Here is a 57671-nt window from a genome sequence, read left to right as displayed (position 1 = left end):
CGTAGTAGAAGTTGGCCGGCAGGGCGAAGGTGTCGTGCCGGACGAAGACCGATTGCAACGTCGTCTCCTCGGGTAACCAGAGCCGATCCTCCAGCCCGAGCAGCCCGCGGGCGTTGCCGAACGCGCGCACCGTGTCGTCGGCGGTCACCATCCGGCCGACCCGATAGCCCACATAGAGCACGGTGATCAGCGCCAGCTGCCCGATCGCCTCGCCGCCGCGCCCGTGCACGGCAGCCCGCACCCGCTCGACGACCCCGCCCGGCGCGGCCTCGAATCCGACGCCCGGCCCGCCAAGACCCACAGCCACCATCGCCCGCGGCCTCCTTCCCCGTTGAACCAGGCCGATCCCGGCAATTAAGCGGAGCTATATCCTCCGTTTAACCTAGCATCACCCCCTGGTCGACTTCATCGCGGTGTGACGGGACAGACACCAGAACTCACCGCACGAACCCGGACCGGCTGCGGGCCAGGCGATTCCGCATAGCACAACGGCGGGCCCCGAGGAATCGGGGCCCGCCGACAACCGTGCGCTTACAGGTCGGCGATGGCCGCCAAGGGTGGGGTCCGGGCGGCCCGGACCGCGGGCCAGAGCGCGGCCAGCACCCCGACCACCGCCGAACTCACCAGGACGAGCACCAGTTGCGACCACGGGATGGCGATCTGATCGAGCCCCAGATCCCGCAGGGTCCGCAGGAAGCCCACCCCGAGCCCCAACCCGAGCAGCATGCCGATGATGGCCCCGAAGACCGCGATCAGCATGGATTCCAGATAGATCGTTCGCCGCACTTGGGCGCGTTGCATCCCGACCGCACGCAGCATGCCGATCTCGCGCCGCCGCTCCACCACCGACAGCGCCAGCGTGTTGACGATGCCGAGGATGGCGATCACCACCGCCAGGGCGAGCAGGCCGTAGAGGATGGCGAGCAGCGTGTTGATCTGCTTGCCCTGCGCGCCTTTGAATTCCTCGCGGTCCTGCACCTGGACCACCGGGAACGGCTCGACCGCCTGCTCCAGATCGGCCCGCATCTCGGTAAGGTTCGTGCCGGGCTTGGCGGTGACCAGCACGACGACATTGCTCTGGAAGTTGACCGGTACCACCTCCTTGTAGACCACCGGCGATACCACGAGCGCGCCGAGCAGCGGGGTCTTGCGGTAGATGCCCGCGACGGTCAGCGGAACCTTCTTGCCGTCGAAACCGGTCGGCGAGACCTCCTGCCCGACCCGCCAGCCGCGTTTGTTCGCCTCGTCCTCGGACACCAGGATGTCCCGGTCACCGAGCGTCGCTGAGCCACGCAGTATTTCGTAGTTCAGCGCCTGATCGAGCCTGCCGTCCGGCGACGTGCCGCCGACCTGATCGTCCCCGATCTTGAAACCGACGCCACGCAGCCCGACCACATCGGCAACGCCGGGCACCGACTTGCGCACCGCCTCGGCGGCGCCGAACGGCACTCCGACGAATTGCTGAGTGGCCAGCACATATTCGGACCGCACGCCCTTGTCCACCAGCACCCCGACGCTGGCTTTGGCCGAGGCGCCGAGCATGCCGATCGCGGTGACCAGCATCAACCCGAGGGTGAGCGCGAACGCCGTCGCGGCCGTGCGGCGCGGGTTGCGGGCGGCATTGTTGCGCGCCATCCGCCCGATCGGCCCGAACGGACGAGTCAGCACCCCGAGCCCGCCGACCACCGGTCGCGACAGCGCGGGCGCGGCAAGCAATACCGCGAGAATCAGCGCCAGTGCGCCGATCCCTACGGTCAAAGCCGCGTTCCCGCCGGTCGATTGGGCGCCGACGTAGACGAGCACCACACCCGCGACCGCGAGCACCGCGCCGACCAACGTCCGGATCCGCAGCGAATCACCGGCGGAGGCGAACTCCTCCCGCATCGCCTCGACCGGCGGAATCTTCGCCGCGCGACGGGCGGGCGCGTAGGCGCTGAGCACCGTCACGAGGAGACCGACGAGCAACCCGACCGCGATGGTGCGCGGCAACACCGTCATCGACCCGGTCGGCAGCCCGAGATCGAACGCGTTGAGCACCGCGGACAGGCCGAACGCCAACCCGATGCCGCCGGCCAATCCCAGTGCGCTGCCGACCAATCCGATGACGAACGCCTCCGCCACCACCGATCGCCCGACCTGCTGCCTGCTCGCCCCGACCGCGCGCAGCAACGCGAGTTCGCGCAGCCGCTGCGCGACGATCATCGAGAAGGTGTTGTAGATGATGAACGTCCCGACGATCAGCGCGATGGCACCGAACGCGAGCAGGAAGTAGTTGATGAAGTTGAGCGCGTTGGACACGTCCTTCTTCAGGTCCGCACGCACCTGATCGCCGTTCTGCACCTTGTAGTTCGGCAGGTCCTTGATCAGGTTGTCGCGCAACTGATCCCCGGGTATCCCGGTAGCCGCGACATCGACATAGGCCACGTGCAACCCGTCGGTGAACAGCTTGCGCGCCTGCGCGTCGTCGAACAGCACGCCGATGAATCCGCCGGTGTCCGAGGGCACCTGGTAGATGCCGGTGAGGGTCACATCGATCGGATCGCCCTGCGACGGGACCATCAGCTTGGTGTGATCGCCGATCTTCAGCCCGGCTCGTTCGGCACCGCCCGTATTCAGCGCGATCTCACCGCTTTTCGCCGGCGGCACGCCCTGGACGAACTTGTTCGGCTCGGCGACCGCCCGCTCCGGCGGCAGATAGGACTGCCCGAAGGTGGGCGCGCCGCCGGTCTGGATCGCCTTCTTCCCGTCCGGCGTCAGCAGCACCAGCACGCCGTTCACGCTCGGCGCGATCGTGCGTACCCCGGGATACTTCTGCAGCTCGTCGACGATGTTGTTCGGAACGCCTTGCGCCTGGCGCTCTTTGGGACTCACCCGAACGTCGACGCCCTTCGCCTGACCGGCGAAGATTCCGTCGAACGTGCGCTGCAACGTATCGGTGAACACGAACGAACCCGCGATGAACGCGGTGCCGAGCACCACCGAGAGCAGCGTCAGGGCGAGGCGCACTTTATGCGCGGCAAGGTTGCGTAGCGCGACCTTCCGCATCGGACTGCCGCTCATCAGGCTTGCTCCAGCGCCTTCATCCGGTCGAGCACGGTATCCGAGGTCGGATCACGCATTTCGTTCACGATCTTGCCGTCGGCCAGGAAGATCACCCGGTCGGCGAACCCGGCGGCGTGCGGCTCGTGTGTGACGATCACCACGGTCTGCCCGAACTCGTCCACCGCGGCCCGCAGGATGGACAGCACCTCCTCGGAGGCCTTCGAGTCCAGGTTGCCGGTCGGCTCGTCGCCGAAGATGATCTCCGGCTTGCCCGCCAGCGCCCGCGCGCAGGCGACCCGCTGCTGCTGTCCGCCGGACAGCTCGCTCGGCCGATGGGTGAGCCGGTCGTTGAGGCCGAGGCGCTTCAGCACCGTATCCAGCCAGGCCTGATCCGGCTTGCGCCCGGCGATGTCCAGCGGCAGCGTGATGTTCTCCAGCGCGGTCAGCGTCGGCACCAGGTTGAACGCCTGGAAGACGAACCCGATCCGGTCCCGGCGCAACCGGGTCATCTGCTTGTCGGACAGGCCGGCCAGGTCGGTGTCGCCGATCCGGACGGTGCCGGTGCTCGCGCTGTCCAGCCCGGCCAGGCAGTGCATCAGTGTCGACTTGCCGGAGCCCGACGGCCCCATGATCGCGGTGAATTCCCCCTTCGCGAACTCGGCCGACACCCCGTCCAGGGCTCGGACCTGCGTATCTCCCGACCCGTAGACCTTGACCAGGTCGATCGCACGGGCCGCGACATCGGTCGGTACCGCCAGGTCAGCGGTGTCGGAGCCCAAAGCTTGCGAAGTCATGCACACCAGTCTTACCGCGTTCGGGCCGGTGCGCCATCAGGGAATTCCCCGACTCGTCAGGTATCGATGCGCGCGGACGAGTTACGTGGTAACGGGTTCGGTGTGTAGCTGGCCGATCAGGCTGGTCAGCGACTTGGCCAGTCGGGCATTGCCCGCGGCCAGCGCGTCGAGGCCGCTGGCACCGACGGCGCGGTTCATCGCCTGGTAGGCGAGCAGGCCGCGGCGAGTCGGGAAGACCAGCACCCGGCGGCGATCGGTGTCGTCGACCTTGCGGTGCACCAGGTTGTCCGCGATCATCCCGTCGATCAGCCGGGTCAGGTTGGCGCCGGTGAGCAGCGTGGCCTCCGCGAGGTGCGACATCGGGTAGCCGACGCCGTCCACCACCGCGGCGAGGGCGTGCCAGCGCACGACGGAGTTCTCGCCGAGACTGGTCGCGATGGCCCGGTCGAGTTCCTGCGACGCCCTGCGCACCAGCCGGGCCAATTCTTCCAGCGCGGCGGGGTCGGTGCTATGGTCCACGGCAGTACTATATCCAACCCCGTATGGTTAATATTCAAATGGAAATATACGGTGGTGATTCCGTTGTCGCGCTACGGTTTTCGTCGCTCCACGGTGGACATCGCGCTGGTGGTGCCGCGCAGTGGGTCCGCGGGCATGTTCGGGCCGTCCTGTGAGGCCTGCGCGGCATTGGCCGTCGCGGATATCAATGCCGCCGGCGGAATTCTCGATCGGACCGTCCGGCTGCACCCGGTGGACGCGGGCGCACCGCTGCCCGTGCTCGCCGCGACGATCGACCGGATGGTCAGCACCGGCGCGGTCGACGGCGTGGTCGGCTGGCATCTGTCCAACGCGCGCAAGGTGATCACGCCGCACACCGCGGGCCGGGTGCCCTACGTCTACACCACGTTCTACGAGGGCGGCGAGGACTCCGACGGCGTCTACATGGTCGGCGAGACGCCGGAGCAACAGCTGTTCCCCGCGCTGCGCTGGCTGCGCGCCGAGCACGGCATCCGCCGCTGGTGCGTGGTCGGCAACGACTACGTGTGGCCCCGGGAAACCGCAAGGGCCGCTATGGAATTCGCGGCGACGACGGATATCGATATTGTCGGCCAGACGTTCGTCCCGCTCGGCGGACGCGACTTCCGGCAGGCGCTGGATTTGGTCCATCGCTCGCCGGCCCAGGGGGTTCTGCTGTTCATGGTCGGCGCGGACTGCGCCGCGTTCAACCGCGCCTTCGCCGAGGCCGGTCTCGATGACGGCAGGCTGCGGCTGAGCATGATGATCGGCGAGGATGTGCTGTACGCGGGCGGCGCCGACAGCACGCGCGGATTGTTCACCGCCAGCGGCTATTTCGAGAGCGTCGTGTCCTCCGCGGGAATGGATTTCGGCGCGCGGTATCTGCGCGAGTTCGGCCCGGCCGCGCCCGCGCTGAACAACATCGGCGAATCCTGCTACGAGGGACTGCTGCTGTTCGCCTCGCTCGCCGAGTCCGCGCGCAGCCTCGACCTGCGCGCCATCGAACGGCACGCGCCGCGGGTCAGCTACGGCGGCCCGCGCGGCGAGGTGCGGGTGCGCGGTGCGCACACCACCCAGCCGGTCTACCTGGCCGACGCCGACCTGCTCGAATTCAGCGTGCGCGCCGAACTCAACTCCTGAGTCTCGTAACACGAACTTCACCCTGCGGTTTCGCTGCGGCGACCTGACTGCCTTTGTATCGTCATCATACGAAACATATTCAAATGAAAATAATGAGGTCTCCGTGCCCCTCTACTGGTTCCACTGCCGCGCCTGCGGCGGCTTCGATCTCGCCTTCGCGATGGCCGACGTGCCCGCCGCCGCGCCGTGCCCGGACTGCGCGTCGAGCAGCAAGCGCCAGTTCGGCGTCGCGGCGCTGATCCGGCCTGGTTCGGCGGCCACCCGGCTCATCGACGCGACCGAGCGCACGGCCGGCGAGCCGTCGGTCGTCTCCGCGCCGCCGCGCAAGGCCGTGCCGGTGACGCGAAACCCGTTGCACCGCAAGCTTCCCCGCCCCTGATACCGAAGGAGACACGATGCCCGAGTTACTGTTCCCGCTCGATTCCGGCAAGCGGTTCACCGAGCAGAAGTACGTCGGTCACAATCGGTGGCACCCCGATATCCCCGCCGCGGTGACGGTCAAGCCCGGCGCCGAGTTCCGGGTGCACGTGCGCGAGTGGTTCGACGGCGCCATCCACAACGACGACTCCGCCGAGGACGTGCTCAACGCGCCGCTGAGCACGGTGCACTGCCTGTCCGGTCCGTTCGCGATCGAGGGCGCGCAGCCCGGCGATCTGCTCATCGTCGACATCCTCGACATCGGGCCCATTCCACAGGAGGACTCCGGCCCGCTGGCCGGGCAGGGCTGGGGCTACACCGGCATCTTCGCCACGGACAACGGCGGCGGCTTCCTCACCGAGCACTTCCCCGACGCGTACAAGGCGATCTGGGACTTCAGCGGGCAGACCACCACCTCGCGCCACATTCCCGGGGTGAAGTTCACCGGCATGACCCACCCGGGATTGATGGGGACCGCGCCGTCGGCCGCGCTCCTGTCGAAATGGAACGCGCGCGAAGAGGCGCTGATCGCGACCGACCCGCACCGGGTGCCGCCGCTGGCGCTGCCGCCCGAGCCGCGCGACGCCATCCTCGGCTCGCTGTCCGGCGTCGAGTTCGACCGGGTCGCCGCCGATGCCGCGCGCACCGCGCCGCCGCGGGAGAACGGCGGCAATCAGGACATCAAGAACTTCACCCGGGGCAGCCGGGTGTTCTATCCGGTATTCGTCGACGGCGCGCACCTCTCGGTCGGCGACCTGCACTTCTCCCAGGGCGACGGCGAGATCACCTTCTGCGGCGCGATCGAGATGGGCGGATTCATCGACCTGCGCGTCGATCTCATCAAGAACGGCATGGAGCTCTACGGCGTCGCCGAGAACGCCATCTTCATGCCCGGCAACTCCGGCCCCAATTACTCCGAATACCTGGCCTTTTCGGGTACCTCGGTGACCCTCGGCGGCGAACAGCGCTACCTCGACTCGCAACTGTCCTTCGAGCGCGCCTGCCTGCACGCCATCGACTACCTCACCAAGTTCGGCTACACCCCGGAGCAGGCCTACCTCCTGCTCGGCGCCGCCCCCATCGAGGGCCGTTTCTCCGGCGTGGTGGACATCCCCAATTCCTGTGCCACCGTCTACATCCCCACCGCCATCTTCGATTTCCCCATCACCCCCACCTCCGCCGGCCCCACCCGGATCGACCCCGGCCCCGGCGCGCCCAGGGCCACCCGCTGACGCCACGTCGCCCTCGGATTGCTGAAACATTGCTCAGGCCGCGCGACCCGTGCCAGCAATCCGGGCGGCGGCGATATTTGACCGGGTAATTAAATGGTCGGCCGTCAAGTTATCCGATATGGCCCGGGGTGGATCGGGCGGTGGTTCAATCGGGATGCGTGTGCTCTGGAGTAGCTGTTGGTGGCGAAAGGAGTGTCATGGGGCCGACGGTCGCGGAACGGATCCGCTTGCGGGTCGAGAGATTTCATTCGGAAAGGATTGCCGGGCACTGGGGCGGGCGGCATATCCTGCACGGTCGTGCGCCCGCGTTCGGGGATATCGTGCTCAGCGGCAACGACTATTTGGCCTTGGCCGCCGATCCGCGGATCACGCACGCGATCAGGACGGCGCTGCGGGCGGCGTATTCGCCGAGATTCGCCTCGGGTGCCTATCTGCCCGTCGATCATCCGCAGGTCGCGCTGGAACGCGCCTTCGCCGACCAGCTGCGCGCGCCCGCCGGGATTCTCTGCCAGTCCGGGTGGGATGCGAAAGTCGGCCTGCTGCAATCGATCGCAGATCCCGGAACGCCGATCTATATCGATCAATTCGCGCACATGTCGTTCTGGCACGGCGCGAGAGCGGCCGGTGCGCAGATATATTCGTTCCGGCACAATTTTCCCGGTCATCTGCGCGAGCAGATCCGCGCGCACGGACCGGGCATCATCGCGGTGGACGCGATCTACGGCACCAATGGCAGCCGCTGCCCGCTGACCCAGATCTGCGATGCCGCCGACGAAACCGACAGCGTGCTCGTCGTCGACGAATCACACGCGCTGGGCACCGACGGACCGGCCGGGGCCGGAATGGTCGCGGCACTCGGCCTGACCGAACGGGTGCCGTACCGAATTGCCAGCCTGGCCAAGGCCTTCGGTGCCCGCGCCGGATTCGTCGGCGCGAACAGCATCGATTTCGTCGACTACTTCAAGATGGAATCCCATCCCGCGGTGTTCTCCGCCACGCTGCTGCCGTACGAGATCGCCGGCCTCGCGGCAACGCTCGAGGTGGTCCGGCTGGACAATTGGCGGCGACAGCGACTACGCGAGCTGTCCACCATGGTGCGCCGCGCACTGACCGGGCTCGAATTCGACCTGGAGGGCTCAGCCAGTCACATCGTCGCGCTCCAGGGCGGACCCGACGCACGCGCGCTGGCCATGCGCGACTTCCTGGAGGCGCGCGGCATTTTCGGCGCCCTGCTGTGCCCACCGGCCACCGCCCGCAACCACTGCCTCGTCCGCTTCGGTCTGCACGCCGGCCTCACCGACCAGCACGTCGACCGAATCATCGGCGCCTGCACCGAGATCCGCGCCCACTTCGGCGCGACCCCACCGCTCGAGGCGCCACCGAGACCCGCGAAACACGCACTCCCGACCCACGCGGCGAGCGGCGCATGACGGCGACCCGCGCCGCGCCGCGCCGCTCGACCGGGCGCGGGAACCGGTATCGGTCCCCGCGCCCGGTATCGAACTAGCCGGTGGTCAGGACGGTGCCGGCACCGACGGTCCGCCCGCCCTCGCGGATCGCGAAGCCAAGACCCGGCTCCACCGGGGTCGGACGCCCCAGTTCCACGGTCAGATCGACCGTGTCGCCGGGCATCGCGATACGCGTGTCGCCGGGCAGTGTCACGTCGCCGACCACGTCACCCGTGCGGATGTAGAACTGCGGCCGGTAGCCGGTGGCGATCGGCGTGCGCCGCCCGCCTTCCGCGGTGCCGAGCAGGTAGACCCGAGCGGTGAACCTGCTGTGCACGGCAACGCTGCCGGGTTCGGCGACCACCTGACCACGCCGGACCTGACCGCGCTGGATGCCGCGCAGCAACAGCGCGACGTTGTCCCCCGCCTCCGCGAATTTCATGGTGCGCCCGAAGGTTTCGACCCCGGTGACCACCGAACTCAGCTCGTCGTCCAGACCGAGCAGGGCCACCCGATCACCGAGCCGGACCCGCCCGCGCTCCACCGCGCCGGTGACCACCGTGCCTCGACCGGTGATGGTGAGGACGTTCTCCACCGGCAGCAGGAACGGCGCGTCGGTGTAGCGCACGGGCGTCGGCACGTGCGTGTCGATCGCGTCCAGCAACTCGATCAACGCGGCCGTCCACCGCTCGTCGCCGTCCAGCGCACGCAGGCCGGAGACCCGGACGACCGGCAGTTCGGCGCCCGGGTACCCCTGGGCGGTGAGCAGTTCGCGGACCTCCAGCTCGATCAGGTCGAGCAGTTCCGGGTCGCCCGCGTCGGCCTTGTTCAGGGCGACGACGATGTGCTCGACGCCGACCTGCCGGGCCAGCAGCACATGTTCGGCGGTCTGCGGCATCACGCCGTCCTGCGCGGAGACCACCAGGATCGCGCCGTCCAGCTGGGACGCGCCGGTGATCATGTTCTTCACGAAGTCGGCGTGACCCGGCATGTCGATGTGCGCGTAATGCCTTGTCGCCGTCTCATATTCTACGTGCGCGATATTGATGGTGATGCCGCGTTGCGCCTCTTCCGGGGCGCGGTCGATCCGGTCGAACGGCACGAAGCTGCCGCCGCCCCGCTCGGCGAGCACCTTGGTGATCGCCGCGGTGAGCGTGGTTTTGCCGTGGTCGACGTGGCCCATGGTGCCGATGTTGAGGTGCGGCTTGGTGCGGACATAGGTCTGCTTGGACATGTTTCTTCCTGGTTTGCCTGGCGGGCACGAGCGAATGTGCCCGACGGTGTCGAGCGGGACCTCAGCGACGGGGCGACCTTCCCCGTCCGAGGTCCCGGGACATCCCGGGGAAGGTCAGCTTCGGGCTCCGTCGAGCTGCGCGGCAACTGCTGCCGAGGCGGCCAGGACAGCGGCCATCGCGCCCGCGAATGCGGACGTTGCGGCGATGGCGTAGCTGAGCATGCTGGGTAGGGTAAAGGGCGAGACCGGTTCGGCGCGACGGATTTTCCGTGCGGCGGGTGTGTGATAGTCCCCGGAAACCAGAAATCCGACCCCGGCGTTGTCGGGATCGGATGGTGTAGCGGTAGGTCGGCCGAGGCGCCCGGGGTCGCAGAACTCCGAGCGCCTCGATGCGCGGACTACTTGGCGGAGCTGCCCGCGAGCAGCGCCTTCAGGAACGCGTCGATCGCCGCGCCGGAGCCCTCGGCGGAACCGGTGCCCGAACCGGTCAACGGCGGCGCCGCGACAGTGCCCGGGTTCGCCGAACCGGTGTACGGCGGCTTGAACGTCTCGACCGAACCGGTACCCGAACCGGTCAACGGCGGCGCCGCGACAGTGCCCGGGTTCGCCGAACCGGTGTACGGCGGCTTAAAGGTCTCGACCGAACCGGTACCCGAACCGGTCAACGGCGGCGCCGCGACAGTGCCCGGGTTCGCCGAACCGGTGTACGGCGGCTTAAAGGTCTCGATGGAACCGGTCCCCGAACCGGTCAGCGGCGGCGCCGCCAGCGCGAGGCCCGAGCCGGCCACCGCGATGGAGGTGGCGGCGAGCGCCACGAAACCGAACGTACGAATCTTCCTCAAAGACTTTCCCTTCAGAGAACAGCAGCCGACACTCCCTCGGTATCAGCCCGCTAGAGATATCACGGTAAGGGAACATCCAGGTGTGCTCTGTTGAACGCACGGCCAACGAGGCGATAACTGGAAATTTGCGCAACGCTCGCCATCATGCGGGGAAACCCGCGCAAGTCGCTGTCGCGCAACGAGTCCCGGGCGACCGATGTTTTTCCTCGCCCCGCCCATTTTCGACCATGGCGAATCGACGGCTAACATGTGATATGGACCACACAATTTTGTTCGTGCTGAACTAATCTCCTGGTCAATGACGTCGACCACACCACGTCTCGCGCGGAATTATTAGCTCAGCGCAGGATCCGCGTTCCTTCCGCCGAAAACCGCACCGCGCCTTCGCCCGTTCACCGAATTGTCTATCACGATCGCCGACCGGCCGCTGGCTGAATATTTACCCAGCAGACCGCGCGCTAACCCATTCGAAAGCATCGGCCTCGGACCGAGCGCCCTCCGCGGTGCGCGATCGATTCGCCTCGCCGAGCTCGGTGAGCAGGTCTTCGGACAGCTCGAGCAGCGTGGCGAGCGTGGCCGGGGCGAACCAGTCGGGCCGCGTCGCGAACAGAATGTCCTCACTCGAGGTGTTCCCGCTGGCGCCGGGCGCGAACGGGCAACCACCGAGCCCACCGAGCGCACCGTCGACCATCGTGGCGCCCGACCGAATGGCGGCCAGGGTGTTCGCCACCCCCATTCCCCACGTGTCGTGACCGTGAAAGACGATGCGCCGCTGCGGGGTTCGCGTCCGGACGGCGGTGACCAGCGCGGCCACCTGCTCCGGATAGGCCTGACCGAGGGTGTCGGCGAGGACGATGTCGCCGGCCCCCGCGGTGCGCGGATCGTTCGCGATGGCGACCACCCGCTCCGGATCGACCGGACCATCGAACGGGCAGGTGAAGCTGGTGGCCAGGCACAACTGAATCGAGCCGCCCACCGCCGCGGCGTGCTCGACCGCCGCAGGCATGGCGGCGACGCTGTCCTCGGTGGTGCGGCCGATGTTGGCCTTGTTGTGCGCGTCGGAGACAGAGAAGCAGTACTGGAAGTTACGCACCCCCGCCGCGGCCGCCTTCTGCACGTGCCGCGGCGTCGCCACCCACACCCAACAGCGTTGCAGCTCTTCGGGACTCAGCGCGGCGATCAGCTCCATGGTGTTCGCCATCGGCGGCACCAGATCGGGCCTGGCCATCGAACCGATCTCCAGTGCGGGCACGCCGAGCGCGAGCAGGCGGCGCACGATGTCCACCTTGCGCTCGACCGGAAGCACTTTCCCGGTGAGCTGCAAGCCATCTCGCAACGTGACGTCGCGCAGCAGCGCCGTGGTCACCGTTCGTCCCGCTCCGGCCGCGGGGCACACATCACACCGCCCCAGGGCTTTTCGTGCACACCGGCCGGGTTCGGATGCACCGTCGGCCGGGTGAACCCCGGTGACCGGATGTCGCGCGGACCGCGCCCGGGCGGGCGCCTGCGGTCTTGTCTCATTTCGCCTCCAAGGCGTCGATCTCGCTGTCGCTCATGCCGAGTAGCCCGGACAACACTTCCCGCGTGTGCTCACCTAGATCCGGGCCGATATTACGGATGGGCAGGGACTGCTCGCCGATCACCGGGACGATACCGGGGAACCCGACCGTCTTCGGTTCCGCCGCACCGACATCCACCGAGAACGGCTGAATCATATTGCGCGCCTTGTACTGTTCGTCGGCGACGATGTCAGCCGCGGTGTAGATCGGACCGCACGGGATCCCCGCGGCCTCGAGCATCTTCAACGCCTCGGCACGGGTGTGCTGAATCGTCCACTCGGCGATCGCCCGATCGAGACGGTCGTGCTGCCGCCAGCGGCCCGCGTTGTCCTGCAATTCCGGATCGGCGGCCAGGTCGGGGCGGCCGATCACCTGCATGTAGCGCTGGAAGATGGCGTCGCCGTTGCCGCCGATGATGATGCTGACGCCGTCGCTACACGGGTAGGCGTTGCTCGGGGCGATGCCCTCGACCAGGCCGCCGACCCGGCCGCGATTGATGCCGTAGGCGAGATAGTCCGGGACCAGAGATTCCATCACCGACAGGATCGTCTCGTTGAGCGCGACGTCGATGATGCGCTCGCGCAACGGAATCGGCGTCTCGCCCGGCTTGCGTTCGCGCTGGAACAGTGCCATCACCGTGCCGAAGGCGGCATAGACACCCGCGATCGAGTCACCGATGGATACGCCCGTGCGCACCGGCGGGCGATCCGGCTCGCCCATCAGTTCACGCAGGCCGCCGACCGCCTCGGCGACCGCCGCGAAACCGGGCCGGGACGCGTGCGGGCCGGTCTGGCCGTAACCGGAGATCCTGGTGATCACCAGGTCCGGGTTCGCCTCGTTGAGCACCTCCGGGCCGAGTCCCCACTTCTCCAGCATCCCGGGGCGGAAGTTCTCCAGCAGCACGTCGCATTGGCGGACCAGGTCGAGCACGACGGCCCGGCCCGCCTCGCTGCGCAGATCCAGCGTGATCGACTTCTTGTTCCGATTGACCGTGCGGTACAGCATCGAGGTGTCGCCGCCGTAGAGCCGCCAGTTGCGCAGCTCGTCGCCGGCCTTCGGGCGCTCCACCTTGATGACCTCGGCGCCGAAGTCACCGAGGATGCGCCCGGCGGTCGGCGCGGCAATGTAATTGCCCAGCTCCAGGACGCGAACACCGTCCAACGGCCGAATACTCATCGCAACAGTGTCTCAGGGGCCCGAGTAGCGGCGCACGACGACACCTCGCTGCGACCGAACGAGATCATGCGCCCCCGCCGTCGCGCATGATCGTCGTCCGCGGATTCGGCCTGCCGCATCCGGCATCGGCGAGCCGGATCAAGAGGCGAGCAGCTGGGTGTCCTCGACGATCGAGTAGTGCTCGGCATTGCCGGCGATGCTGCGGCTCGCGGTGCCGTCGACGCCGACCGGGATGTCGCCGGCCAGCGTGATCCGGGTCAGCTTGCGCGGCTGGTCGTCGTAGTCGTCGATGGCGTAGTGCTGGGTGGCGCGGTTGTCCCAGATCGCCACGTCACCCGGCGCCCAGTTCCACCGGGCCGTGTTCTCCAGGCGGGTCACCCGGTCCTGGAACAGCCGGTACAGGGTCTGCGATTCGGTGCTGGACAGGCCGACGAAGTGCTTGACGAAGTGGCCGAGCAGCAGCGCCCGCTCGCCCGTCTCCGGATGCACGCGGACCACCGGGTGTTCGGTCTCGTAGTAGCTGGACTCGAACTCGGCGCGGTAGGCCTGGGTGTTCGGGCGCAGCGGCTCCACGTTGCGGGCCGCGTAGTCGTAGACATTGGTGTGCACGGCGCGCAGGTTCTCCGCGAGCAGCTTCAGCGAGGCAGGCAGCGACTCGTAGGCGGCCACGGTCGAGGCCCACGTGGTCGACCCGCCATAGGTCGGCAGGTGCACCGCGCGCAGGATCGACGCCTTCGGAATCCGGTCGACGAAGGTGACATCGGTGTGCCAGCTGTTCGCGCGCCCGTGCTCGGAGTCGATCGCCAGGCTCTTGACCCCGTGCGAGGTGACCGTCGGGTGCGGCGTCGTCGGGCTGCCGAGCAGCTGCGCGAACTCGTACTGCCCGTCCTCCGTCAGCTGATCCTGCCCCCGGAAGAAAATCACCTTGTGCTCCACCAGCGCCCGCCGAATCACCTCGACCGTCGCCGCGTCCACGTCCCCGCCGAGCCGAACATTGTCGACCCGCGCGCCGATCCGCGCGCCGAGCTTGGTCACCGAGGCAGAGCTTGGTGCGTGTGCGATCGTCATGAGATCACCTTCGCTGTAGAGAACCCGACTGATGCTCCCCCGAGCACATCACCGAATCCCCCACCCCAACCAGGTTTTTCGTCGCCCTGATCCCAACCGCCCCCACCCCGGGACCCCATCCTCAATGCGAATCCCGAAGGCCAGGTTCACCGCAGCCGACTGGGCGCCATGCCGAAACCGCCGCCCCACAGACCAACCGACAGATAGGGCCAACCTCGCACACCCACTTCATCTTCCGCATACCTCTCAACCCAGCAATAGGTATGCGAAAGATGAAGCAGGTGCGCGAAGAAGTCTCGATGACGCAACCACAGCCAGATGACCACGCTGGAACACGACGTCACGCGCCTTTACTGCGGAAGTAAGCCGGGTACGGCAGGCGACGTGCTCAGCACTACTCCAGTGAAAACCTGGGTAGGTCTTCAGCTTCACTGGAGAAGTGCACATGGGACGAGCCGGGAGGTCCGCACGGGGTAGGTGCACATCCCTCAGGGTTTGACGGTGTCCCCGTTTCGGTGCGCGCACGCAGAGACGTCCCGGGGTAACCCGGTCCGCCGGGTTGCGGCCTGGCATAGCGATGCCCGGATAGTGCTGAGCACGTCAGGTGGGGTCCCCGGCCTTCTCTCCCGCGACTTGGGTCGGCGGAGGTGAGGGTTATCGGCGTGGGGACCGGCTGTGGTGCTGTTCTCGAGATTCTTCTTCATCGAGTCGAGTCAAATGGTCGTCGGCCTGGTTGAGCAGAGTCAAAAGGTCGCTTTGGAAGATCAACTAGCGACCTTTTGACTCGACTCGATGACAACGCCACCCACGCCGGGGTGCGCAGCACCCCGCTCCAGTTCCACTGAGGGTGCGCAGCACCCGCCACCATCCGCACGCGCTCCCAACAACCCACCCCTTCCACCCCACCCCGACGGACGGACGGACGGACGGACGGACGGACCAGCCTCACCCCAAATGTTCGCGCAGGTACTTCAAATCGTCGGCAACACCCTCGCCCGGGGTTTCCAGAATGACCGGAGCCCCTGCGGTCTTGCAGACCTCCGCGAGTAGTTCGGGATCGATGGTCCCGTCGGAGAAGTTGGCGTGCCGATCGGCACCGGAGTTGAACTCGTCGCGCGAGGAGTTCAGGTGCACCAGGTCGATCCGGCCGGTGATCGCCTTGATTCGATCGACGACACCGATCAGCTCCTCGCCGCCCGCCCAGGCATGGCAGGTGTCCAGGCAGAAGCCGGCGCCGAAATCGCCTACCGCGTCCCACAATCGGGCGATCGAGTCGAAGTGCCTGGCCATGGCGTGGTTGCCGCCTGCGGTGTTCTCGATCAGGATCGGCACGGCGAAGCCGCCCTTGTCCTGCTGGCGCTCGAACAGCTTGCGCCAGTTGTCGACTCCGGTTTCCAGCTCGGCGTCGGAGCGCACATGTCCGCCGTGCACGACCAGGCCGAACGCGCCGAGGTCGGCGGCCGCCTTCGCCTGCTGGGCGACCGCGTTGCGCGAGGGCATCCGCAGCCGGTTGTTCAGGCTCGCCACGTTGATCTGATACGACGAGTGCACCACCACATCGATCGGGCTGGCCAGGATCTCCTCGGTGCGCGGATGCGGAGTGGGTTTGTCCCAGCTCTGCGGGTCGACGACGAACATCTGGATGACGTCGGCGCCGAGTTGCTCGCCGAAACCGATCGGGTCGCCGTCCTGCCTGACGTGTGCTCCAATCTGCATGCGGCCAGCTTAACGACCACCACCGACAGCATTGCGCGGATTGCCGACGGGGGTTTGTTGCATCGCGCGGGCCCGGCGAGATACATCGGTAGTATCCGCGCGGTCGACCCGAAGACGGGGGTGAACACCATGTTGCAGACCGGCCATGTCTTCGCCGGCTATGTCATCAAACGCGTCCTCGGCCATGGCGGCATGGGCACCGTTTACCTCGCCCAGCATCCGCGGCTGCCCCGGCTCACCGCGCTCAAACTGCTCAAACGCGAGCTGTATCGCGAAACGGAGATCCGCAGGCGGTTCGAGCGGGAGGCCGACCTGGTCGCCGGGCTCGACCATCCCAACATCGTCACCGTGTTCGATCGCGGCACCGAGGACGAGCAACTGTGGATCTCCATGCAGTACGTGCCCGGCGCGGACGCCTCCTGCGCGGACGTGAACGTGCTCGCGCCGGGACGCGCCGTGCAGATCATCAGCGACACCGCGATCGCCCTCGACTTCGCCCACGCGAATCAGGTACTGCACCGGGACGTGAAACCGGCCAACATCCTGCTGGCCAAGGCCCCGATCGGGCAGCCGGAGCGGGTGCTGCTCACCGACTTCGGCATCGCCGGCGTGCGCGGCAGCGACACCACGATCGGCTCGGCGGGCTCGATCACCGCGACCCTGGCCTTCGGCGCGCCGGAACAACTGATGGGGCAGCCGCTCGATGATCGCGCGGATCAGTATTCGCTCGCGTGCACGTTGTTCTGGTTGCTGACCGGCGTCGCGCCCTATCCGGGCGCGAATCCGGCTGCCGTAGTGAACAGCCATCTCTACGCGCCGATACCCGTGCTGAGCCGGATGCGGCCGGGACTGCCGCCCGAGTTGGACCGGGTGCTGGCGCGGGCAATGGCCAAGCGGCCCGCCGATCGGTTCGCCGACTGCGCCGAGTTCGCCGCCGCGGCTCGGCACGCGCTCGCCACCGGCACCCCGCGCCGCCCCGCCGGTCCCGTGCACAACACACGGCCCGGACCGATACCGCCTACTCGCACATTCCCCCCGCCGAACCATTCGACGGTTCCGCCGGGGCAAACCGGTAGGCAGGCACCTGCGCCGCACGAATCGGCCACGCCGCCAACCAGGTCCACGCCACCGCCACCAAGATCCGCTCCACCGGCGCAAACCGGAAGGCGGGCGCCCGCACCACACGAATCGGCCACCCCGCCCACCAGATCCACGTCACCGAGATCTGTTCCGCCGGAGCAGACCGGCAGGCCGGCACCCACGTCGCACGAATCGGCCACGCCGCCAACGAGTTCCACGCCACCACCGCCGACATCCGTTCCGCCGCAGCGGAGATCGGTTCCGCCGGCCACATTTCTGCCGCCGCGCCGCCCGGTCCGGCGCGGCACGATTGAGCTGCCCGACCTGCCGATGCGCCCCGGTGCGGCACCCCGGCGGCAGGCGCCGCCGCCGGACGCGCGGCCTCCGCCGATAGCGATCGGCTATCGAATGTCGCTGGCGCTACCCCGCTTTCGCTGGGCCGCCGCCGGTTCAGTGACAACTGCTATGGTTTCGATGTTTTCCGTGGTCCGGCCCGTGCCTGATCACGTGTTCTTATGCTGTGCGCCTGTTCGTCGGTGGGTCCCGACGGGCGGCGGGAAGTGGAGCAGACATGCTGGCCAGCGGTGACGTTTTCGCCGGTTATGTCATCGAGCGGCAACTGGGTCGCGGTGGCATGGGTTCGGTCTACCTGGCGAAACATCCGCGGCTGCCGCGGATGACCGCGCTGAAGCTGCTGAACCGGGAGATGTTCTTCGACAAGGAGGTGCGGGCGCGGTTCGAACGGGAGGCGGATCTGGTCGCCCAGCTCGATCACCCGAACATCGTCACGGTCTATGACCGCGGGCTCGAGGACGAGCAGCTGTGGATCTCCATGCAGTTCATCGACGGTATCGACGCCGCCTCGGTGCAGCCGCAGGCGCTGCCGCCCGAGCGCGCCGTGCAGATCATCAAGGAAACCGCGGACGCCCTCGACTACGCGCACGGCATCGGCGTGCTGCATCGTGACGTGAAGCCCGCGAACATCCTGCTGGCCCGCTCCGGCAGCGGCCGCGGCGAGCGGGTATACCTCACCGACTTCGGCATCGCCCGGTTCCGGGACGACACCGGTCATCTCACCCAGACCGGAACCTTCACCGCCACACTGGCTTACGCGTCCCCGGAGCAACTGACCGGGTCCGCGCTCGACCACCGTTCGGATCAGTATTCGCTGGCTTGCTCGTTGTTCTGGTTGTTCACCGGCACCGGGCCGTTCTCCGCGACCAATCCCGCGGCGGTCATCCAGGGACATCTGCAAGGCGCGCCGCCCGCGCTGAGCAGCCATCGCCCCGGCCTGCCCTATGCCCTGGACAGCGTGCTGGCCAAGGCGATGGCGAAGCGACCGGACGACCGCTACCCCAGCTGCGCCGACTTCGCCGCGGCCGCCAAGCACGCGCTCACCAACCCCAGCGTGCCCTCGATGCCGGTGGTCGGCGGGCCGCGCCCGTTCACCGCGCCACCGACGCCGGTGAACGGACCGCGCCCGGCCACCGGGCCACGTCCGACCACCGGACCACCGACCCCCACCACGGGCGCGCCCTACCAGGTGCCGCACGGTCAGGGTCAGCCGCCGAGCGGACCGAATTACCTTGCGGGGTCGAACTTCCCGACGCCGCCACCGGCCACCGTGGTGGCCCCGCCGCGCGGGACCGGGCCGACGCCGCAGCCGACCAACCCGTACCAGGGACCGCAGGGCGGGTACCACCAGGGACCGCAGTCGGGGTACAACTACACCCCGCCACCGCCCATGTCCCCGGTCGGAGTCGCCGGACAGCGGCCGCGGAAGTCGAACGCCGGCCTCATCATCGGCATCTGCGTGGCCGTGGTGATCCTGCTGGTCGTTGTGCTCGCCATCATCGGCGCGGTCAGCGATTCGGGCTCGTCCGCAGGCAGCACCACGACCACCTCGGCGGGAACCGGGCCGGGCACCACCGTGCCCGCGACCGCGGACTCGATCAGCGCCGAATTCCCGCGCATGGTGCCTGCCACCAAGACCGAGACGGTCGGCTACAACGGCGCGAAGTGCTGGGAGACCGATACCAACTACACGCCATCCCCCAGCGACGGCGACCCGGAGTTCGGCGCCTGGCAATGGCAGTGGCGCTGCTACGGCGGCGGCGACAACTCGGATCCGCTGTACCGCATCTACGTCTACAAGTCGGCGGCGGATGTGCAGGCGGTGCTCAAGACACTGCCGAGCAACAGCAAGTCGACGGACTCCAACGGCGGAAAGTCCTACACCAACTACAAATTCGAGACCGGCGGCCCGAAGATCGTCACCGCCTTCACCGGTGACCCGGACCGCGCCCAGTACCTGATGTTCACCGACGGCACCGGCTCCATCGACCAGACCCTGCGCTGGTGGCGCTCGGCACCCTTGAACTGACAATGCTGCACACCGGAGAAATCTTCGCCGGTTACACCATCGAACGCCTCCTTGGCCGGGGCGGCATGGGATCGGTGTACCTGGCGCGGCACCCACGCCTGCCGCGATTGACCGCGATGAAACTGCTCAATCCGGAAGTGTTCCACGACAAGCAGATCCGCACCCGGTTCGAGCGGGAGGCCGACCTGGTGGCCCGGCTCGACCACCCGAACATCGTCACGGTCTACGACCGCGGGCTCGAGCACGAGCAGCTGTGGATCTCCATGCAGTACATCGATGGCACCGATGCCGCCGCGGTGGACGCCTGGTCGCTGGCGCCGCAGCGGGCGGTGCGGATCATCGGTGAGACGGCCAAGGCGCTCGATTTCGCGCACAGCCGCGGCGTGCTGCATCGAGATGTGAAGCCCGCCAACATCTTGCTCGAGGGCGCCGAGGGGACCGCCGAGCGGGTGTTCCTCACCGACTTCGGCATCGCCCGCTTCCGGGACGAGACCGGGCGGCTCACCCAGACCGGAACGTTCACCGCCACACTGGCGTACGCGTCGCCGGAGCAGCTCTCCGGGGCGATTCTCGATCACCGCTCGGATCAATACTCGTTGGCCTGCACGCTGTTTCGGCTGCTGACCGGAACCGTGCCGTTCGAGACCACCAACCCGGTCGCGGTGATCCAGGGCCACCTCCAGGCGCCACCGCCGCCGGTCAGCCGCCTGCGCCCCGGCCTGCCCGCGGCGCTGGACGCGGTGCTGGCCAGGGCGATGGCGAAGCGAGCCGAGGATCGGTTCGACACGTGTGCCGAATTCGCCGGTGCCGCGTGGCACGCGCTCACCGCGCCAGCACAGTTCGCGCCGTTCTCGGCCGTGGATCAGCCGTCCATGGTGCGGCAACCGCCCACGGTGGCACAGCACTGGGGGCGTGGCACCGAAACCCCCGCTCCCGTCGCGCCGCGCGCCGGTGGTCCCGGTCGCTCCCGCTCCACCGTCCTGATCGGCGGGGTGATCGGCGTACTGCTGGTCGCCGGTCTGATCACCTCACTCACCGTATTCTCGCGCGGTGGAACAGGTTCCGCGAGCCCGACGCCCACCGCCACGACCCCGGCAAGCACCGCCCCGACCACGACGCGCACCAGCGCGAGCACGCCTGCCGCCACCCCGTCGACCTCGCCGCGTCCGGCACCCGACCGCAGCCAGGTGAGCGCCAACGCCGCGGCGCTGAGCAACGAGTTCTCCGCCATGCTGCCGGAAACCACGCCGCGGCAATCGGTTCAGGCCGGAACGGGCTACAACAAGGCGGGCTGCTTCGCCTATGCCCCTGGCGCCGCACCCGCGCTCGACAACGACGATCCCGCCCTCGGCGACTGGCTGGTGCTGTGGCGCTGCTTCGGCGGCCCGAACAAGGCGTCGTTCTCGTTCTACCTGTACAACTCCCCTGCCGACGCTCGCGCCGCGCTCGACGGGCTACCCGCCAACGACCGGAGCACAGCGGCCAACCACGGCCACGAATACACCAACTACACCCTGCGCGGCAGCGACGAGCGGCGCCCGCGCATGGTCACCGAGTTCACCGCGGACCCACAGCGCACCGCCATGCTCATGTACAGCGCGGGTTTCATCGCCGACCAGGCCGAACTCATGCAATGGTGGACCGCCGCCCCGCTGAACTGAGTTCACCCGGACCGGCGGCGGAACCCCAAGGCGGCTAGCCGAATTCGTGGTGCACGAATTCGTGGGTGGGATGGAAGCCGATGGCCTGGTAGATCTTGCCCGCGGTGCGGTTGGCCCGGTCGGCGAAGAGGCAGACGTCCAGGCGGTCGGCGCGCAGGACCTGCGAGATGTGCGCGGTGACGGCGCTGGCGTAGCCGTGGCCGCGCTCCTGCGGCGGGGTGTAGACCAGGCCGATCCGGGCCCAGCCGTGCACCGGGATCTGGTGGGCGGCAAAGCTTGCCGGACGGCCGTCGCGCTCCCAGAACCAGACCATGCCCGCGGCGACCCGCTTGCCGAGGGCGGCCCGGTCCAGCGCGGCCGCCGGTATCCCGGCGTCGCTGTGCATGGCCGCGGCCCATTCCAGGCACAGCGGCAGCTCGGATTCGGTTGCCCGGCGGGCTTTCCCGGGCACGTCCGGGATGCGCAGCGCGCCGAGCCGGTACAGCCGGGTGGTGTAGGACGGCTGGAATTCGAGGTCGAAGCGGGCGCTCCAGCGCTCGGCGAAGGCCGTGGCGTCGGCGACGAGTCCTTCCACGCCCTTGTTTTCCGGAAGCATCTCGGCCAGTGCGTCGGCCACCGCGGGCGCGCTGCCCGCGGGCAGTTCACCGAGATACACGTCGCGGCCTTCGACTCGCATCGCGACGCCGGTCACGGTGGCGTCGTCGGCGTATAACGATAGGAACCGGGAGGATCCGTCGGCGGCCTGGACGCCGGCGACCTGGTTGGCGATGCTCGTGGTGATCACGGTGTGCCGCAGCGGATCACGGAGCAGGAACGACTCGGTGCGCGAGCGGAACTCAGCCGCGTCCGTGGTGATCTCGATCCTCATGATCATCCACGGTAGGCGTCGAAAACGTTGCGCGCCCGTATTTTTCGGCGACCAGCGCGGACGGCCGGGCAACCGACCGACCGGTAGCGACGATCGAGGTGTTCAGCTGTCCGGCGTCAGTCCGTTTCGCCGCCGCCACTGCCACCCGTGCGGAGTTTGAGCAGGATCAGCCCTGCGGTGCACGCGAGAATCAATCCGGCGACGGTGATTTCGACGTGTAAGCCGGCGATGCCGAGGACAGCCCCGACGATTCCACCGACGAAGAATAGCCAGGCGAACGTCCGCGAAATGATCGTGGACAGCGAGCGCGCTGACTTGTTCGACATGAGCTGCTGCGAAGTAGCCGAGACCGCGTCCTTGGCGGCTGCGGACGACGACTCCCGCTGCGACGTTGTCGAGTAAGCTCCCATCATCTACTCCTCGATGACGCCGATCAGAGAACCAATGCCGCGTTCATCACACAACGCTTCTCTCATCTGGGTACAGGCGTCTCACGCGTAACTTTGCTCACACGCTACGACCTGTCGCGCCGGATAATGGCGACACGTGCCCACGACACGCCGAAGATATCAATTCGAGATCTGAATTACCGATGTTTAAAATCGTGCCTGGTCGGCGCACCGATGGCGACCGTTCGTCTGGCTGCGTGGCCCGCGCTCGAGTAAGGTGATCCCGACTCGAACCGCAGCAGGAGTGAATCACCGATGGAGAGCACCAGGACCAAGATCGCAGGTCCGGCGATCGCCGCAGGCGCGATCTCGGTTGGGCTCATCCTCATCGGCGCCTGCGGAATCGGCAAGCAGGACACCTATGTGGCGCCCCCGCCGTTGCAGTCGGACCCGAACGTCGCGCCGGTGGCGCACGAGGGACCGACCCTGACCGTGCCCAAGGTGGCCATTCCCCCGTCACCGACCTGGCAGATCGCGCCCTACCAGGCGCCGCACGCGTCGCCGTTCACCGGATTCAGCACCACGACTCCCGGCGAAACCCCGCCCCCGGAAGAGGCGCCGGGCGCCCTGCCGAACGGGAATCCGCCGCACGAGCGCCCGTCTGAGGACGCCAGGCCGACCACCGAGTCGCCGACCACGACCGAGACCACCACGCCGCGGCGGACCACGCCCCGGCCGACGACCACCAGGCCCCGGCCCACCACGACCACCCCGGACGAGCCGACCACCCATCCCTACGGCAGCCCGTCCACCGACGACGAGTGACCCGCGGTGGTGCGCGGATCGCGCACCACCGCAAGGGTTTACAACTCGGGCAGGGCGTATTCGCCGACCCGCGCGCTGAGCACCCGCAGGTGCTCGAGCCCGCCGCCGAGCGTGCGCTCGATCGCGGTCAGCCGGGCCACGTAGTGCCCGACCGGGTATTCCGCGGTGACGCCGATGCCGCCGTGCATCTGGATGGCCTCCTGACCGATGTGCCGCGCGGACCGGCCGACCTGGAGCCGGGCCCGCGAGGCGACGTGCGGGTCGCTCGAACCATCGGCGACGGCCGCGGTGGCGTAGAGGCTCATGCTGCGCGCCAGTTCCAGGGAGACGTACATGTCGGCCGCCCGATGCGTGAGCGCCTGGAACTTCGACAGCGTGACCCCGAACTGCTTGCGCTGCTTCAGATAATCGGTGGTCAGTCGCAGCGCCTCCTCCATCGCACCGACGGACTCCGCGCACAGGCTCGCCTGCGCGAACACCAGCGCCGACTGAATCGCATCTGCCGCGTCGCCATCGCCGCCGAGCAGCTCCGCCTGCGCCTGCTCGAACTCGAGCTGCGCGCCACGCTGCCCGTCCACCGTGCGGTAGGACTTGCGGGTGACGCCGGCCGCCTCGGCGCCGACCAGGAACAGCCCGGTCCCGCCACCCGGCAGCTGCGCGCTGACCACCAGCTCGTCGGCACAGTCGCCGTGTGCGACCGGGTTCTTGATGCCGGTCAACGCGTACGAATCACCTTGCGGCACAGCCGTGGTGGCCAGGTCGGTGGACGGCCAGCGCACGCCGGGCTCGGCATGCGCGAAGGCGAGCAGCTTGCTGCCCGCGGCCACCTCCGGCAGCACTCGCTGCCGCTGTTCGGCGCTGCCCGCGGCGGTGATCAGCGCACCGGGCACCAGCACCGCGTCCAGGATGGGCTCGGGCGCCAGCCTGCGGCCGACCTCGTGCAGCACGACCATCGTCTCCACCGGGCCGGCGCCGACGCCGCCGTCCTCCTCGGTGAAGGTCAGGCCGAGCACGCCGAGCTCGGCGAGTTGCCCCCACACCTCGCGGCTCCAGCCGAGTTCGGTGTCGGTCACCTTCAGCCGGGTCTCCGGGTCGTAGTTGCGGGCGAGCAGGTCGCGCACGGTGTCCCGCAGCATTTCCTGTTCATCGGTGAGATCGAAATCCATGGCGGCGCCTCACAATCCGAGGATCGTGGAGGCGATGATGGTGCGCTGCACCTCGCTGGAGCCTCCGTAGATGGTTGTCTTGCGGTAGTTCAGGTAGCCGGGACCGCTGCGCTGCGCCCAACCGGGCGAAGCGATGCCCTCGGCGCCGACCGGCAGCGCGTCCGGGCCCGCGATGTCGACCAGCAGCTCGGTGGCGGCCTGCTGCAGCTCCGAGCCGCGCAGCTTCAGCACCGAGGACGCCGGATTCGGCTTGCCGTCGGTGGAATTGGAGACCACGCGCAGCTGGGTGAGTTCCAGGGCCAGCAGCTCGTTCTCCAGTTCGGCGATCCTGGCCGCGAACAGCGGATCGGACAGCAGCGTGCCGTCACCCGACTTCGTCTGCGCCGCATACTCTTTCGCGATGCCGAGCTTCACCTTGGTGCGGCCGACGCCGGTGATGCCGGTGCGCTCGTTGCCGAGCAGGAACTTGGCGTAGGTCCAGCCCATGTTCTCCTCGCCGACCAGCTGATCGGCCGGGACGCGGACGTTTTCGAAGAACACCTCGTTCACCTCGTAACCGCCGTCGATCAGCTTGATCGGGCGGATGGTGACGCCGGGCGACTTCACGTCGAAGAGCAGGAACGAGATGCCCGCCTGCTTCTTCGGCGCGCTCGGGTCGGTGCGCACCAGGCAGAAGATCCAGTCCGCGTACTGAGCCAGGGTGGTCCAGATCTTCTGGCCGTTGACGATGTAGGAGTCGCCGTCACGCACCGCGGTGGTGCGCAGCGAGGCCAGGTCCGACCCCGCGTCGGGCTCGGAAAAGCCTTGGCACCACCAGATGTCGAGCGCGGCGGTGGGCGGCAGGAAGCGCTCCTTGAGTTCTTGCGAGCCGAAGTGCGCGATCACCGGGCCGACCATCTGCGCGTTGAACGTGAGCGGCTCGGGCACCGAGGCCAGCTGCATCTCGTCCTGCCAGATGTGGCGCTGCATCGGGGTCCAGTCCTTGCCGCCCCATTCGACCGGCCAGTTGGGCACCGCGAGTCCGTGCTCGTTGAGGGTCTTGTGCGAGCGGACGATGTCGGCGCGGGACAGCTCCTGGCCGTACTTGGCGCGCTCACGGATGTCCGCGGGGATCTCGGTCCGATAGATGTTTCGCAGTTCGTCGCGGAAGGCGACATCATCGGGGGACAGGCTTATTTTCATACGCAGCTCCGTCTGTGTCTCGTACGTCCGAGTCCAACCTACCCTCCAGTAATCCTCTACTGTCGAGTGGATCACACCGGCAGGACACGCTCGCGGGCATCGACACCGGTGAACGGCAGCGCTACCTGGGCGGTATTCCGCGCGAACTGGTACGTTGCTGCACGTGGGTTGGGGACCCCGAGACTTTGCGTATCGAGGAGTTCGAGTGAACGGCAGGACCATCGCACGCGCCGCCACGGCCGTGACAGCTCTCGGCATCGGCGCGGCGCTGACCATGGGTGGCACGGCGGGCGCGGATCCCGAACCGTCACCGCTGGACGCCGCGCTGACCTACCTCAACGAGACCGCGGGCCCCGACCCGAGCGCGCAGGCGGGTGTCGCCGCGCTGACCCAGTACACCAAGCTCGCCGACGTCGCCGGACTGCGCCACGTCACCAGCGCCTTCACCCCCTTCGCCTACGCCGCACCCACTTTCGGCTGCGGCAGCATCGGCCCGGTCACCACGATCATCGCGGCCGCGACCACCGACGGCGTCGGCAACAGCCAGGACCTCAATGTCGCGCCGGGCTCGCTGCGGTTCAGCGCGACCCCCGCGCACACCGGCACGCCGCTGGCCTCCGGCCTCGTGGTGGCCTGGGTGAACATCAACAACGGCGCCAGCGGCATCGATTCGCTCGACGACATCACCGAGTACGGCCTGCCGTCGCTGTCCAAGACGGTGAACAGCGGACCCGGCACGGTGATCGCCTCGATGTGGGGCATCATCGACTACCCGTTCGCGCACTGCCTGATGACGCCGACCGTCGGCACCTTCATGGTGCCCGACCAGCCGGTGGCCCATCCGGCGCCGTCGAACACGAACGCGCCCGGCGGACTGGTCACGCCAGGACCGAACGGAACCGAGACCGGCCCGCTGCCCGCGCCCGCGCCGACCACCGAGCAGAAGCCCGCCCCGGCGCCGGCGCCCGCTCCGGCCCCGGTCGCTCCCCCGTCGCCCGAGCCTGCCCCGGCACCCGCCCCGGCGCCGCCGCCCGCACCGTCCGCCCCCGGTGCGCCCGCGGGTGCCGCGGTGCACGGTGAGTTCACCAAGCCGGCCCCGGCCAACTGACCAGACGGCACCGCCGCGAACGGCGGTGCCGCACCGGCTGATTCAGCGCAGCCCGGCGAAGAAGGCCCGGATGTCGGCGACGTGCGTCCGCGGAACTTCCATCGCCACGAAGTGATTGCCGGTGTTGCCCGCCGGCCAGTGCACGATGTCGTTGTCGCGCTGGGCAAGTCGCAGCATCAGCGCCGAGCCGCCGGCGTAAACACCGGTCGGCACCAGCTTTTGGCCCTTCGGCCAGGCGAATCCGTTGTCGCCGAGGCCGTTGTACATCGGCCAGGACGAGGTGGCCGCGGTATTGGTGAACCAGTACAGGCTGATATTGGTCAGCAGGTGGTCGCGGTCGATGGCGTCCTCGGCCCGGTCGACGAGCGGGGCGAATTCGTTGAACTTGTGCACGAGCCAGCCGAGCAGGCCGACCGGTGAGTCGGTCCACGCGTGTGCGAAGGTCTGCGGCGCGGCGTGCAGCAGGGCGTGGTGGTTCACCCCGGTCATCCACTTCTGCATCTGATCCCATTCGGCCCGCTCGTCCGGCGTCATGGTCGGCACGTCGGCCTCGCTCGGCATGCCGATGCCGCCGTCGATGTGCGCGCCGAGCACCCGGTCCGGCGCGGCGATCGCCAGTTCCGGCACCACATACGCGCCGAGATCGCCGCCCTGGGCGCCGAATCGCCGGTAACCGAGCCGGTCCATCAGCACCAGCCACATCTCGGCCACCCGGCGTGGCGTCATCCCCAGGTCGTGCGGCGCCTCGGAGAACGCGAAACCGGGCACCGACGGCACGACCACGTGGAATGCCTGCGCCGGGTCGAGGCCGTGCTTGCGCGGATCGGCGAGCAACCCGATGGTCTTGGTGAATTCGACGAAGGTGTTCGGCCAGCCGTGGGTCAGGATCAGCGGCACCGCGTCCGGTTCGGGCGAGCGCACGTGCAGGAAATGCACGTCGAGGCCGTCGATCTCGGTGCGGAACTGGGGGAACTCGTTGAGCGCCGCCTCCTGTGCGCGCCAGTCGAATTCGGTGCGCCAGTAGTCGGCGAGCTCGCGCAGGTAGTCGACCGGAACCCCGCGGTCGCGGCCCGAGCCAGGCAGCTGCGGTGACCAGCGGGCGCGGCGCAACCGGTCGTGCAGGTCGTCCAGGTCCGCCTGCGGGATGTCGATGCGGAACGGGCGAACGGCGGTGCGGTGGTCGGTCATCGGTGCGGCTCCTTGCCTGTGGGGCTGGCGATCTGTGCACCACGCTAGAACCCATATAGGACTATCTATGTCCTAGTTATCTGGAATCCTCGAATTCATGAACGACACACCGGCACGACTGCTTCGCCTGCTGTCCCTGCTCCAGACTCCGCGCGAATGGCCGGGCAGCGAACTGGCCGAACGGCTCGGCGTCACCGACCGGACGGTGCGCCGCGATATCGATCGGCTGCGTGAGCTGGGCTACCCGGTCGAGGCGACGATGGGGGCGGCGGGCGGGTACCGGCTGGTCGCCGGGTCGGCGCTGCCGCCGCTGCTGGTCGAGGACGACGAGGCGGTGGCCATCGCGGTCGGGCTGCGGGCGGCCGCGGGTTACGCGGTCGCGGGCATCGAGGAATCGTCGGTGCGGGCGCTGACCAAGCTGGAGCAGGTGCTGCCCGCGAAGCTGCGCCGCCGGGTGCGGGTGCTCGGCACCGCGCTGGCGCTGCCCGCCGATACCGGTCCGCTGGTGGATCCGGAGGTGTTGACGACGCTGGCCGCGGCCGTAACCAACCGGGAGCGAGTGCGTTTCGGGTATCGCGACGGGAGTGGCCGGGAATCGCGGCGGCATGCCGAACCGGTCGGGCTCGCACCGTCGCGGCACCGCTGGTATCTCGTCGGGTATGACGTCGACGGCGACGACTGGCGGATCTACCGGGTCGACCGGATCGAAGGTCCGCGGCCGACGGCAGCGCGCTTCACGCCACGCGCACTACCCGCCACCGACCCTGCGGCGTATGTGGCGGGCCGCCGGACCGACTGGGGCACACCGACTTTCCGGCTTTCGGTCACCTTTCACGCGGCCGCCCAACGGATCACGGGCCGGTTGGGTGACGGGCCGGGCGACGTTGTCGCGATCGACGAGAACACCTGCCGCCTGGACACGCTCCGGGACGACGCCCCGGAGTGGTTGGCGCACCGGCTTATCGCGCTCGACACCGAGTTCACCGTGCACGAACCGCCGGAGCTGATCCATGCGCTGCGCACGGTCTCCGCGCGAATCGAACGCGCCGTCGGCCCGGCGGGTCAGCGCGGCAACTGAACGCGCAGCACCGCGCCACCCTCGGTGCCGGCCAGCAGTTCGTTCGGCTGCCCCGGCGTGGCGACGACCGACGTCATCGGCTCACCGGACAGCACCGCGCAGGCCACGCCGGTGGCCGGGTCGATGCGAACCAACTGGCCGGAAAGCGTGGTGACGTACAGGATCCCGTCGGCGTCCACGAGCAGATCGTCGGCGAAATCCGGGACGCCGGGCAGCGCCGAGGCGAGGTTAGCGATCACCGTCTGGTTACTCGGGTCATCGATGGAGATCCGGAGAATCTGGCCGAGCGGGCCGCCATTGACCGTCACATACAGCGAACGCCCCTGCGCCACAATCCCATTGGCACCCAGTTTCGCGGCCTTCTCGGTCCAGCCGGTGTCGACGCTCCCGTCTCGGCGCACGCGGATCACGCCGACGGTAGACGCGACGTAGAGATCGCCCGTCGCGTCGAAGGCCGCGCCGTTGGGAAAGGTGAATCCGGAAACGAAGACCTCGGGTGTGGGGTGCACGGCCGCCGGATCGAAGCGGACGACACCGCCGGGACGAATCGCGCTGGTCGGCGAGTCGCCGGAGACGACATAGAGCAGTCCGTCCGGTCCGCTGCGCACCGCGCCGGGGAACTCGACGGGAACGGTCGCGGTCAGGGCGCCCGAACGGTCGTACCGCTGCACCTCGCTGCGGTAGGTCCGAGACACCCACAGGTTGCCCTGCGCGTCGTAGCCGACGTTCTCCGACCAGTCGAGCATCGGCACCCCGGCGGGCACCGCGGTCGCGGCGAGCGCGGGCGCGCACGCGGCGACCGGGTCCGCGGCGGCGATCGGGTCCGCGGCGGCAATCGGTGCGGTGCACGCCAGGGCGGCCAGCACGGCGGGCCACAGCAACGAACCTGGGCGACGGAGTGTTCTCAACGGGCACCTCGGGTCTCGGTAAGCAGGCACGACGATCGGCTGGCAGTCTAGCCACCTGAACAGAAGCGGTCCGTTCTCACACCGCGTGTGGCCGGGGCGAAGACCTCCCACGCCCGCCCGGAGGCGGCATGAAGTCCCCTGAGCGACAGAATATTTGGCAAGATCGGGGAATGCCATTTTTCGACGGCGAGCGCGGCCGGATGCACTATCGGCGGTGGCCGGTCGAAAACAGCGTCGCGACCGTGCTGTTGCTCCCCGGCGTCGGTCAGCACAGCGGTCACTATCACCGCTTCGCCCGCACGCTCAGGGCCGCGGGCATCGGCACGTGGGCCCTGGACACCTACGGGCAGGGCCTCAGCGAGGGCGATCACGGCGATCCCGGCAACCTGCTGGAGCTGGTCGCCGATGCGCGGATGCTGGTCGATCTGGTCCGGGCCACGGAACCGCGACCGCCGCTGGTCCTGATGGGACATTCGCTCGGCGCGGCCACTGTGCTCGGCCTATTCGGCGCCGCGGTACCGGAAGCGCCGGGGACGACCGGTAACACCGCCGCGGTGGAACGCGCCTACCCGCTGCGGCCGGCGATCCCGGCGGACGCGGTGCGCGGCCTGGTGCTGTCCGGCGTATCGAAACGGGCGCTCGGCGGCGGCACCCCGGACGCGCTGGGAACACCACTGCCACGCGGTCTTCCGATCCTCGCGGTGCACGGCGTCGAGGACCGGCGGGCACCGATTGATGCGGTAAGGGTATGGACTCAGCGCCACGAGTCGGTAGATTTACGCGAGTACACCGATGCCGGGCACGATCTTCTGCACGAGCCGGTGCACGCGCGGGTCGCTGCCGACATCGCGGACTGGATGCAGGGTGCCGTCGTGGGGTTGGCCCGGCGCCCGTGAACTGAGCCTGCTCAGAGATGAGGAAGGGGGACGCCAGATGCCAGCTGACGAGAACGCCAACGGGGTCGGGAGCCCGGATCTTTCGGCTTACGCGGCGCCGGGAGCCAGTGCCGCCGGACTGCACAGCGCGGTCGACGACGGGGACCTGTGGATCGACCGGGTGCTCGTGGCGGACGGGGTGCACGAACGCTGCGCGCGCCGCTACGAGCAGCTCGCCAATCAGATCGAGGACCAGATCCGCACGCTCAGCGCCGCCTCGTCGCTGCCCGGGTTCGGCGGATTCGCCTCCGGTGACGCGCTGCGCGCCGGCTTCGAGTCCAAGGCGCACGGCGCGCTGACCCGGATGTGGGAATACGCCGAGGCCGCCAGGGAACTCGCGCTGACCTTCCGGGCCGCGGGCGCGGCCTACCACCGGGCCGATCACGTGCTCGCCTCGGCCGTCGGCCGGATCGACGCGGAGGGGGCGGCGCATGCGTAAGTTGCCCCGCACGCCCGAGCGGCTGCTCGCCCGGCGCAACGACCCGGCGTACGCGCCGAATGTCGAGGTCTTCGACAACCTGACCCATCAGGAAATCCACGACAAGGTCCAGCTGCTGAATCCCGCGGTGCTCAGCGGCGGCCGGCAGGCCTGGGGTGACGCGGCGGCGGGGCTGGCCGAGGCGATCTCGCAGGCGCATATCGAGATTCGGGCCGATATCGCCGACGGCTGGCGCGGCAGCGCGGCCCAGCAGGCGGTCGAGGCCGTATACGCGTTCGAACAGACCGGCCAGGATCTCGCGGACGTGCTCGCGGTGGTCTCGCAGCGGCTCGGCCAGGCGGGCGACGCGGCGGAGGCGTTGCGGGCCGCGGTGTCCGCACCGTCCGGGAAGGCGCCCGATCTGGGTGCCGCGCTGCTGGATCCGACCGCGGCCACCAGCAATGTCGCCGATCAGAAGACGACCGAGCACACGCGGCAGGACATCGTGCGCTCGATGAACGACATCTACGCCGGGGTGTTCATCCCGACCGGCAACAACGTGCCCGCCTTCCTGGACGAGCAGTTCGGCGATGTGCAGGCCGCGCCGAGCGGCACCCCTGCCGCCAAGCTCACCGGCGCCGGGATCGACGCGGGAACGCCGGTCGCGCAACAGGTTCCGGCGCAGATATCGGACGCCGCGACGCAACCGGTCGACGCGCCCGCCGCCGACGCGTCGGCGGCCGAGCGACCCACGCCGGCCGAGCAGCAGCCCGCGGAAACCCAACCCGCGACGGTGGCCGCGTCGAGCACGGTCACCGAGGCCGGAAGTCCCGCCACCCCGGCGGCACCCAGGGTCACCGCGGCCGCGGCGGACACTCCGCTCTCGCTGACCCCGGCCGCGATCCGGCCGCACACCACGCCCACGTCGGCCGCCGCCGCGGCACCGAACACCACCACCGCCTCGACGGGCGCACCGATCAGCGTGCCGGGCACCGCGGGCGCGGGCACCCCGGACGAACAACGCAAACGCGAAGAACGCCGGAGCAACTCGCCCAGCAGCGGCGACGCGGTCGCCGGGCTCGGCGCCGGCGCGATGGGCGGCCTGATGGGCGGCGCGATGGCCGTCGGTGACGCGCCTCGGCACGGCGCCAGCGTCGCCGCGAGCGCCGCGGCGAACGCGCGCGCCCCGCGCTTCGACGATGAGGACGAGGACGACTTCCACTTCGACGACCTGCCGACCTATCTCGAACCGGCCGACGACAACGGCGAGCTGATCGGTGCCATCGATCCGACCACGCCGCCGGTGCTCGGCGAGTGGACCGAGCTGGAGTGAATTGGACGCTGACGCCGGACCAGTTCGCGCTGGCCTGGGCGCGGACCGACGGTGATCGGATCCCCTATCCGCTGGCCGTTCGCTTGTCCGCGCGCGACACCGACGAACGGGACGCGCAACTACCGGCCTTACAGAACTGGTGCGATCGGGTGCTCGACCCCGATCTGGAGGCGGCGTTGCGCGTGCTCGGCGCGCCGGAACTGCGGATCGAGGTGTTCGGCGAGCGCACCGGCCCGCCGAGTTCGGATGGGCCGGCCGGGCGAACGGAGCGGATGCCCCATGCCCCAGCCGGCGATATCGGTGAGCGGGGCGGGGCGCCGGACTCCGATGCGGGGACGGTCCGTCCGGTGCGGGTGCTGGGTGCCGCGGCGGGCAATGTCGCGGTGGTGGCCGCGCAGCGTCCCGGCGCGACCGCGGATCGCGGCGGGGACATCCGGCTGTTCGTCGGGAGTGTGAAAAGCCTGACCGCCCGGGTCGTTTCGATGCTGCCGGAACGCGCGCCCGGCAAGACCCCGCGACTGACCGCGCCGCTGGCCCGGGTCGGCGAGGACAGCCGCGACCTGGTTACGGTGCCGGTCGCCGGGCCGACCGTGCCCAGCCGGATCCGCAGAATGTTGCGGCAGCCGCGCGACGGCATCGGTCAGATCGTGGTGTCCGCCCGGCGCGGCGCGGGCGAGCTGCGGCCGTTCGGGGTGCTCTGCTGGATCGATGTGGTCGACGACGGCCGCTACTCGGTGCGCACCGGCACGGACGTGGACATCATTCCGGTGACCGCACACGGATTCATCGCACAGCTGCGCCCGATGGTCACCGCCGCCGAGCGGGCCGGGGCCTACGCCGACCGCTGGTAGTCACGGACCGGGATGCGGTCGGTCCCGCCAAATCCGTCCCGGACCGCGGCGTGCTCTCGGCGTTACGGTGGGCGGATGCCCCTCTATGAATTCGAAGGCAAACGCCCGCAAGTCGATCCGACCGCGTTCATCGCGCCGACCGCGACCCTGATCGGCGACGTGCGGGTCGAGGCAGGCGCCTCGATCTGGTACGGCGCGGTGCTGCGCGCGGACCTGGCGCCGATCATCATTCGCGAGCGCGCCAACATCCAGGACAACGCGGTGCTGCACGTGCCGCCGGACGTGCCGATGGAGATCGGAGCGGGCGCGACCATCGCGCACAGCGTGGTGTTCCACGGCGCGTCCGTCGGCGCGGAAGCCATTGTGGGCAACGGGACCACGGTGCTGGACCTGGCGAAGATCGGCGCCGGCTCGATGGTCGCCGCGCACTCGCTGGTGCAGCCGGGCACCGAGATCCCCGACGGTGTGCTGGCCGCGGGCTCCCCCGCCGTGGTGAAGCGCCCCATCGAAGGCACCCAGGCCCAGATGTGGATCCAACTCAACCCCGCCTTCTACGCCGAACTCGCGCAACGCCACCGCAAGGGGATCACCGAGGTCTGACCGCCGCGGACTCAGGCGAGCAGGGTGGTGACCTCGTCGTCCTCGAGCTGGTGGAAGTCTTCGTAGGCGGTGCCGACGCCGCCGAGGGTCTCCGGGACCAGGGGACAGACGATCTGGTCGGCTTCCGCGGCGACTCGGCGCAGCGCCTCGGCCGAGGAGACCGGGATCGCGACCACGATGCGGGCCGGCCGATGCCGACGGGCGACCCGGCAGGCCACCACGACGGTCGCGCCGGTGGCCATTCCGTCGTCGACGATCACCACGGTGCGGCCGTCGAGCGGGATCGGCGCCGAGTCGCCCCGCCACATCATCCGGCGGCGATCCAGTTCCACCCGTTCGAGGTCTTCGATCTCGGCGAACTCCTGCGGCGTCACCTCGATGTGCGACAACACATCCGCGTTGAGCACCCGGACCCCGCCCTCGCCGATCGCGCCCATCGCGAGCTCCGGCTGCCACGGCACGCCGAGCTTGCGGACCAGCAGGATGTCGAGGTCACCGCCGATGATCTCGCGCACCCCGGCGGCCACCGGAACCCCGCCGCGCGGCAGGCCGAGCAGCAGCGGATGGGCCGCGCGCAGGGTGTCCAGCTGCGTGGCGAGCGCGCGACCGGCGGCCGTCCGATCGGGGTAGATCATCCACTGAAACGCTACGCCGACCGGTCGCCCGATCTGTCCGCTTCGCGATACTGCGCCGGGTCGCTCGGCGTGCCGGTCAGCCGCGCTCCGCGATCTCGAATCGGCGCAGCGACAGACTCGGATTGGCGGTGCGGACCTCGGCCAGCCGGGCGAGATCGATGCCCGCGGTCAACACGCCCGGTTCGTCTCCCAGTTCGGTGAGCACCGCGCCGGTCGGATCGATGATCATCGACGCGCCCGCGCCGAGCGGGGCGGCCTGATCGGCCGCGGCCACGTACACGGTGTTCTCGATGGCCCGTGCGCGCAGCAGCGTCGTCCACTGATCGACCTTGGCCGGACCGGGAATCCACTGGGCCGGCAGCACCAGCACCTGCGCGCCCGCGGCGGCCACCCGGCGGATGCCCTCCGGGAAGCGCAGATCGAAGCAGGTCTGCAAGCCGAATGTCACGTCCGCCACAGTGAAGGTGGCCGGCGGCTCGATCGCGCCTGCCTCGATCACCTCCGATTCCAGGTGCCCGAAGGCGTCGTAGAGGTGAACCTTGCGATACGTGGTGACCAGATTTCCATCCGGTCCGAGGACGACCAGGGTGTTGCGGATCCGGTTACTGTCCGGCGCGATCTGTTCGACCGTTCCGGCCACCAGATGAACCCCGAATTCACCGGCGATCTCGCCGAGTCCGGTGACGAACGGCCCGGTCAGAGGTTCGGCGGCGGCCACGACGCGGTCGTCGAGCCGGGTGACGGCAAACATCGAGTATTCCGGCGCGACCACCACCGACGCGCCCCGATCGCGCGCCGCGCGGACGTGCTCGCGCAGCGCGGAAAGGTTGGCCGACGGGTCGGTGCCGGGGGCGAACTGGACGACCGCGACGTCCAGCTGGTTCGGTGCTGTGGTCTGATTCGTTTCGGAGCTATCCAGTTGCATAGGTCTCACCGTATTGGGGCGGTGGCCGGGCAAGCCAGCACGAGGCAGTAAACTCCTGGTCAATGAGTACCAATCAGGTCGACAGCGTTCCTGGCGACAACGACAGGGACACCGACGGCCCGACCTTCGCCGATCTCGGGATCGATGACCGCGTGCTCGCGGCCATCGCCGATGTGGGCTACGAGTCGCCGTCGCCGATCCAGGCTGCGACGATTCCGCCACTGCTCACCGGCGCCGATGTGGTCGGCCTCGCGCAGACCGGCACCGGCAAGACCGCAGCGTTCGCGATCCCGATCCTGATGGGTCTCGAAACCTCCGGCAAACTTCCGCAGGCCCTGGTGCTCGCGCCGACCCGCGAGTTAGCGATCCAGGTGGCCGAGGCATTCGGCCGCTATGCCACGCACATCCCCGGGCTGCACGTGCTGCCGATCTACGGCGGCCAGGCCTACGGCGTTCAGCTGTCCGGCCTGCGCCGCGGCGCGCACGTCGTGGTCGGCACGCCCGGCCGGGTGATCGATCACCTGGAGAAGGGCACGCTCGACCTCTCCCAGCTGAAGTACCTGGTGCTGGACGAGGCCGACGAGATGCTGAAGATGGGCTTCCAGGAGGACGTCGAGCGCATCCTCAAGGACACGCCGTCGACCAAGCAGGTCGCCCTGTTCTCCGCCACGATGCCCGCGGCCATCCGCAAGATCTCCAAGCAGTACCTGAACAATCCGGTCGAGATCACGGTCAAGTCGAAGACCTCCACCGCCACCAACATCACCCAGCGCTGGGTGCAGGTCTCGCATCAGCGCAAGCTGGACGCGCTGACCAGGGTGCTCGAGGTGGAGTCGTTCGAGGCGATGATCATCTTCGTGCGCACCAAGCAGGCCACCGAGGAGCTGGCCGAAAAGCTGCGCGCCAGGGGCTTTTCCGCGGCGGCGATCAACGGCGACATCGCGCAGAACCAGCGGGAGCGCACCATCGGGCAGCTCAAGTCCGGTGCGCTGGACATCCTGGTCGCCACCGACGTGGCCGCGCGCGGCTTGGACGTGGACCGCATCTCGCACGTGGTCAACTACGACATCCCGCACGACACCGAGTCCTACGTGCACCGCATCGGCCGCACCGGCCGGGCCGGGCGCAGCGGTGAGGCGCTGCTGTTCGTCGCGCCGCGCGAGCGCCACCTGCTCAAGTCGATCGAGCGGGCCACCCGGCATCCGCTCGAGGAGATGCAGCTGCCCAGCGTCGACGACGTCAACGCGCAGCGCGTGGCCAAGTTCGGCGACAACATCACCGAGAGCCTGACCTCGTCGAACCTGGCGCTGTTCCGCAGGCTCATCGAGGATTACGAACGCGAGCACGACATTCCGCTGGTCGACATCGCCGCGGCGCTCGCGGTGCTGTCCCGCGACGGCGACAACTTCCTGATGCAGCCCGAGCCGCCGGAGCCGGTGCGCGAGCGCCGCGAACGCCCGGACCGCCCGCGCCGCTTCGAAGGTGACGACGACCGTTCCGGTTTCGGTCAGCACAGCCGGGCCAACGGCACCGAGCTGGCGACCTACCGGATCAGCGTCGGCAAGCGGCACCGCGTGGTGCCCGGCGCGATCGTCGGCGCCATCGCGAACGAGGGCGGCCTGCGCCGCAGCGACTTCGGGCACATCAGCATCCGGCCCGACCACAGCCTGGTCGAGCTTCCCGCGAACCTCCCGCCGGAGACCCTGGAGGCGTTGCGCCGCACCAGGATCAGCGGCGTGCTCATCCAGCTGACCCCCGATCAGGGTCCGCCGGGACAGCGCTCGTTCACCCGCGGGCCGCGCCGCGAGGGCGCACCGGCGAAGCGGCCGGAGCGGCGTAAGCCACGCTCCTGAGCCGGGGAGGCTTCCCCGAGGTCAGCGGCGCTAGCTACAGTGTTGCCGTCCGGGCTTAATTAGTGCCGACGGCAGCGGGTGTCCCGCGAAAACTCGAGACGTGATGAGCGACAATGGCGCAGCCTGCTCTGGGCGACAGTTGCGCAGCCCGTTCGTCATCGATCGGGTGCGGGTGTCCCGCAAGACACAGGAGGGCCGCGTTTGTTCGTGTTCGGTGATCGTGTCGTCTGCTCCGCCGTCGACCTCGTGCGCGCGGCGCGCTGTGAATTCGCGCTGCTTCGCGCCCTCGACACCGAACTCGGCACGATCGCGGCCGATCCGGAGACCGCCGCCGAATGGGCGCCGGGTCCACGCACCTGGTTCGACGATTCGCGGGACCGCAGGCTCAGCGACTTCCGCGACCGGTTCGGCAGCTCGATGGTGGAGATCCAACGCCCGCAGCACAACTCGGACAGCCCGAAGGCGCTGATCGCCGCGTTGACCGCCGCGCACGCGGAGACCGTCGCGGCATTGCGCGCCGGGGTGCACGTGATCCACGGCGCCACCTTCTTCGACGGAACCTTCGACTGCTCCGGCGATTTCCTGGTGCGGGCGGGTCATCGGGTGCGCTACACGGTGCACGGCACCGCGCACAGCAGGGGCGACCGGGTCGGCGCCGCGCTGGAACTCGCCGCCTGCGCCGACGCGGTGGACCACAGCGGCTCGCTGACCGGCCCGCTGCTACGGCTACATCTCGGCGAGGACAACACCGCGTACGCGCTCAGCGATCTGATCCCGGTGTACCGGGCGCGCAGGCGCAGAGTCGAACGCATCCTGGACGAGAAACTCAGCGAGCTGCTACCCGTGCAGTGGGGCGATCCCCGCTATCTCGCCTGCGGGCGCTGTGGAACCTGCACGGCGGCCGCCGCGGCCGCACGGGATCTGCTGCTGGTCGCGGGCATGCCGACCACGATCAGGGCCCGGCTCCGCGAGGCCGGCGTGAGCACCATCGACCGGCTGGTCAGCACCCAGAACACCGTCCGCGGCGTGCCACCGCGCACCTTCACCGCGCTCCGCCGCCAGGCCGAAATCCAGCTGCGCCGGGAGGATTCGGGCCTGCCGACGCACAGCCTGATCGATCCGATCGCACTCGGCGCACTACCGCCGCCCTCCCCCGGCGATCTCTCGCTCACCGTCGACGGCGGCGGACGCATGCCGCTGGCCGTGGACGTCGGCGGGCCCGGCACCGTGCACCTCACCTTCCGCGGACCGTTCGGCGTCGAGGGCGAGCCGGGCAGCGAGGCGGCCGGGCAGCGGCGCGCGCTGGAGGAGGTGCTCGACTATCTCGCGCAGCGGCGGCGGATGTATCCGGACATGCACGTCTACCACTACACCTCCGCGGTGCGCTCGGCATTGCTGCACTGCACCGGCAGTTCCGGTGTCGGCGAGGAGATCGTGGACGAGCTGCTCTGCGACGGCGTGCTGGTGGATCTGTATCCGATCGTGCGCAACGCGCTGATCATCGGCGAGCGGTCCTACCGGTTGAGCAGGCTGGCGCGGCTGCTACCCGGTGCGGCGCATTCGCCGGCGGCGGAACGGGATTGCCTGACCGTGCTCCGGCTGCGGGACTGGCTGTTGGATCGGGCGGCCGAGCAGCGCATCGATCCGCAGGCGATCACGCTGGAGCGGGCCGGTTCCTGGTGCCAGGTGGCCGGACCCGACGAGCTGGAACCGATCCCGCCGTCGCGGCCGTCCTCGTTCGAGGCGGCGCTCGCGGAATACGCCGCGGCGCAGGACGAACCGCGTCACACCGCCGCCATGATGGCCGCCGCGCTCGGATATCACCGCCGGGAACGGCAGCCGCTGTGGTGGGCGCACGTCGATCGGCTCAGTCATCCGGTCGACGAATGGGCCGACGCGCCGGGGGTGCTGGTCGCCGAGTGGGGCACCGTCGACACCAAGTGGCATCGCAGCCCGGACCGGCCGACCATGCGCCGGTATCTCACGCTGACCGGACGGATCGGGTCGAGCTGGAGCGCGGGCGGGCCGGGACCAGCGACCGTGCTGACGCCGGGGGCCACCGTCTACACGTTCTACGACCGGCCCGCCGCCGCGGGCATGGTCACCGCGATCGGGCGCCGGGCCACCGCCGTCGCGACCGTGCTCGGCTGCTCGGTGGACGCCGAATTCGACGACACCGTCCGGCTGGAGGAACTGCTGCCCGACGGCTGCGAACCCTATGACGAACTACCCACCGCGATCGCTCCCGGCCTACCCGCATGGGACTGGAATGCCGAGACCGCGGTCGAATTCGCCGCCCAGCAGCTGCTTGTCGCGCTCCCGGAGATTCCCGAGGGCGCCGTGTTCGACCTGCTCGCCCGCCGCCCGCCGCGCCTGCGCGACGGTGCCGCGCTGCCCGAAGTGCACGGTGATCACGCCGCCGCGATCACCGCCGCGGTGCGCGAACTCGACCACTCCTATCTCGCCGTGCAGGGCCCCTCTGGCACCGGCAAGACCGCTACCGCCGCCCGCGTGCTGGAACGCCTGGTGACCCGGCACAAGTGGCGGATCGGCATTGTCGGACAGACGCATTCGACGGTGGAGAACCTGCTCGACGCGCTCGTGCGGGTGGGCGTGCTGCCGGAGCTCGTCGCGAAGAAGGACGTCGAGTCGGTGGCGCCGGAATGGGTCGTCATCGATGCCTCCCGGTTCGCGCGCTTCCTCGACAACGCCATCAGCGGTTGCGTACTCGGCGGCACGCCAACGGATTTCGCGAACGAGGAGATGGTGCCGCGGGAGGCGCTCGACCTGCTGGTGATCGCGGACGCGGGCCGGTTCCCGCTGGCCGACGCGGTCGCGGTCGGGGTCAGCGCGCGAAATCTGCTGCTGCTCGGCGATCCCGTGCCGCCGGTCACGCACAGTGCGCACCCGGAGCCGGTCGGCGAGTCGGTGCTCGGCTGGCTCGCCGAGGGACGGCACACGCTGCCCAGCGCACGCGGCTACTTCCTGGACCGCACCTGGCGGATGCATCCGCGGGTGTGCGACCCGATCTCCCGCCTCTACTACGACGGAAGGCTGCGGTCCAACGAAACCGTCACGCTCGCACGCGAACTCGACGGCGAGGCGCCCGGGGTGAGCACCGTCCTGGTCCCGCATCACGGCAATGCCACCGAATCCGCGGCCGAGGCGCGCGAGGTGGTCCGCCGGGTGCGCGCGCTGCTCACGATGAACTGGACCATCGGCACGACGACCAGGCGGCTGCATCCGCACGACATCTTCGTGGTCGCGCCGTACGCGGCGCAGGTCGGGCGGATTCGAACGCTGCTCGCCCGGGCCAAGATCGAGGATGTGCTGGTCGGCACGCCGGACCGGTTCCGCGGACGGGAGGCGGCCGTGGTGCTGCTCTCGATGACCACGTCCAGCCCGGCCGACGCGCCGTACGGGATGCCGTTCCTGTTGTCGCGCGCGCTGATTCACGCGGCGCTGTGCCGCGCGATGTGGAAGGCCGTCATCATTCGCTCACCACTGCTGAGCGAGTACCTGCCCGCGGCGCCGGAGGAACTGCCCGACCTGGCCGGGTTCCTGCGACTCTGACGAATTCCGGCTCAGCCGAAGCACTTTCCTTCGCCGCGGTAGGTGGGAACGGTGGTCCGGGTACCGTCGGAATCGACCAGGTACACCTGATCGAAACGCTCGCACAGCTCGCCGGCCTTGGCGTGCCGGAACCAGACCCGGTCACCGATGCGCAGTTCCGCGGCGCCGGTCAGCGGGGTCTGCACCTCGCCAGCGCCCTCGGTGCCGATCAGGCCTAATCCCTTCGGCCACACCGGCTTCGGCACCCGCGAGGCTCCGGTCGGACCGGACGCGATGTAGCCCCCCGCGAAAACCGTTGCGATGGAAGGGGTCGGGCGACGTAGCACCGGCGTCGCGAAAAACAGTGCGGGCCTTGGGGTGAAGGAGCGGTAGTGATCGAACAGCGTGGGCACGTACAGCCCGGAACCCGCGGTGACCTCGGTGACGTCCGGGTCGGCGGTGCTGACCTCGATGGAACCCGATCCGCCGCTGTTGACGATCTCCAGCTTGCCGGTCACCGCCCGCACCGCGTCGAGCACGCGCTTGCGGCGCTTGGTGATCTCGGCCGCCGAGGCCCGCTTCATCAGGCGCAGCGCGACATTGCTGTCCGGCATGCCGGCGATCTGCGCCTCGTAGGTCATCACGCCGACCACCTCGAACTTGCGCCGCAGCGCCTCGCCGGCGAGCGCGGCCGCCTGCTCGGGCGTGCGGATCGGCGAGCGGCGCACGCCGAGGTGGAGCGGGCCGATGCGGAGGGAGGCGTCGACATCGAGGCACACCCGGGGGTGCACCCGGTCGGTGCCGACGGCGGCGCGGATGAGGGTCAGCTGGTCGGCATCGTCGATCATCAAGGTGATGGACCGCAGCAGCGTCTCGTCGGCGGCGAGTTCGGCCAGTCCGGCGCGGTCGGCGGTCGGGTAGCCGAGCAGGATGTCGCGGGCGCCGCAGCGGACCAGCCAGATGGCCTCGGCCAGCGAGTAGGACATGATGCCGGCGAAGCCGCCCGCGGCGGTCAGCTCGTCACCGAGGACTGTTTCGAGGATGGCGCGACAGCGCACGGATTTGCTGGCGACCCGTACCGGGACACCGTTCGCGCGGCGCACCAGATCGGCGGCGTTCGCGTGTAGAGCGGTCAGGTCGAGCGCGGCCAGCGGCGGGTCGAGCTCGGCGGTGGCCGCGTGCAGCCCCGCAATGGGAGATGTCTCGCTCACATTGCCACCCAACCATCAAACTGGTCAAACGTCCAGTATTTGCGGACTTCCCGTTTCCCGAGGTCACCGCGGCCGGTGGACCGACTAGACCTCGGCGGCCCTGGTCGCCAGGCTGCTCACCAGATCATCGAGTACCACCAGCATCGTCTCGTCATTGCAGTCGGCCAGCCAGCGCAACACGGTGCCTTGCAGCACCGAGACCGCGTAGGCGGCGATGGCCTCGACCGGCTCCAGCCACTGCGCGCCCGAACGATCGGCGCACAGTTGCAGGAAGGCGGCGACCTCGGTGTCCATCTCCCGGTAGACGGCGGACGCGGCCGGGTCGGCTATGCAGTCGGTCTGCACCGCCCACCGCTCACGCAGGGTCTGCACCGTCGCCTCGTAGGCCTGGACCTGCTTGGCCGGCGCGGCCTTGACCAGGGGCCAGTACGCGCTCACGCCGGCATGCAACAGCACCCGTAGCGCGCGCACCCCTCCGTGGTCCAGTGACGCGGCCGCCTTTTCGACGGCCTCGCAGATGGTCGGCCGCAGCCGAACCACTGCGGTGTCTCCTCGTACGCTCAACGACGACTCCCTCGGCGAAAAGATCTCGCGCACCCTCGTCGGCGCGACTCGTCGAACATGGCGGGCAATTCGCTGGAAACCCCAGGCTGCCCGGTCCAACGTTCATCAATGGTAGAGGGTTTCCGGGGTTTAAGAACAGGTTCAATGGGTAATTCCAGACCGAAAGAATGTTTTGTTACCCAAACGGAATGGTGGGGGAACCACTCCGCCCTGCCCGGATTTCCCTCCCTGGGGGTCACTCTCAGCCCTGCCCGGCTGACCAGCAGACCGTTGTCCACTGTACGGGCGGGCTCGAACGTGCCCCGAATCCTGTGGCCGATCACACAGCCGAACCGCGCAAATCGGTCATCTACCGGTGTGCGGTTCGATCCGCGAACGACACCCGCCCGATACCGACGGGCGGATAGCCTTGGTCGGTGACTCTCTCGCCGCCTGCCGACCAGTACTTCATCTCCGGCACCTTCAACTTCCGCGACCTGGGTGGACTGCGCACCGTCGACGGCGCGAAGACCCGCCCCGGCGTGCTGCTGCGCTCGGCACAGCTGACCGGTCTCGACGAGGCGGGCCTGGCCGCGCTGCGCGCACTGCGGGTCAGCGACGTGCACGACCTGCGCGGCGAACGCGAGATCGACCACATCGGCCACGACCGGGTGCCCGACGGCGTGCGGGTGAACGTCACCCCGTTCGACGCGCGGATGGCCGAGGCGCCGCCGCACCACACCGACGCGCAGGGCGCGTTCACGCACATGCTCGAGGTCTACCGGATGTTCCCCGCGCTGCCCGAGGCGCACGCCGCGATCACCGCGCTCGCGGAGTCGATCGCGCGCGGCGACGGCGCGGTGCTGGTGCACTGCGCGGCGGGCAAGGATCGCACCGGCTGGGCCATTGCCACGCTGCTGCGCGCGGTCGGGGTGTCCGAGGCCGACGTGCGGGCCGACTACCTGGAGAGCAACGGCGCCGTCCCGGCGTTGCGCGCCATGATGACGACGAAACTGCTGGGCGGCGAGGAACTTTCGATCGACCTGCTCGGGGTGCGCGAGGAGTACCTCAGCACCGCTACCGCGTCGATGCACGAGTTGCACGGTGACGTCGACGCCTATCTGACGGCCGCCGGGGTCACCCCGGCGCTACGGGACCGGCTGCGCGAGCGGATGCTGGAGTGAGACAGCATCATTCGTCCTGAGCGCGGCCCCGGCGGACCAGGCCGTCGGCGTCGATGGTGACCTGATCGCCGGTGTGGAACCAGGTCCCGGTGAACCGGGCCGCGGTGGTGGTCGGGTCGTTCCAGTAGCGCGGGCAGACGTTCGGGCCGCGGCACAGCAGTTCGCCGTGACCGGCCTGCGCCCGCGGGCCCCACAGCGCCAATTCCGTGCCGCCGAACGGGAATCCGAGCACGGTGTCGGCATCGGCGGACGGTTCGGCGTCGTCGACGGCAAGGCCGATGCCGCTGGTCTCGGTGGCGCCCCAGATCGACCATTGCCGTGCGGCGGGGAACATTTCGCGCAGTTCGGCGGCCAGGTCGGCGGGTGTCGCCGGTGCGGCGGCCCGTTCACCGCGGTGGCCCGCCTTGCTGAGCCTGGCGATGCCCTCGGTGCGCACACCGTCCGCGCGCAACGCGGCGAGCTCGGGCAGCAGGCCGGCGAAGATCCGCGGCGTCGCCGAGACCATGTCGATCCGTTCGGCCACAATGGCTTCCGCGAGGCCGCGGCGGTCCTGGGCGAGCACGACGGTGCCGCCGACGGCGAAGGTCGGCAGCAGCTGATCGACGCAGCCGCTGGCATGCGCGAGCGGCAGCAACACCAGGTTGCGCAGGCCGTCGGTCGGCAGGTCGAGCGCCGAGACCACCGAACGTATTGCCGACAACAGGTTTTCGTTGGTCAGTTCCACGCCTTTCGGCGCGGTGGTCGCACTGAGCTGCGTGCCACTGGTATAGCTGAGCAACGCCAGATCGCCCAGTGCCGCACCGTCATCGATGAACGCCGCGCCATCGGGCAGCTCGGCGCCGCGGGCGATCTCCCGGCCGAGCACGAAATCCGCGCTGCTGTCGGCGATCACCCGCTCGGCCACCGCGTCGGGCAGCCCGTCGTGCACGAGCACCGGCACCGCGCCGCTGAGCAGCGCGCCGAGAAACGCCTGCACCCAGCGGACACCGCTGGGCATGTGCACGGCGACCCGGTCGCCGTAACCGATGCCGTGCTCCTGCAATCCGCCCGCGATGCGCGAGGCGGAGTGCCACAGCTCCCGATAGGTCAGCCGCGGGCCGCCGATCTCGACCACGGCCTCGCGCTGGGAGAAGGCGTGCACCTGTAGGTCGAGCAACTCGGTGAGCGCCGGGGTGAGATTGCCGTAGCGCAGCACGCCGTCGGCCCCGCGCGCCAGCGGGTTAGCGCTGGCATACGGGCGGGTCAGGGGGTATTCGACGAGCAACTGCGACATTCGTCCTCCGCGCGCCTCGAGTCAGCAGGCACTGCGACTATATGACGCGAGTCACATTTTAGCCGGGAGAGGCGACGAACGTGTCCGGTCTGTCACCGGCCGGTGTACGTCGCCTTCCCCGGACCGACGTCGAGGAAGCTGCGCACCGCGCCCTTCAGGTCGGCGGTGTCGAACAGCGCGCCGGACACCTCGGGTGTCACCGAATCCGCGTGTGCGACACCGCCGGAACGCCAGGCCTCGATGATCCGCTTGGTCGCGGCGTGCGCCGCCGTCGGGCCGTTCGCCAGCCGGTGCGCCAATTCCCGTGCCGCGGTGTCGACGTCGTCGTGCACGGCGTTCACCACGCCCCAGTCCGCCATGGTGGCCGCGGCGTACAGGTCGCCGGTCATCACGAATTCGCGGGCCCGGCCCGAGCCTGCGCGTTCGGCGAGTCGCTGCGGTCCGCCCATCGACGGCGTCAGCCCGACCACGGTCTCCACCAGGCCGAACTTCGCCTTGGGCGCGGCCAGGATGATGTCGCAGGCCAGCGCGATCTCGAACGCGGCGGTCAGGGTGAGCCCGTGCGCGGCGAACACCACCGGGCACGGCAGCGCCTCGATCGGGTGGATGATCTGCGCGAACAGGGTCCGCCACAGTTCGGCGCCCTGTTCCACCGACAGTCCGTCGAAGACGTGCACGTCCACGCCACCGGAGACCAGCTTGCCCTCGGCGCGCAGCAGCACCGCGCGCGGTGGGTTCGCCGACAACTCGGCGACGTCCTCGATGAGCGCGTCGAGCATGGCCCGGTCGAAGAGGTTCAGCGGCGGATGGGCGAGCGTCAGCGTCGCCACCTCCGCGCCGCCGTCGGTGATTTCGCGTTCCAGGCGGGTGGCCTTCGTATCGGTCATGCCCGCACCTCGCCGGCGCTCGGTTCCGGCAGGGCCGGAGGGGCTGTGTCTTCGATTCGCTCGCTGCGCTCGCTCATGTGGCCAGACTAGGTGCTGCGTCTGCGAGACTGTCCAGGTGACCAAGTCGGTGGAAAGCGGCTCCTACGTCGAGCCTGGCGAGTTCAAGCGGGATACGAACTACATCACCACGCGGATCACGGCCGACGGCCGCGATGGCTACCCCGTCGAGCCGGGCCGCTACCGGTTGATCGCGGCGCGGGCCTGCCCGTGGGCGAATCGGACGCTGATCGTACGGCGCCTGCTCGGGCTGGAGGGGGTGCTCTCGCTGGGACTGTGCGGGCCGACGCACGACAAGCTCAGCTGGACCTTCGATCTCGATCCCGGCGGCGTCGACCCGGTGCTCGGCATCCCCCGGCTGCGCGACGCGTACCTGGCCCGGTTCCCGGACTATCCGCGCGGCATCACCGTGCCCGCGGTGGTGGACGTGCCGACCGGGCAGGTGGTGACCAACGACTACGCGCAGATCACCCTGGACTTCTCCACCGAGTGGACCGCGTTCCACCGCGACGGCGCGCCGCAGCTGTATCCGGAAGCGCTGCGCGCGGAGATCGACGAGGTGAACCTCGCGGTGTTCCGCGACGTCAACAACGGCGTCTACCGCTGCGGTTTCGCCGGCTCCCAGGATGCCTACGAGGCCGCCTACGATCGGCTGTTCAACCGCCTGGACTGGCTCACGGAACGGCTTGCGACGCAACGCTATCTGGTCGGCGACACGATCACCGAGGCCGATGTGCGGCTGTTCACCACGCTGGCCCGGTTCGACCCGGTCTATCACGGCCACTTCAAGTGCAACCGGTCCAAGCTGAGCGAGATGCCGGTGCTGTGGGCGTACGCGCGCGACCTCTATCAAACCCCCGGTTTCGGCGACACCACCGACTTCGGGCAGATCAAGGAGCACTACTACGTGGTGCACCGCGATATCAACCCGACCGGAATCGTGCCCAAGGGCCCGGACCTGGAGAACTGGTTGACCCCGCACGGCCGGGAAGCGTTGGGCGGCCGCCCGTTCGGCGACGGCACGCCGCCCCCGCCGCCGGTGCTGGCCGAGCGGGTGCCCGCGCTGCGCCAACCGGACTGATGGAACCGATCGGGCTGGGTACATCGTTGTCATGACGAGCTGATCTCGGCTGTGCTGATACGGCTCCCGCCGGTGCCATACAGTTCATCCAGCAGACCGAAGAGGAGGGTGCCGCCGATGTTCAAAGGCGCGTTCGAGAAGACGGTGGTCCAGCTACTCGATACCGGGTCTCGCCTGCAGGGGCCCGCGGTCGCCAAGTATGTCGACCGGATCCGGCGTTCCCACCCGTCGGAAAGTCCCGCGCAGATCATCGAGCGGCTGGAGAACCAGTACCTGCTCGCGGTGACCGGTAGCGGCGGCGCGGTCGGCGCGACCGCGGCGGTGCCCGGCGTCGGCACGGTCGCGGCGATCGCGGCGGTCAGCGCGGAGACCACCTTCTTCATGGAGGCCTCGGCCGTGTTCACCCTCGCGGTGGCCGCGGTGCACGGCATCTCGCCGGAGGACAAGGAGCAGCGCCGGGCGCTGGTGCTGGCCGTGGTGCTCGGCGAGGGCGGCATGGACATCGTGCAGAAGACCGTCGGCAGCTCGGCCAAGAACTGGGGCACGGTGTTCGCCAACCGGATCCCCGGGCTCTCCTCGATGAACGACTCGCTGCTCAAGCGGTTCATCGTCCGCTTCATCACCCGGCGCGCCGCGTTGATGGCGGGCAAGGTCGTGCCCGCAGGCATCGGCGCGGTGATCGGTGGCGTGGGCAACCGGGCGATGGGCAAGGCCACGATCAAGAACGCGCGCGAGGCCTTCGGGCCTGCGCCGGTAGTCTGGCCTGCGGACCGGCACCTCATCGTCGACGCCGATCCGCTCACCGCGATCGACCCGACGAAGCCGCAATCACCCGCCGAGCCGCAGTGACCCCGGTGTCGTCGCTGGCCTTCTCCGTGCGCGGCCTGACCAAGCGCTACGGTCTGGTTTCCGCCATCGAGAACGTGAGTTTCACCGTCGCGTCCGGCAGCACCGCGGCCCTGGTAGGGCCGCTCGGCGCGGGCAAGACCACCGTGGCGCGGACGTTGCTCGGGCTGCTCGCGCCGACCTCGGGGACGGCGTCGGTCGGCGGGCCGGGATCGAAACGCGCGCCCGGCGACGCCGAGCGCGACGTCAGTTCCGCGCGGGTGGTCGGCGGGGTGCTCGCGCCCCGCGGACTGCATCCCCGCCGGACCGCGCGCGACCATCTGCGGGTGTACGCCGCGGCGGTCGGTGTCTCGGATGGGCGGGTCGAGGAGGTTCTCGATCTGGTCGGGCTCGGCGAGGAGGCGGGGTCGAAGGGCAGCGCGTTGTCGGCCGGTCAGCAGACGCGGCTGGCGTTGGCGACCGCCGTGCTCGGCGATCCGCCGCTGCTGGTCCTGGACGAACCGATGAACGGCCTCGACGCCGCCGAACGTGGCTGGCTGCAAGACTTTCTGCGCAGGCATGCCAAGCGCGGTGGCAGCGCGCTGGTGACCAGCGACAGCCTCGCCGCGGTGCTGCCGGGGGCGGACAGTGTGATCGTGCTGAGCGAGGGCGCGGTGGTCTATCAGGGCACGCCGGCTCGGTTGCGGCGCGGCCATCCCGATCGCCTGGTCGTCGCGGCGTCCACGCCGATCGCCCTGGCCACCACGCTGGCCGCGCGCGGGTTCACCGACGCGGTGATCCGGCCGGACGGGCGGCTCGCGGTAGCCGAGGCGACCGAGTCCGATATCCGGGACGCGGCGACGGCGGCGCAGGTGCGGCTGGACAGCGTCATCCCCGACCTGATCCATCCCGACCGGGTGCTCGCGTCGCTGACCAAGCCGCAGGCTCCGGCGGCCCCGCCCTACCCCGGGCTGTCCGGGGCCGTTCATCATCCGACGCCGACGCCCTACGGAATTCCACGATGATCACGATTGTGCCCCCGGATCTGGTGCCCGCCATCAACTCCGAGGTCCGCAAGGTCAGCACGCTGCCGCTGAGCCGAATCCTCGCGGGCGGGCCGCTGGTGGTCGCGCTGCTCGCGAGCGTGACGAGCGCGCTGCTGGCGGGCAAGGCCGATCCGCGCGGCGAACCGGTCACCGGCGCCGCCACGATCGGGCTCTACGTCGGCATCGCGGTGGCGGTGCTGGCCGCGGCCGTGTTCGGCGCGGTCGGCAGCGGTGGCGAGTACCGGCATCAGAGCATGCCGGTGACCGCGTTGTTCACCGCGGACCGCGATCGGCTCACCGCGGCGAAGCTGCTGGTAACCGGCGTGTTCGCGGTGGCCGTCGCGCTCGCGGTCGAGGTGGTCGCCGGCCTGACGCTGGTGGTGTTCGGGCGCGGCAAATTCGACGTCGACCTGGAACTGGCGGCGGTGCTCGGCGGCGGACTGTTCGCCGCGGTCTGCTGGTCGGTGATCGGCGCCGGGCTCGGCTTGCTGCTGCGTTCGTCGTCGACCGCGATCGCGGTGCTGCTCGGCTGGCTGGTCATCGCCGAGCCGCTGCTCTGGCTGATCGCCAACGGCGTCGGCGCGACCGGCTTCGTCACCCTCTTCCCCGGCTCCGCCACGATCAGCACCGTCGCCGTCGGCTCCTACCCGGACAGCGATTTCCTCGCGCCGACACCCGCCGCGGTCGTGGTCCTGCTGCTGTGGACGATCGGCATCGGGGGCGCGGGCTGGTGGAATCTGCGTCGCCTCGACCTCTGAGCCTGCGGACCGCGGGAACAAAAGACGTGTCGGTGGGCGTCGTTACCGTGGATGGTTATGGGCGGGGTTGTCGAAGCGAGCGCACACACCGAGTCGCCTGAACGCGGCCCGGACGGTCCCGGCTGGATTCGCCGGCTCTGGGCCGAAAGCCGGTCGCACCCGGGCACGCTGGCGGGCTTGGCGGCGGCCGTGCTGGCGGGTGCGGCGGTGGAGATCGCCGGGCCGCTGCTGACCAAGCGCGCCGTCGATGCCGCGGGCACCGGTGCGACCGCGGTGATCGGCGTGGTCGCCGGGCTGCTGCTGGCGCTGGCGCTGGGCAGATTCGCGGCCGGATTCGGGCGGCGGCTGCTCGCGGGCAAGCTCTCGCTGGATGTGCAGCATGCGCTGCGGGTGGACCTGCTCGGGTCGCTGCAACGGCTCGACGGAGCGGGGCAGGACGCGATCCGGACCGGGCAGGTGGTGTCGCGGTCGATCACCGATCTGCAATTGGTGCAGGGCCTGCTGGCGATGGTGCCGCTGTCGAGCATGGCGGTGCTGGAGTTCCTGCTCGCCGCGGCGGTGATGCTGTGGTTGTCGCCGCCGCTCGCGGTGCTGGCGCTGCTGGTCGTGCCCGCGATCGCGGTGGTGGTCTATCGGGTCCGGCCGAAGCTCTACGCGGCCACCTGGTCCGCGCAGCAGCGGGCCGCCGATGTCGCGCAGCATGTGGAGGAGACCGTCACCGGCGTTCGTGTGGTGAAGGGATTCGGGCAGGAGGCCCGGATGGTGGACGTGCTCGAAAAGCACAGTCGCACCCTCTATTCCGAACGGATGCGCGCGGCCGCGGTCGACTCCCGGTTCGCGCCGACGGTGGCCGCGATTCCGCAGCTCGGCATGGTCGGGGTCATCGTGCTCGGCGGGTTGCTCGCGTTGCACGGAACGATCGGGATCGGCACCTTCGTCGCGTTCGCCGCGTATGTCGCGACGATGACCGGGACCGCACGGATCATGGCCGGTGCTTTGGTGCTCGCGCAGCTGACCAGGGCCGCCGCCGAACGGGTGTATCAGGTGATCGATACGTCGCCGAGCGTCACCGATCCGCCCGAGCCCACGCCGCTGCCCTCGGGTCCGCTCGGCATCGACATCGACGCGCTGACTTTCGGATTCGACCCGGAGCAGCCGGTGCTGCGCGAGCTGAACCTGACCGTGCGGCCCGGCGAGACCGTCGCGATCATCGGGCCGGCCGGTTCCGGGAAGACCACGCTGTCCCTGCTGCTCCCCCGGTTCTACGCGCCGGACTCGGGCCGCATCCGCCTGTTCGGTGCCGGTGACGACCGAGTCGACCTCGCGGATCTGCGCGCCGCCGAGCTGCGGGCCGCGATCGGCGTGGTGTTCGACGACCCGTTCCTGTTCTCCGACACCATCGCGGCCAATATCGCCATCGGCCGCCCGGACGCGACCGACGCGGAGATCCGGCAGGCCGCGACCTCCGCCGCGGCGGACGAGTTCATCAGCGAACTCCCCGACGGCTACGACACGGTCGTCGGCGAACGCGGGCTGACGCTGTCCGGTGGGCAACGTCAGCGCATCGCGCTGGCCAGAGCGCTGCTGGCGCAGCCGCGCATTCTCGTGCTCGACGACGCGACCTCCGCGGTCGACGCGATCACCGAGGCCGCCATCTTCGGCACGCTGCCCGATCAGGCCGGGCGCACCACCGTGATCCTGGCGCACCGGGAATCGACGCTCGCGCATGCCGATCGGGTGATCCGGTTACCCGCCCCACAGAGCGCGCACCTGCCCACGCACGGCGTCAGCGCCGCGATTCCCACGACCGTCGCCAACGGCAGCGCGGGCCGCACCTTCGCGGCCGCGGCCGCCGATCTCACCGAAACCCCTGAGCTGCGCCGGAATATCGCGCTGCTGCCGCCCGCGACCGAGCAGCCGCGACTCGATGCCCAGCGGATGCGGCAGCCCGACCCCGAGTTCCGGCTGACCGGGTTGCTGCGGCCGGTCCGCGCGCTGGTGTTCGCCGCGATCGCGTTGCTGCTGTTGGACGCGCTGGTCGGGGTCGCCTTCCCGCCGATCGTGCGGTTCGCCATCGACAGCGGGGTCGGCGACGCCGACGCCGGCGCGCTGGGTATCGCCGCCGGGCTCGGTCTGCTGCTGGTCGCCGCGGGCTGGCTGGTCGGCGCGGCGAACACGCTGATCACCGCGCGCACCGGCGAACGGGTGCTGTACGGCCTGCGCATCCGCAGTTACGCGCACCTGCAACGGCTCGGGCTCGACTACTACGAGCGGGAGCTGTCCGGCCGGATCATGACGCGGATGACGACCGACCTCGACTCGCTGTCCACGTTCATGCAGACCGGCCTGGCGACCACGCTGATCGGCGCGCTCACCTTCGCCGGGATCGCGGTCGCACTGCTGGTGATCGATCTGTCGCTGGCGTTGGTGGTGCTGGCCACGCTGCCGCCGCTGTTCGTGGCGACCGCGCTGTTCCGCCGGTTCGCGTCGACCGCGTACACCGTGTCCAGGGAGAACGTCTCCACGGTGAACGCCGACTTCCAGGAGAACGTCGCCGGACTGCGTGCGGTGCAGGCCAATCGGCACGAGCCGGTCGCGGCCCGGCGCTTCGCCGAGTACTCCGACCGCTACCGGCGCAGCCGGATGCGCGCGCAGGCCTCGATCGCGCTGTACTTCCCGTTCGTCACCGCTTGGTCGGGTGTGTCGCTGGCCGCGGTGATCTTCGTCGGCGCGCGCGAGGTGGCGGCGGGCACGACGACGGCGGGCACCCTGATCGCTTTCGTGCTGTATCTGGATCTGTTGTTCATGCCGGTGCTCGCGCTGTCCCAGGTGTTCGACGGGTATCAGCAGGCGCGCGTCGGGCTGCGCCGGATCGGCGAGCTGCTGCGCACGCCCTCGGCCATCGCGACCGATCGGCCCGACTCGGTGCCGATCGAGCAGCAGTTGCGCGGCGAGGTCGTCCTCGACACCGTGCGCTTCCACTACCCCGGCGTCGAAGCGCTCGCCCTGGACGACGTCTCGCTCACCATTCCCGCGGGCAGCACCCTCGCCCTCGTCGGCCCGACCGGCGCGGGCAAGTCCACCATCGTCAAACTGCTGGCCCGGCTCTACGACCTCCCGGCCGACGGCACCGGCGCGATCCTGGTCGACGAGACCGACATCCGTGATTACCGTCTCACCGACTATCGCGCCCGGCTCGGCATCGTCCCGCAGGAGGCGCACCTCTTCAGCGGCGACGTCGCGAGCAATATCGCCTTCGGGAAACCGTCCGCGACCGAGGCCGAAGTCGCCGAAGCCGCAGCTGCGGTCGGTGCGAGCGCGATGATCGCCGCCCTCCCGCACGGCATGCGGCAGCCGGTCGGCGAGCGCGGCCGCGGCCTGTCCGCGGGTCAGCGGCAGCTGATCGCGCTGGCTCGCGCCGAGCTGGTTCGCCCCGACCTGCTCCTGCTGGACGAGGCCACGGCTACCCTCGACCCGGACGCCGAGGCATCGGTGCTTGCCGCGAGTCGATCGCTGACCCGTGGCCGGACCACCGTCCTCGTCGCACACCGGCTCGGTACGGCCGCACGGGCCGATCGGATCGCCGTCGTCGAGCACGGCCGGATCGCGGAAATCGGGACCCACGCCGAGCTGCTCGCCGCGGCCGGACCGTATGCCGCACTGTGGTCGGCGGCACGTGAAACCGGGGGAATATTCTTGGTTACGGACAAGTCGTCTTTTATGAGGTGAGGTTTGTCGGGTGGTCAGTCGCTCCGTCGGTTTGCTGCTGGGCCTATCCTCAGATAGGGCGCATCGGCGCGCATCCGCTGATCCCCGTGCCGGGCACGTCACAAACGTCGCAGCGCGAAGAACGAAATGAGGCGAACACCTGCTGTGAGCAGCTCAACTTCCCAGTTCGGACAGAACCAGTGGCTAGTCGATGAGATGTATCAGAAGTTCAAGCAAGATCCATCTTCGGTCGATGAGAGTTGGCACGAGTTCCTCGCCGATTACACGCCCGAAGCCACGGGTGATTCCGGTAACAGCTCGGCCGCTCCGGCCGCGGCCGCTCCCGCGCAGGCGCCGACCCCGGCTCCGGCACCCGCGTCGGTGAACTCGGCTCCGAAGTCGAACGCGGCGCCCAAGGCCGCCGCGCCCGCACCGGCCAAGCCCGCGGCCGCCGCGCAGGCGCCGGCGAAGGCCACCGCGCGCACACCGCAGACCACCCCGGCGCCCACCTCCAACGCGGCCCCCACCTCCGGCGCCCCGAAGACCGACACCGCGGCCGACGAGGCCAAGGTGCTGCGCGGCGCGGCGGCGGCGGTGGCCAAGAACATGGCCGCGTCGCTGACCATCCCGACCGCGACCAGCGTGCGCGCCATCCCGGCCAAGCTGATGATCGACAACCGGCTGGTCATCAACAACCACCTGGCCCGCACCCGCGGCGGCAAGATCTCGTTCACCCACCTGCTCGGCTTCGCGATCGTCAAGGCGGTCAACGCGTTCCCGAACATGAACCGGCACTTCGCCGAGATCGACGGCAAGCCGAACGCGATCACCCCCGCGCACACCAACCTCGGCCTGGCCATCGACCTGCCCGGCAAGGACGGCAACCGTTCGCTCGTCGTCGCCGCCATCAAGGCCACCGAGGCGATGACCTTCGGCCAGTTCCACACCGCCTACGAGGACGTCGTCCGCCGCGCCCGCGACGGCAAGCTGACCTCCGACGACTTCGCCGGCGTCACCATCTCGCTGACCAACCCCGGCACCATCGGCACCGTGCACTCGGTGCCGCGGCTGATGCCGACCCAGGGCGCCATCATCGGCGCGGGCGCGATGGAATACCCCGCCGAGTTCCAGGGCATGAGCGACGAGCGGATCGCCGATATCGGCGTCGGCAAGCTGATAACGCTCACCTCCACCTACGACCACCGCATCATCCAGGGCGCGGAGTCCGGTGACTTCCTGCGCACCATCCACCAGATGCTGATCTCCGACGAGTTCTACGACGAGATCTTCCACGGGCTCGGCGTGCCGTACGAGCCGGTGCGCTGGCGCAAGGACATCCGCGAACGCGGCGTCGACAAGAGCACCCGGGTGCTCGAGATGATCGCGGCCTACCGCAACCGCGGCCACCTGATGGCGGACACCGATCCGCTGCGGCTGGTCAAGGACAAGTTCCGCAGCCACCCCGACCTGGACGTCACCCAGCACGGCCTGACCCTGTGGGACCTGGACCGCACGTTCAACGTCGGCGGCTTCCACGGCCAGGAGCAGATGAAGCTGCGCGAGGTCCTCTCGGTCCTGCGCGACGCCTACTGCCGCCACGTCGGTGTGGAGTACACCCACATCCTGGAAACCGAGCAGTTGCAGTGGATCCAGGAGCGGGTCGAGCAGAAGCACGTCAAACCGACTGTCGCACAGCAGAAGTACATCCTGAACCGGCTGAACGCGGCGGAGGCCTTCGAGACCTTCCTGCAGACCAAGTACGTCGGACAGAAGCGGTTCTCGCTCGAGGGCGCCGAGGCCGTCATCCCGATGATGGACGCGACCATCGACCAGTGCGCCGAGCACGGGCTCGACGAGGTCGTCATCGGCATGCCGCACCGCGGCCGGCTGAACGTGCTGGCCAACATCGTCGGCAAGCCCTACTCGAAGATCTTCACCGAGTTCGAGGGCAACATGAACCCGGCGGGTGCGCACGGCTCCGGCGACGTGAAGTACCACCTCGGCGCGCACGGCACCTACCTGCAGATGTTCGGCGACAACGAGATCGAGGTCTCGCTCACCGCCAACCCCTCGCACCTGGAGGCGGTCGACCCCGTGCTCGAGGGCCTGGTCCGGGCCAAGCAGGACCTGCTGGACAAGGGCGACGGCCCGGAGGGTTACTCCGTCATGCCGTTGATGCTGCACGGTGACGCCGCGTTCGCAGGTCAGGGTGTGGTGGCGGAGACGCTGAACCTGTCCGGCCTGCGTGGCTACCGGGTCGGCGGCACCATCCACATCGTGGTGAACAACCAGATCGGCTTCACCACGGCGCCGGAGAACAGCCGCTCCACCGAATACTCCACGGACATCGCGAAGTTCATCGGCGCGCCGATCTTCCACGTGAACGGCGACGACCCGGAAGCCTGCGACTGGGTGGCCCGCCTCGCGGTCGACTTCCGGCAGAAGTTCCGCAAGGACGTCGTGATCGACATGGTCTGCTACCGTCGCCGCGGCCACAACGAGGGCGACGACCCGTCGATGACCCAGCCGGCCATGTACGACGTGATCGACACCAAGCGTTCGGTGCGCAAGGCCTACACCGAGAGCCTGATCGGCCGTGGCGACATCTCGCTGAAAGAGGCCGAGGACGCGCTGCGCGACTACCAGGGTCAGCTGGAGCGGGTGTTCAACGAGGTCCGCGAGCTGGAGAAGTACACCCCGGAGCCGAGCGAGTCGGTCGAGGACGACCAGCGGGTGCCGACCACCGTGCAGACGGCCGTGGACAAGACCATCCTGCAGCGCATCGGCGACGCGTTCCTGAACGTGCCCGACGGGTTCAACGTGCACCCACGGGTGAAGCCGGTGCTGGAGAAGCGTCGCGAGATGGCCTACGAGGGCAAGGTCGACTGGGCCTTCGCCGAGCTGCTGGCCTTCGGCACGCTGATCGACGAGGGTCGCGCGGTGCGCCTGACCGGTCAGGACTCCCGGCGCGGCACCTTCACCCAGCGGCATTCGGTGATCATCGACCGCAAGACGGGCGAGGAATACACGCCGCTGCACAACATCGGCAGCAAGGATCCGGGCTGGTTCGCGGTGCACGACTCCGCGCTGAGCGAGTACGCCGCCGTCGGCTTCGAATACGGCTACTCGCTGGGCAACGAGAACGCACTCGTGTTGTGGGAGGCGCAGTTCGGCGACTTCGTCAACGGCGCGCAGTCCATCATCGACGAGTTCATCTCCTCCGGTGAGGCCAAGTGGGGCCAGCTCTCCGACGTCGTGCTGCTGCTGCCGCACGGCCACGAGGGTCAGGGTCCGGACCACACCTCCGGCCGCATCGAGCGGTTCCTGCAGCTGTGCGCCGAGGGCTCGATGACGGTCGCCGTGCCGTCCACCCCGGCGAACTACTTCCACCTGCTGCGCAGGCACGCGCTGGACGGCATCCGCCGCCCGATGATCGTCTTCACCCCGAAGTCGATGCTGCGCAACAAGGCCGTCGTGTCGGATCTGAAGGACTTCACCGAGAGCAAGTTCCGCTCGGTGTTCGACGAGCCCTCCTACGAGCAGGGCATCGGCGACCGCAGCAAGGTCAAGCGGGTCCTGCTGACCAGCGGCAAGCTCTACTACGAGCTGGCCGCCGAAAAGGCCAAGCAGAAGCGCGAAGACGTCGCGATCGTGCGGATCGAGCAGCTCTACCCGCTGCCCACCTACCGCCTGAACGAGTCGCTCGACCGCTACCCCAACGCGACCGACATCGCGTGGGTCCAGGAGGAACCGGCCAACCAGGGCGCCTGGCCCTTCTTCGGCCTCAACCTCCCCGAGTTGCTCCCCGAGCGCCTCGGCAAACTGCGCCGCATCTCCCGCCGCGCCATGTCCGCCCCGTCTTCGGGTTCGAGCAAGGTGCACGCGGTGGAACAGGCGGAGATCGTCGCCGAAGCCTTCGAACCGACCAACTGAGTAGTCCCAACCCGGACGCCGGGCCTGCTCCGCTTTCCAGCGG

At 69.3% G+C, this 57671-nt stretch carries 46 protein-coding genes (1 of these 46 running past the window's edge); 24 read left to right on the top strand and 22 right to left on the bottom strand.

From position 1 onward, the window contains the following. The 4 genes from ACFQ9K_RS27205 to ACFQ9K_RS27190 all read right to left on the bottom strand — a co-directional run. On the bottom strand, nucleotides 1–310 hold the 5' end (the start) of the coding sequence (locus tag ACFQ9K_RS27205; protein WP_378727109.1) for a phosphatase PAP2 family protein. It extends 518 nt beyond the left edge of the window; only the first 310 of its 828 coding nucleotides appear in the window; its start codon is at nucleotides 308–310; its stop codon lies beyond the left edge, outside the window. 221 nt (nucleotides 311–531) lie between these two features. After that, on the bottom strand, nucleotides 532–3060 hold the full coding sequence (locus ACFQ9K_RS27200; RefSeq protein WP_378726300.1) for an ABC transporter permease: 2529 nt from the start codon (nucleotides 3058–3060) through the stop codon (nucleotides 532–534). Next, the gene (locus ACFQ9K_RS27195) at nucleotides 3060–3836 is read right to left on the bottom strand and encodes an ABC transporter ATP-binding protein (protein ID WP_375912593.1); all 777 of its coding nucleotides are present in this window, start codon (nucleotides 3834–3836) and stop codon (nucleotides 3060–3062) included. The genes ACFQ9K_RS27200 and ACFQ9K_RS27195 overlap by 1 nt, the downstream gene beginning before the upstream one ends. An 81-nt stretch (nucleotides 3837–3917) precedes the next feature. Further along, nucleotides 3918–4355 (bottom strand): MarR family winged helix-turn-helix transcriptional regulator, encoded by a 438-nt coding sequence (locus ACFQ9K_RS27190; protein ID WP_378726302.1) that lies wholly within the window; start codon nucleotides 4353–4355, stop codon nucleotides 3918–3920. A gap of 51 nt (nucleotides 4356–4406) precedes the next feature. Here ACFQ9K_RS27190 and ACFQ9K_RS27185 point away from each other — a divergent pair, with 51 nt between their 5' ends. The 4 genes from ACFQ9K_RS27185 to cqsA all read left to right on the top strand — a co-directional run bounded on the left by ACFQ9K_RS27185 (nucleotide 4407) and on the right by cqsA (nucleotide 8571). Continuing rightward, complete coding sequence (locus ACFQ9K_RS27185) at nucleotides 4407–5492, top strand: substrate-binding domain-containing protein (RefSeq protein WP_378726304.1); 1086 nt, start codon at nucleotides 4407–4409, stop codon at nucleotides 5490–5492. Nucleotides 5493–5595: 103 nt separating this feature from the next. Continuing rightward, nucleotides 5596–5871: an FmdB family zinc ribbon protein gene (locus ACFQ9K_RS27180; protein WP_378726307.1), complete on the top strand. Its 276-nt coding sequence runs from the start codon at nucleotides 5596–5598 to the stop codon at nucleotides 5869–5871. Nucleotides 5872–5887: 16 nt separating this feature from the next. After that, a complete protein-coding gene (gene fmdA, locus ACFQ9K_RS27175) occupies nucleotides 5888–7141 on the top strand; it encodes a formamidase (protein WP_378726309.1) in 1254 nt (417 codons plus the stop codon). A 197-nt stretch (nucleotides 7142–7338) separates the two neighbouring features. Next, the gene (cqsA, locus tag ACFQ9K_RS27170; RefSeq protein ID WP_378726311.1) at nucleotides 7339–8571 is read left to right on the top strand and encodes an alpha-hydroxyketone-type quorum-sensing autoinducer synthase; all 1233 of its coding nucleotides are present in this window, start codon (nucleotides 7339–7341) and stop codon (nucleotides 8569–8571) included. A 73-nt stretch (nucleotides 8572–8644) separates the two neighbouring features. On the opposite strand, the gene tuf is transcribed toward cqsA, so the two are convergent. The 6 genes from tuf to ACFQ9K_RS27140 form a co-directional block, all read right to left on the bottom strand. Beyond that, nucleotides 8645–9823 (bottom strand): elongation factor Tu, encoded by a 1179-nt coding sequence (tuf, locus tag ACFQ9K_RS27165; protein ID WP_378727226.1) that lies wholly within the window; start codon nucleotides 9821–9823, stop codon nucleotides 8645–8647. Between the two features lie 398 nt (nucleotides 9824–10221). After that, complete coding sequence (locus ACFQ9K_RS27160; protein WP_378983755.1) at nucleotides 10222–10665, bottom strand: hypothetical protein; 444 nt, start codon at nucleotides 10663–10665, stop codon at nucleotides 10222–10224. Between the two features lie 439 nt (nucleotides 10666–11104). Then, a complete protein-coding gene (locus tag ACFQ9K_RS27155) occupies nucleotides 11105–12031 on the bottom strand; it encodes a hydroxymethylglutaryl-CoA lyase (protein WP_378726817.1) in 927 nt (308 codons plus the stop codon). A gap of 151 nt (nucleotides 12032–12182) precedes the next feature. Continuing rightward, entirely contained in the window at nucleotides 12183–13400 is a 1218-nt protein-coding gene (locus ACFQ9K_RS27150; protein WP_378726819.1) for a CaiB/BaiF CoA transferase family protein, read from the bottom strand. A gap of 138 nt (nucleotides 13401–13538) precedes the next feature. Further along, nucleotides 13539–14468, bottom strand: coding sequence for a TauD/TfdA dioxygenase family protein (locus tag ACFQ9K_RS27145; protein WP_378726821.1), 930 nt, complete (start codon nucleotides 14466–14468; stop codon nucleotides 13539–13541). A 945-nt stretch (nucleotides 14469–15413) separates the two neighbouring features. Further along, nucleotides 15414–16184, bottom strand: coding sequence for a deoxyribonuclease IV (locus tag ACFQ9K_RS27140; RefSeq protein ID WP_378726298.1), 771 nt, complete (start codon nucleotides 16182–16184; stop codon nucleotides 15414–15416). On the opposite strand from ACFQ9K_RS27140, the gene ACFQ9K_RS27135 reads away from it, so the two are divergent. The 3 genes from ACFQ9K_RS27135 to ACFQ9K_RS27125 are packed head-to-tail and all read left to right on the top strand — an operon-like array spanning nucleotide 16167 to nucleotide 21308. Continuing rightward, nucleotides 16167–17852 carry a protein kinase gene (locus ACFQ9K_RS27135; protein WP_378726297.1) on the top strand — a complete coding sequence of 562 codons (1686 nt, stop codon included), beginning with the start codon at nucleotides 16167–16169 and terminating at the stop codon, nucleotides 17850–17852. The genes ACFQ9K_RS27140 and ACFQ9K_RS27135 overlap by 18 nt on opposite strands. Further along, complete coding sequence (locus ACFQ9K_RS27130; protein WP_378726295.1) at nucleotides 17836–19647, top strand: serine/threonine-protein kinase; 1812 nt, start codon at nucleotides 17836–17838, stop codon at nucleotides 19645–19647. Before ACFQ9K_RS27135 ends, ACFQ9K_RS27130 begins: the two co-directional genes overlap by 17 nt. 2 nt (nucleotides 19648–19649) lie before the next feature. Continuing rightward, nucleotides 19650–21308: a serine/threonine-protein kinase gene (locus ACFQ9K_RS27125; RefSeq protein WP_378726293.1), complete on the top strand. Its 1659-nt coding sequence runs from the start codon at nucleotides 19650–19652 to the stop codon at nucleotides 21306–21308. 34 nt (nucleotides 21309–21342) lie between these two features. On the opposite strand, the gene ACFQ9K_RS27120 is transcribed toward ACFQ9K_RS27125, so the two are convergent. After that, nucleotides 21343–22176 carry a GNAT family N-acetyltransferase gene (locus ACFQ9K_RS27120; protein WP_378726291.1) on the bottom strand — a complete coding sequence of 278 codons (834 nt, stop codon included), beginning with the start codon at nucleotides 22174–22176 and terminating at the stop codon, nucleotides 21343–21345. Nucleotides 22177–22292: 116 nt separating this feature from the next. Further along, nucleotides 22293–22586 carry a hypothetical protein gene (locus ACFQ9K_RS27115; RefSeq protein WP_378983752.1) on the bottom strand — a complete coding sequence of 98 codons (294 nt, stop codon included), beginning with the start codon at nucleotides 22584–22586 and terminating at the stop codon, nucleotides 22293–22295. Nucleotides 22587–22880: 294 nt separating this feature from the next. On the opposite strand from ACFQ9K_RS27115, the gene ACFQ9K_RS27110 reads away from it, so the two are divergent. Next, nucleotides 22881–23390 carry a hypothetical protein gene (locus tag ACFQ9K_RS27110; protein ID WP_378983749.1) on the top strand — a complete coding sequence of 170 codons (510 nt, stop codon included), beginning with the start codon at nucleotides 22881–22883 and terminating at the stop codon, nucleotides 23388–23390. 38 nt (nucleotides 23391–23428) lie between these two features. Here the strand turns inward: ACFQ9K_RS27110 and ACFQ9K_RS27105 are convergent, their stop codons facing one another. Together ACFQ9K_RS27105 and ACFQ9K_RS27100 are read right to left on the bottom strand one after the other, a co-directional pair. Next, on the bottom strand, nucleotides 23429–24556 hold the full coding sequence (locus ACFQ9K_RS27105; protein WP_378720851.1) for an acyl-CoA dehydrogenase family protein: 1128 nt from the start codon (nucleotides 24554–24556) through the stop codon (nucleotides 23429–23431). Between the two features lie 9 nt (nucleotides 24557–24565). Next, nucleotides 24566–25738: an acyl-CoA dehydrogenase family protein gene (locus ACFQ9K_RS27100; RefSeq protein ID WP_378720852.1), complete on the bottom strand. Its 1173-nt coding sequence runs from the start codon at nucleotides 25736–25738 to the stop codon at nucleotides 24566–24568. A 205-nt stretch (nucleotides 25739–25943) separates the two neighbouring features. On the opposite strand from ACFQ9K_RS27100, the gene ACFQ9K_RS27095 reads away from it, so the two are divergent. Next, nucleotides 25944–26846, top strand: a complete 903-nt coding sequence (locus tag ACFQ9K_RS27095) for a hypothetical protein (RefSeq protein ID WP_378720853.1) — start codon at nucleotides 25944–25946, stop codon at nucleotides 26844–26846. A 42-nt stretch (nucleotides 26847–26888) separates the two neighbouring features. On the opposite strand, the gene ACFQ9K_RS27090 is transcribed toward ACFQ9K_RS27095, so the two are convergent. Beyond that, a complete protein-coding gene (locus tag ACFQ9K_RS27090; RefSeq protein WP_378720854.1) occupies nucleotides 26889–28034 on the bottom strand; it encodes an epoxide hydrolase family protein in 1146 nt (381 codons plus the stop codon). Nucleotides 28035–28131: 97 nt separating this feature from the next. On the opposite strand from ACFQ9K_RS27090, the gene ACFQ9K_RS27085 reads away from it, so the two are divergent. Further along, the gene (locus ACFQ9K_RS27085; RefSeq protein ID WP_378720855.1) at nucleotides 28132–29112 is read left to right on the top strand and encodes a helix-turn-helix transcriptional regulator; all 981 of its coding nucleotides are present in this window, start codon (nucleotides 28132–28134) and stop codon (nucleotides 29110–29112) included. Here the strand turns inward: ACFQ9K_RS27085 and ACFQ9K_RS27080 are convergent. Beyond that, nucleotides 29097–30020: an SMP-30/gluconolactonase/LRE family protein gene (locus tag ACFQ9K_RS27080; protein WP_378720856.1), complete on the bottom strand. Its 924-nt coding sequence runs from the start codon at nucleotides 30018–30020 to the stop codon at nucleotides 29097–29099. The two genes, ACFQ9K_RS27085 and ACFQ9K_RS27080, sit on opposite strands and share 16 nt — an antisense overlap. Before the next feature lie 170 nt (nucleotides 30021–30190). On the opposite strand from ACFQ9K_RS27080, the gene ACFQ9K_RS27075 reads away from it, so the two are divergent. The 5 genes from ACFQ9K_RS27075 (at nucleotide 30191) to ACFQ9K_RS27055 (ending at nucleotide 34157) form a co-directional block, all read left to right on the top strand. Continuing rightward, entirely contained in the window at nucleotides 30191–30916 is a 726-nt protein-coding gene (locus ACFQ9K_RS27075) for an alpha/beta hydrolase (protein WP_378720857.1), read from the top strand. A 37-nt stretch (nucleotides 30917–30953) separates the two neighbouring features. Then, a complete protein-coding gene (locus tag ACFQ9K_RS27070; protein WP_378720858.1) occupies nucleotides 30954–31394 on the top strand; it encodes a hypothetical protein in 441 nt (146 codons plus the stop codon). Then, nucleotides 31387–32706 carry a hypothetical protein gene (locus tag ACFQ9K_RS27065; protein WP_378720859.1) on the top strand — a complete coding sequence of 440 codons (1320 nt, stop codon included), beginning with the start codon at nucleotides 31387–31389 and terminating at the stop codon, nucleotides 32704–32706. Before ACFQ9K_RS27070 ends, ACFQ9K_RS27065 begins: the two co-directional genes overlap by 8 nt. Then, the gene (locus ACFQ9K_RS27060) at nucleotides 32703–33557 is read left to right on the top strand and encodes an ESX secretion-associated protein EspG (RefSeq protein WP_378720860.1); all 855 of its coding nucleotides are present in this window, start codon (nucleotides 32703–32705) and stop codon (nucleotides 33555–33557) included. Before ACFQ9K_RS27065 ends, ACFQ9K_RS27060 begins: the two co-directional genes overlap by 4 nt. Before the next feature lie 75 nt (nucleotides 33558–33632). Beyond that, nucleotides 33633–34157: a gamma carbonic anhydrase family protein gene (locus ACFQ9K_RS27055; RefSeq protein ID WP_378720861.1), complete on the top strand. Its 525-nt coding sequence runs from the start codon at nucleotides 33633–33635 to the stop codon at nucleotides 34155–34157. An 11-nt stretch (nucleotides 34158–34168) separates the two neighbouring features. Here the strand turns inward: ACFQ9K_RS27055 and ACFQ9K_RS27050 are convergent, their stop codons facing one another. Together ACFQ9K_RS27050 and ACFQ9K_RS27045 are read right to left on the bottom strand one after the other, a co-directional pair. Continuing rightward, on the bottom strand, nucleotides 34169–34792 hold the full coding sequence (locus ACFQ9K_RS27050; protein ID WP_378720862.1) for a phosphoribosyltransferase: 624 nt from the start codon (nucleotides 34790–34792) through the stop codon (nucleotides 34169–34171). A gap of 76 nt (nucleotides 34793–34868) precedes the next feature. Next, nucleotides 34869–35717 (bottom strand): carbon-nitrogen hydrolase family protein, encoded by an 849-nt coding sequence (locus ACFQ9K_RS27045; protein ID WP_378720863.1) that lies wholly within the window; start codon nucleotides 35715–35717, stop codon nucleotides 34869–34871. Nucleotides 35718–35779: 62 nt separating this feature from the next. On the opposite strand from ACFQ9K_RS27045, the gene ACFQ9K_RS27040 reads away from it, so the two are divergent. Then, nucleotides 35780–37570, top strand: coding sequence for a DEAD/DEAH box helicase (locus ACFQ9K_RS27040; RefSeq protein ID WP_378720865.1), 1791 nt, complete (start codon nucleotides 35780–35782; stop codon nucleotides 37568–37570). A 207-nt stretch (nucleotides 37571–37777) separates the two neighbouring features. Then, on the top strand, nucleotides 37778–41143 hold the full coding sequence (locus ACFQ9K_RS27035; protein WP_378720866.1) for an AAA domain-containing protein: 3366 nt from the start codon (nucleotides 37778–37780) through the stop codon (nucleotides 41141–41143). 11 nt (nucleotides 41144–41154) lie between these two features. On the opposite strand, the gene ACFQ9K_RS27030 is transcribed toward ACFQ9K_RS27035, so the two are convergent. After that, nucleotides 41155–42333 (bottom strand): amino acid deaminase/aldolase, encoded by a 1179-nt coding sequence (locus ACFQ9K_RS27030; RefSeq protein ID WP_378720867.1) that lies wholly within the window; start codon nucleotides 42331–42333, stop codon nucleotides 41155–41157. An 84-nt stretch (nucleotides 42334–42417) separates the two neighbouring features. After that, nucleotides 42418–42897 carry a TetR family transcriptional regulator gene (locus ACFQ9K_RS27025; RefSeq protein WP_378720868.1) on the bottom strand — a complete coding sequence of 160 codons (480 nt, stop codon included), beginning with the start codon at nucleotides 42895–42897 and terminating at the stop codon, nucleotides 42418–42420. Nucleotides 42898–43313: 416 nt separating this feature from the next. Here ACFQ9K_RS27025 and ACFQ9K_RS27020 point away from each other — a divergent pair, with 416 nt between their 5' ends. Then, on the top strand, nucleotides 43314–44060 hold the full coding sequence (locus tag ACFQ9K_RS27020; protein WP_378720869.1) for a tyrosine-protein phosphatase: 747 nt from the start codon (nucleotides 43314–43316) through the stop codon (nucleotides 44058–44060). A gap of 7 nt (nucleotides 44061–44067) precedes the next feature. Here the strand turns inward: ACFQ9K_RS27020 and ACFQ9K_RS27015 are convergent, their stop codons facing one another. After that, a complete protein-coding gene (locus ACFQ9K_RS27015) occupies nucleotides 44068–45333 on the bottom strand; it encodes a class I adenylate-forming enzyme family protein (RefSeq protein WP_378720870.1) in 1266 nt (421 codons plus the stop codon). A 92-nt stretch (nucleotides 45334–45425) separates the two neighbouring features. Further along, nucleotides 45426–46220 (bottom strand): enoyl-CoA hydratase/isomerase family protein, encoded by a 795-nt coding sequence (locus ACFQ9K_RS27010; protein ID WP_378720871.1) that lies wholly within the window; start codon nucleotides 46218–46220, stop codon nucleotides 45426–45428. A gap of 115 nt (nucleotides 46221–46335) precedes the next feature. Between ACFQ9K_RS27010 and ACFQ9K_RS27005 the strand changes: the two genes are divergently transcribed. The 6 genes from ACFQ9K_RS27005 to ACFQ9K_RS26980 all read left to right on the top strand — a co-directional run bounded on the left by ACFQ9K_RS27005 (nucleotide 46336) and on the right by ACFQ9K_RS26980 (nucleotide 57628). After that, on the top strand, nucleotides 46336–47358 hold the full coding sequence (locus tag ACFQ9K_RS27005) for a glutathione S-transferase family protein (protein WP_378720872.1): 1023 nt from the start codon (nucleotides 46336–46338) through the stop codon (nucleotides 47356–47358). Between the two features lie 117 nt (nucleotides 47359–47475). After that, nucleotides 47476–48207: a hypothetical protein gene (locus ACFQ9K_RS27000; protein ID WP_378720873.1), complete on the top strand. Its 732-nt coding sequence runs from the start codon at nucleotides 47476–47478 to the stop codon at nucleotides 48205–48207. Further along, complete coding sequence (locus tag ACFQ9K_RS26995) at nucleotides 48204–49208, top strand: ABC transporter ATP-binding protein (RefSeq protein WP_378720874.1); 1005 nt, start codon at nucleotides 48204–48206, stop codon at nucleotides 49206–49208. The genes ACFQ9K_RS27000 and ACFQ9K_RS26995 overlap by 4 nt, the downstream gene beginning before the upstream one ends. Then, nucleotides 49205–49987: an ABC transporter permease gene (locus ACFQ9K_RS26990; RefSeq protein ID WP_378720875.1), complete on the top strand. Its 783-nt coding sequence runs from the start codon at nucleotides 49205–49207 to the stop codon at nucleotides 49985–49987. The genes ACFQ9K_RS26995 and ACFQ9K_RS26990 overlap by 4 nt, the downstream gene beginning before the upstream one ends. Before the next feature lie 57 nt (nucleotides 49988–50044). Then, nucleotides 50045–53716 (top strand): ABC transporter ATP-binding protein, encoded by a 3672-nt coding sequence (locus ACFQ9K_RS26985; protein ID WP_378720876.1) that lies wholly within the window; start codon nucleotides 50045–50047, stop codon nucleotides 53714–53716. A 126-nt stretch (nucleotides 53717–53842) separates the two neighbouring features. Then, on the top strand, nucleotides 53843–57628 hold the full coding sequence (locus tag ACFQ9K_RS26980; protein ID WP_378720877.1) for a multifunctional oxoglutarate decarboxylase/oxoglutarate dehydrogenase thiamine pyrophosphate-binding subunit/dihydrolipoyllysine-residue succinyltransferase subunit: 3786 nt from the start codon (nucleotides 53843–53845) through the stop codon (nucleotides 57626–57628). Nucleotides 57629–57671 lie beyond the last annotated feature (43 nt).

This window comes from Nocardia sp. NPDC056564, from assembly GCF_042793755.1.
Lineage (GTDB): Bacteria > Actinomycetota > Actinomycetes > Mycobacteriales > Mycobacteriaceae > Nocardia.
Note: the sequence above shows the minus strand (reverse complement) of the source record. Positions and strands in the feature narration are given on the sequence as shown.

Bases quoted from the DNA above. Each gene is read 5' to 3' on its own strand.
- ACFQ9K_RS27100 (WP_378720852.1), bottom strand. From the start codon at position 25,738: ATGAAAATAAGCCTGTCCCCCGATGATGTCGCCTTCCGCGACGAACTG.
- ACFQ9K_RS27090 (WP_378720854.1), bottom strand. From the start codon at position 28,034: ATGACCGACCACCGCACCGCCGTTCGCCCGTTCCGCATCGACATCCCG.
- ACFQ9K_RS27195 (WP_375912593.1), bottom strand. From the start codon at position 3,836: ATGACTTCGCAAGCTTTGGGCTCCGACACCGCTGACCTGGCGGTACCG.
- ACFQ9K_RS27015 (WP_378720870.1), bottom strand. From the start codon at position 45,333: ATGTCGCAGTTGCTCGTCGAATACCCCCTGACCCGCCCGTATGCCAGC.
- ACFQ9K_RS27055 (WP_378720861.1), top strand. From the start codon at position 33,633: ATGCCCCTCTATGAATTCGAAGGCAAACGCCCGCAAGTCGATCCGACC.
- ACFQ9K_RS26990 (WP_378720875.1), top strand. From the start codon at position 49,205: ATGATCACGATTGTGCCCCCGGATCTGGTGCCCGCCATCAACTCCGAG.
- tuf (WP_378727226.1), bottom strand. From the start codon at position 9,823: ATGTCCAAGCAGACCTATGTCCGCACCAAGCCGCACCTCAACATCGGC.
- ACFQ9K_RS27120 (WP_378726291.1), bottom strand. From the start codon at position 22,176: ATGAGGATCGAGATCACCACGGACGCGGCTGAGTTCCGCTCGCGCACC.
- ACFQ9K_RS27040 (WP_378720865.1), top strand. From the start codon at position 35,780: ATGAGTACCAATCAGGTCGACAGCGTTCCTGGCGACAACGACAGGGAC.
- cqsA (WP_378726311.1), top strand. From the start codon at position 7,339: ATGGGGCCGACGGTCGCGGAACGGATCCGCTTGCGGGTCGAGAGATTT.
- ACFQ9K_RS26980 (WP_378720877.1), top strand. From the start codon at position 53,843: ATGAGGCGAACACCTGCTGTGAGCAGCTCAACTTCCCAGTTCGGACAG.
- ACFQ9K_RS27065 (WP_378720859.1), top strand. From the start codon at position 31,387: ATGCGTAAGTTGCCCCGCACGCCCGAGCGGCTGCTCGCCCGGCGCAAC.
- ACFQ9K_RS27150 (WP_378726819.1), bottom strand. From the start codon at position 13,400: ATGAGTATTCGGCCGTTGGACGGTGTTCGCGTCCTGGAGCTGGGCAAT.
- fmdA (WP_378726309.1), top strand. From the start codon at position 5,888: ATGCCCGAGTTACTGTTCCCGCTCGATTCCGGCAAGCGGTTCACCGAG.
- ACFQ9K_RS27145 (WP_378726821.1), bottom strand. From the start codon at position 14,468: ATGACGATCGCACACGCACCAAGCTCTGCCTCGGTGACCAAGCTCGGC.
- ACFQ9K_RS27010 (WP_378720871.1), bottom strand. From the start codon at position 46,220: ATGACCGATACGAAGGCCACCCGCCTGGAACGCGAAATCACCGACGGC.
- ACFQ9K_RS27070 (WP_378720858.1), top strand. From the start codon at position 30,954: ATGCCAGCTGACGAGAACGCCAACGGGGTCGGGAGCCCGGATCTTTCG.
- ACFQ9K_RS27200 (WP_378726300.1), bottom strand. From the start codon at position 3,060: ATGAGCGGCAGTCCGATGCGGAAGGTCGCGCTACGCAACCTTGCCGCG.
- ACFQ9K_RS27085 (WP_378720855.1), top strand. From the start codon at position 28,132: ATGAACGACACACCGGCACGACTGCTTCGCCTGCTGTCCCTGCTCCAG.
- ACFQ9K_RS27125 (WP_378726293.1), top strand. From the start codon at position 19,650: ATGCTGCACACCGGAGAAATCTTCGCCGGTTACACCATCGAACGCCTC.
- ACFQ9K_RS26985 (WP_378720876.1), top strand. From the start codon at position 50,045: ATGGGCGGGGTTGTCGAAGCGAGCGCACACACCGAGTCGCCTGAACGC.
- ACFQ9K_RS27045 (WP_378720863.1), bottom strand. From the start codon at position 35,717: ATGCAACTGGATAGCTCCGAAACGAATCAGACCACAGCACCGAACCAG.
- ACFQ9K_RS27140 (WP_378726298.1), bottom strand. From the start codon at position 16,184: ATGCAGATTGGAGCACACGTCAGGCAGGACGGCGACCCGATCGGTTTC.
- ACFQ9K_RS27115 (WP_378983752.1), bottom strand. From the start codon at position 22,586: ATGGGAGCTTACTCGACAACGTCGCAGCGGGAGTCGTCGTCCGCAGCC.
- ACFQ9K_RS27130 (WP_378726295.1), top strand. From the start codon at position 17,836: ATGCTGGCCAGCGGTGACGTTTTCGCCGGTTATGTCATCGAGCGGCAA.
- ACFQ9K_RS27000 (WP_378720873.1), top strand. From the start codon at position 47,476: ATGTTCAAAGGCGCGTTCGAGAAGACGGTGGTCCAGCTACTCGATACC.
- ACFQ9K_RS27075 (WP_378720857.1), top strand. From the start codon at position 30,191: ATGCCATTTTTCGACGGCGAGCGCGGCCGGATGCACTATCGGCGGTGG.
- ACFQ9K_RS27105 (WP_378720851.1), bottom strand. From the start codon at position 24,556: ATGGATTTCGATCTCACCGATGAACAGGAAATGCTGCGGGACACCGTG.
- ACFQ9K_RS27110 (WP_378983749.1), top strand. From the start codon at position 22,881: ATGGAGAGCACCAGGACCAAGATCGCAGGTCCGGCGATCGCCGCAGGC.
- ACFQ9K_RS27050 (WP_378720862.1), bottom strand. From the start codon at position 34,792: ATGATCTACCCCGATCGGACGGCCGCCGGTCGCGCGCTCGCCACGCAG.